Genomic DNA, 54,722 nt, shown 5'->3' with positions numbered 1-54,722 from the left:
GGTTCGCCGCTGTTCCAGGACACCTTCGCCACTCTGGGGGCCAACCCGACCCAAATGAGCTGGGCGGATGCCAAACCGGCGCTGACCACCGGCGCGGTCGATGGCCAGGAAAACCCGCTGTCGGTATTTGACGTGGCACGCATTGACCAGGTGGGTCAGGAACACCTGACTCTGTGGCATTACATGGCCGACCCGCTGATTTTTGCGGTAAGCAATCGGGTATGGAACCAGTTCAGCGCCGAGGATCAGGCCTTGCTGAAACAGGCCGCCATCGATGCGGGTGAGTGGGAAATCAAAAAATCCCGCGCCGAAGTGGCCGACACCCTGGCGGCCATTAAAGCCCGTGGCGTGCAGGTGACCGAACTGACGGACGAGCAGCGTCAGGCCTTCGTTGACGCCACCCAGCCGGTCTATGAAAAGTGGACCAAGCGTATTGGTGAACAACTGGTGCAGCAGGCGCAACAAGCCGTCGCCGACAGCCAGCGGTAACACCCATCTGTTGATGCACCCACCGCCGGCCGGTGGGTGCTGTATTTCAAACCGGAGTTGTTATGCCTGCCCGACCCCCGAAGTTCAGGCCGGAAGCCTGGTTGGCTTCCCTGTCGTTGATTGCCATTTGTGTGTTCAGTCTGGGCAATGTGATTGTGCGTTATGCGACCAATGCCTCGTTTGCCTTTACCGAAGAATTTTCCGTGTTCTTGCTGGTGATGCTGACGTTCGCTGGTGCAGCCGTTGCCGCCCGGCACAATCAGCACATCCGTATTGAGCTGGTCGAGCACTACCTGCCCAAACCGCTGCGTAACCTGCTGTATGTGTTGCAGTGGCTGGCGGGGGTTGTCGTATTCGGATTGACGGCCTGGTACGGAGGCAAGTTTGCCTGGGAGGAATACCAGTGGGAGTCCCTGTCCGCCGGGTTAGGCCTGCCGAGCTGGATATACGTGATCTGGCTGCCGATACTGGCCGGCGTCCTCATTATCCGGCTGACCCAGAATCTGATCGATCGCCTGCGCGGCAAAACAGACCCGGAGGTGATTCATGAGTCCTGATCTGCTGCTGGTGGGCAGTTTTTTGCTGGCGTTGTTACTGGGTGTGCCGGTGGCGGTGGCTCTGGGGCTAAGTGGCATTGTGGGCATTCTTGCGGGGCTGTCGCCGGACATGCTGGCCACCTTGGGGACCAACACCTACAACAGCGTGGCCAAGTACCCGCTGATTGCCATACCGCTGTTTATACTGACCGGTCTGATTTTTGAGCGGGCCGGGGTGGCGGCCAGTCTGGTGCGTTTTGCCCAGGCGATTATCGGCCCGCGCCACGGCAGCCTCACGGTGGTGGCCGTGCTGGTGTGTCTGATCATGGGGGGCATGAGCGGTTCCGGCCCGGCGGATGCGGCCGCAGTGGCCATGGTGATGCTGCCCAGTATGCGTAAGGCGGGTTACCCTCAGCCGTTTTCGGCGACCCTGATTGCGGCGTCCTCGTCGACCGCGATACTGATTCCGCCGTCGATTGCCCTGATCCTCTATTCCATCGTGGTACCCGGGGTCGACCTGCGGGCGTTGTTCGCCGCAGGCTTGTTCCCGGGCATTCTGGCAGGCCTGTCGCTGCTGGTACCGGCCTTGTATCTGGCCCGCAAACACCGCTGGGAAGACCCGCAACACGCCGAGCGGCCACCCTTCTGGCCCAGTTTCAAGGCGGCTTTGCCCGCGTTGTTCGCGCCGGTGATTATTCTGGGCGGGCTGCGCTCGGGCCTGTTCACACCCACCGAGGCGGCGGTGGTGGCGGTGACTTATGGCATCATCGTTGGTTGCCTGGTGTACCGCAACCTCAGCCTCCGCAGCCTGTTTGAATTGATCACCGATGCTGCGGTCACTTCCGGGGTGGTGATGGTCATTATTGCCATGGCGGGTATCTTTGCCTGGGCAGGCACCACCCTGGGCACCTTCCAGCATCTGGCGGACGCCTTGTTATCCTTGTCCAGCAATGGCTGGGTGTTGCTGGGACTGGTGATGGTGCTGGTATTGATCGCCGGCATGTTGCTGGATGCGGTGTCCATCTACCTGATCATCATCCCCATAGTGTTGCCATTAATGAATCATTTCGGCTGGAACCCGGTCTGGTTCGGCATTCTGCTGGCGATGAACATCGCCATCGGCCAGTTCACACCACCGGTTGCGGTCAACCTCATGGTTACCACCCGCATCGCCAACATTCGTCTGGAACACACCATAGGCTGGGCGCTGGTGTTTATCGCGGCCATGGCGGTGAGCCTGCTACTGGTTATGTTGGTGCCCGCGATTGCACTCTGGCTGCCCGAAAAAATGGGATTCGTGGTGGGGCCCTGGTAGTTGGAGTCTGTCCTGATTAAAATCACGCCATTGGGCGCCGGTCCCCGTCATGGCTGGCTTGCAGCCGGATGTCCCGGGGCGGCGCACAGAGTTATCCACAGGTTTTGTGGGTAACTCGTTGACGGGTGACGGCGTGCGGTCCCCGGCGGGGATAAGGTTCGGCGACGAATTGTGTTACCTTTCCTCTGGCGGGCAAGCGCCGCAATTCACCACCGTAGGAGGAGTACAGCCATGCTGACCAACCCCCTTGTCGCCAGCCGCCGCGAGCGGTTACGGATGAGCATCCTTGTGCTGCTGGCGTTGCTGCTGAGCGGCTGCGGTATCAACAATATACCCACCTACGATGAACAGGTGAAATCGGCTTGGGCGCAAGTGGAGAACCAGTACCAGCGGCGCGCCGACCTGGTGCCGAATCTGGTGGAAACCGTCAAGGGTTTTGCCCGTCAGGAACGGGAAACGCTGACCGCAGTGATCGAGGCGCGCGCCAAGGCCACCTCGATCCAGGTGGACGAGACTATCCTCGATAGCCCACAGCGGTTGCAGCAGTTTCAGCAGGCTCAGGGCGAGCTGAGCAGTGCGCTGAGTCGGTTGATGGCAGTGTCGGAACGCTACCCCGAGCTGAAATCCAATCAGAATTTTCTGGCCTTGCAATCCCAGCTGGAGGGCACGGAAAACCGCATTGCGGTCGCGCGGCGGGATTTTATTCAGGCCGTGCAGCGTTACAATACCGAAATTCGCACTTTCCCCGGCCGCTTGTGGCACAGCTTCCTGTACAGCGATATGGAGTTGCGCGCCAATTTTGAGGCCACCGCGCCCAATGCCGGGGAAGCCCCCGAGGTGGAGTTTTAATGGTTAGCCGCTCCATACGATGGCTGACCGTCATTCTGTTGACGATGTGGTTGCCAACCCCGGCGCAGGCTCAGGCAGGGCTCGAGTTTCCGGAGCTGACCGGTCGGGTGGTGGACCGGGCCGACCTGCTGCCTGCCAAGGTGGAGGCCAGACTGACTCAGCTGTTGGCTGCCCATGAACAGGCCACCACCGAGCAGGTGGTCGTGGTTACCTTGCCGGATCTGCAAGGGCAGGGGATCGAGAGTTTCGGTTATCAGCTGGGCCGGCACTGGGGCATTGGCCAGCAGGGCGAAGACAATGGCGTCTTGCTGATCGTCGCCGAAGCCGAGCGCCGCATTCGCATCGAAGTCGGCTACGGGCTTGAGGGGCGGCTGACCGACGCCGTGGCCGCTACCATCATCAATCAGGTGATCACGCCCGCCTTCCGGGCAGGGGACTTTGCCACCGGCATTGCCAACGGTACGGAAGCCATCGTGCAAGTATTGGGGGGCGAGCCCCTGGCGGTGTCCCAACCGGTCAGTCGCGCCGATAAACCCCATCCGGGTTTGGCGCTGTTGTTTTTCATCATAGTGCTCATGAGTTTTTTCGGCGCTATGGGGGGCGGTGGTCGCGGCCGCAAGGCACTGCTGGGCGGTTTTCTGGCCGGCAGTATGATGGGGGGTGGCCGCGGTGGCGGTTTTGGCGGCGGCGGCTTCGGCGGTGGCGGCGGAGGTTTTGGCGGTGGGGGTGCGTCCGGAGGGTGGTAACCCCGGGGGCGCCTCCTTCTGAATCAATAAGGTCTGTATACCTATGGCGTTATTAACCGAGAGTGAACAAAAAAAGGTGGCCAACGCCATCGCCGCGGTGGAGCGCGAAACCGACGCAGAGCTGGTGACGGTGCTCGCCGCCAGCTCCGATAATTACGCCTACATCCCCGTGTTATGGGCCGGCATAGCGGCGCTGCTGATACCTGGCGTATTCAATTACTTTACCGGATGGCTGGGGGTGAACGGCTTGCTGACCGCGCAGTGGGGTATTTTTGTGGTGTTGGGCCTGTTGTTCCGCTTCACCGGCCTGAATCATTGGCTGGTGCCGCGCGCAGTGCGTTTCTGGCGGGCGTCCAACATGGCACGGCGGCAGTTTCTGGAGCAGAATCTGCACCACACCGCAGGTGCTACAGGGGTGCTGATTTTCGTCTCCGAGGCGGAACGCTACGTGGAAATACTGGTGGATCAGGGGGTATCCGCCAAGCTGGACAATCGGGTGTGGGAAACTATCGTGACGGACTTCACCAATAAGGTACGCCAGGGCCGTACCCTGGAGGGCTTCATAGACTGTATCCAAACCTGTGGTGAGCACTTGAAAACCCAGTTGCCTGCCACCAGAGAGAAGAACGAATTGCCCAATCACCTTGTAATGTTGCCATAAGCAAGCAGCCCCCGTGCTGAGCGGCGCTCCTCAAGAAAACCCAGTATCCGAGCCAGGACCCAACCACCTATGACCTGCCCAACCTTAATCACTTCGGGGGTAACCCGATGAGAGCCATGTTACACGGTTATCTGAACTCTTCGCTGATCCTGCGCGTCAGCATCGCTTTGGTGCTGGGCATTGCCGTAGGGCTGCTGGGCGGCCAACCCGTGGCGGACTGGTTGGCGCCCTTTGGTGACCTCTTGTTACGTCTGCTGAAGTTCCTGATCGTCCCCATCGTGCTGTTCACCCTGATGGTGGGGATCAATCAGGCCAACATCGGCAGCATGGGGCGCATTGGCCGCAAACTGATGAGTTATTACGTGGCTTCGTCGGCGCTGGCAATAGTGGTCGGTCTGGGGGTCGCGAGCCTGCTGAAACCGGGCAGCGGCATGGTGCTTGACCAGGGTGCAACGGTGAACGTGCCGGACAACCCCGGCCTGATCAATGTCCTGCTGAATATTGTTCCGGACAATCTGTTTACCGCGTTCACCGAGCTCAACCTGCTGGGCATTATCTTTATCGCCATCGTCTTCGGTATCGCCCTGCTGAAATTACGCGAATCCGACACCCATGGCGCACTCGGAGAACACCTGTACCGGACCGTCGAAGGACTGAGCGAAATCACCCTCAAGGTGATGGCGGGAGTGTTGCAGTATGTGCCCATCGGCGTGTTTGCCATCGTCGCCAAAACGGCAGGGGAGCAAGGCGTAAACACTATCCTGGCGCTGGGCGATATGGTGATGGTGCTGTATATCGCGCTGGCGGTGCATCTGCTGGTTTACTGCGTACTGATGCGGGTGTGGGGGGCTGCCCATACGCAGCTTTTTCCGTGGTGCGCGCACCCCCATGGCCACCGCCTTTGCCACCCAGAGCAGTTCGGGTACCTTGCCGCTGACCCTGAATGCCGCCCGCACCATGGGGGTTCCCCAGAAAATTTATGGTTTCAGCCTGCCCTTTGGGGCCACCATCAATATGGATGGCGCCGCCATCCGCATCGCCATTTCTGCCGTATTTGCCGCCAACGTGGTGGGAATGCCCATGGACCTGGTCACCATGGCGGAGATCGTGCTGATCGGTACCTTGACGTCGATCGGCACCGCCGGCGTGCCCGGTGCGGGTATTGTGATGATCGCGACAGTGTTTGCGCAGGTGGGGCTGCCGATTGAGACCGTTGCCCTGCTGGTGTCGATCGATGCGTTGGTGGGTATGGGGGCCACCGCCCTCAACGTCACCGGTGATCTGGTCGGCACCACCGTGGTGGCCCGCTCCGAAGACAAGCACGAAGCGCCGGCGCCGGCCGGCTCAACGGGTGGAGTTGTGGTAGAGTCCTGATAAAGCTTCCTGCATTTGTGGAGGTCGTTCATGGACGTGAGTTCAGGAAAACTGATTGTGTTTTATGATGGCGCTTGCCCGGCCTGCATTCGTGACCGGCGCTGGTATGAGAAACTGGCAGGCAAAACCGGCGAGTCGGTTGAGTGGCTCGATATAACCGGGCGCGACGAAGAATTGCGCCGTGAAGGCGTGGTACCGGAACGGGCGTTGCGCGAGTTGCATGTCAAAGATGCCGAAGGCCGGATCCACCGGGAAATGGATGCCTATATTCTGCTGATGTCGCGGGTTACCGCCCTGAAGCCGCTGGCATGGCTGATTGCCTTGCCGGTGATTCGTCCCACTCTGGCCTGGCTGTATCACCGGTGGGTCACCCGTCGTCTTGGCCCCGAAACCTGATTGCCGTTTCAGTCTGTTAACTTTCTGCTATCAAAAGGAAAATTCTATGGCACTGGCTATAGCCCTGCACGTGTTATCCGCCGTTATCTGGGTGGGGGGGATGTTTTTCGCCTACATGGCGCTGCGCCCGGCGGTGGCCGAAGTGGTTGACGCCGCCCACCGCGGGACACTCTGGTGCCACACCCTTAACCGGTTCTTCCGCTGGGTATGGGGCGCGGTCATAGTGTTGCTGGTCACCGGTTATTGGATGATGTTCACAGCGTTTGGTGGCATGGCCGGGGCCGGTTGGCATATTCATGCCATGCAAGCCGGCGGTCTGCTCATGATGCTGTTGTTTGCCCACGTCTATTTTGCCCCGTTCCGGCGGTTGAAGCAGGCGGTCGCCGCGCACAACCCGGAAGAGGGCGGGCGCCGGGTCGGGCAAATTCGCAAACTTGTGGGCGTCAACCTGACCTTGGGCCTGATCGTCGTTGTTATCGGTTCGGCCGGACGTTATCTATAATCAGACCACAGGACGGCGGACAACAGCGGCATCGCAATGGACACCACAGGCCTCTTTCTGGCGTTGATCTTCAGTTCTATTGGTCTCGGTTATTTTGTCTACGGGCGCAAGCAAGCGAATCCGGTGACACGATACTGTGGCATCGCGTTGTTGCTGTATCCCTGGCTGGTGACGGATACCCCGGTGCTGTTGGCGGTCGGTGTGGGGCTGATGTTGATCCCCCGGTATATTGAACTTTGAGTGGGCGGTCCTTCCGTTGACCGTCTGGGGCTGGACGATTCTGTAACAAGGAGATGAGCATGACTGACAAGCCTGTGGTGGTGATAACCGGAGCCAACAGGGGCATTGGGCTGGAACTGGCGCGGCATTACGCCGGCGCAGGCAGCGACGTTATCGGTGTCTGCCGCGAAGCTTCCGCTGACCTGAAAGCGGTCGCGGCCCGGGTGGTGGAAGGTGTAGACGTGACCCGGGACGCGGGCATCGAGGCGATGACCGCTGCGCTGGCGACCCAGCGTATTGACCTGTTGATCAACAACGCCGGCTTGTTGCAGGATGAGCAGTTGGGCAGCATCGACTTTGATTCCATTCGGCAGCAGATGGAAATAAATGCGTATGCGCCCCTGAGAGTGGCGCAAGCCTTGCTGGCGAACATTCCCGCCGGGGGCAAGATCGCCAACATCACCAGTCGGATGGGGTCGATTGCGGATAACGACTCCGGGGGGCGGTACGGCTACCGGGCGTCCAAGGCGGCCCTCAATGCGTTCGCCAAATCCCTGGCCATTGACCTGAAGCCCAATGGCATTGCCGTCGCTGTGTTGCATCCGGGTTTTGTGAAAACCCGCATGGTGAATTTTGGCGGGCTGATCAGCCCCGAAGAGTCTGCACGAGGCCTGGCGGCGCGTATCGCGGAGCTGAATCTGGACAATACCGGGTCCTTCTGGCACCAGAATGGCGAATTGTTGCCATGGTAACGCGGCCGGCGGGCCTTCGTTGTGTACGGATACGATTGAGGGTAAGCGGTGATTAATCAGACGGACAGGCAGTTTCTTGAACGGGCGGTCGCGCTGGCGGAGCAGGCACTGGGCAAGGGGGATGAGCCCTTTGGGTCGGTGTTGGTGTCTGCCGGCGGCGAGGTGTTGTTTGAGGACCACAACCATGTGGCCAGTGGGGATCACACCCAGCATCCCGAGTTTGCGATTGCCCGCTGGGCTGCGCAGAATATGAGCCCGGAAGAGCGCGCCGAATCGGTGGTGTACACCTCCGGCGAACATTGCCCCATGTGCGCAGCGGCCCACGCCTGGGTCGGTCTGGGGCGCATTGTCTACGCCAGTTCCTCGGAGCAGTTGGCGGGCTGGTTGCGGGACATGGGGGTGCCGGCCGGGCCGGTCAGCACCTTGCCCATTAACGTTGTGGCCCCGGGAGTGCCGGTGGCGGGACCGGTACCGGAATTGGCCGAGCGCGTCCGCCAATTGCACCTCACCTTGCACGGCAAACCCGCCGGAAGCTGACGCTTGCGGCGTTATCGGCGCGCCCCGACAATGGCGAACCAGGCACCCTGGGGGTCTTCGGCAACGGCAATAAAAGCACCGCCCGGAACCTCTATGGGGCCGTGATGGACGGTGCCGCCTGCTGATTGGATCGCCCCGATCTGGTCCGTGACAGCACCATCCACGCCGAAATACGGCAGCCAGTTGGGCACCGCCGAGGCAGCAAGGCCCATCATGCCACCGATATCGGCATCCTGGTGACGGAAGAGCTGGTAGGTGCCCATTTCACCCATATCCATCGCTTCACCTTTGGTCCAGCCGAACATGGCGGCATAGAAGGCGAATGCCGCTGCGGGGTCGGTGGACATCAGTTCGTTCCAGTTGCCGTGGCCGGCCTTGTTTTGGTTGAATGCCCCGGCGCCTGGCTCGGCCCCGGGGTCGTCTGCCGCCATGGCACTCATGTCCGCCTGCAGGATGCCGAAAGCCGCACCTTGTGGGTCGGCCAGAATGGCAAACCGGCCGGTGCCGGGAATGTCCTCCGGGCCGCGGTGGACGCTGGCGCCAGCCGCTTTGGCCTCGGCGATGAAGTTGTCGGCATCGTCGACGGCGAAATAGATCATCCAGAACGGCGGCATGGCGGCCACCCCGTCGGGGAGCGCCATCAATCCGGCGACCATGTCGCCATCGGCTTTGGCCAGGTGATAATCGAAGTCTTCCATCCCGGAATCCTCCACGTCCCAGCCGAAGATCTGACCATAAAAAGAAGCCGCAGGCTGCAGATGGCCCGGACTGGTGGCCAGTTCATACCAGCAGGGGGTGCCGTGATTGCGAGTGCTCATAGTTTCTCTCCCAAGGACGTGCAGGTTGCGACGCGATTGCCGCCACGCCGCCTATACCTTCAGGATAGTAAAAATCCGCGACCAGCCGGGTCGATCGAGGTCAATAGCTCGGGAGCAGTGTGTCAGGCACCAGCCCACAGAGGGTGCGCTCGGCCAACAGTGCCATGGCGGCCTCGATATCGGGGGCAAAGTAGCGGTCCTTGTCGTAGTAAGCGACCCGTGCACGCAAGGCGGCGCGGGCCGTTTCCAGTCGTTCGGTGGTGGCAAGTCCCTTGCGATAGTCCAGCCCCTGACAGGCGGCCAGCCATTCGATGGCCACAATACCACGCACATTCCCGGTCATGTCCCACAGGCGTTTGCCCGCCGCAGGCGCCATGGACACGTGGTCTTCCTGGTTAGCAGAGGTGGGTATACTGTCAACGCTGTGCGGATGGGCCAGGGCTTTGTTCTCGCTGGCCAGCGCGGCGGCGGTCACCTGAGCGATCATGAAGCCCGAATTAACCCCGCCCTCATCGACCAGAAAGGGCGGTAACCGGGACATGGTCTTGTCCATCATCAGGGAGATACGCCGCTCCGCCAGCGAACCGATCTCGGCGATGGCCAGGGCCAGGTTGTCGGCGGCCATGGCAACCGGTTCGGCGTGAAAGTTACCGCCGGAGAGGATGTCGCCCTCGGCGGCGAACACCAGGGGGTTGTCCGACACCGCATTGGCTTCGGTTTCCAGAATCCCGGCGACCTGCCGAATCTGGTACAGACAGGTGCCCATCACCTGGGGCTGGCAGCGCAGCGAGTAGGGGTCCTGTACCCGGTCACAGTCCACATGGGAGGCACCGATTTCGCTGCCGCTGCCGAGCAGATGACGGTAGGCCGCCGCCGCATCGATCTGCCCCCGCTGGCCCCGCGCTGCGTGAATGCGTGCGTCAAAGGGCGCCCGGGATCCCAACGTCGCTTCCACCGTCAGCGCACCACAGACCGTGGCGGCAGCGTACAGATCTTCGGCTTCAAACAGCCCCTGCAGGGCGTAGGCGGTGGATACCTGAGTGCCGTTCAGCAACGCCAGGCCTTCTTTGGGGGCCAGCGCCATGGGCGTCAGACCGACGATGTCCAGCGCCCGCCGCGCCGGCAGCCAGGCGCCCCGATACCGGGCCTGGCCTTCGCCCAGTAAGACCGCGCTCATGTGCGCCAGCGGCGCCAGATCGCCGGAGGCCCCCACCGATCCTTTTACGGGGATGCGCGGGTAGACTTCGGCATTGATCAAGGCGATCAGGGCGTCCAGCACGTCACGGCGGATGCCCGAGAAACCGCGCGCCAGAGCATTGACCTTAAGTACCATGATCAGGCGCACCAGGGCGTCGTCCAGGGGCGCACCGACACCGGTGGAGTGGGAGAGCACCAGCGAACGCTGCAGGTCTTCCAGCTCCTGATCCGCTATGCGTGTTTGCGCCAGCAGACCGAAGCCGGTGTTGATGCCGTACACGGTCCGTCCTTCATCCACCACCCGGTTGACGCAATCGACACTGTCCTGAATGGCCCCGTTGGCACTGTCTGGCAGGCTGATCGGCACGGGTTGTGCGAACACCCGGCGCAATTGCGCGAGGGTCAGGTTACCGGGGGAGAGTTCCAGATGGCTCATTGTTGGCGCTCCGCAGTGTTGATCATGGGCAGGTCGAGGTCATTGTCTTTGGCCGCCTGGATCGCGATGTCGTATCCGGCATCCGCATGGCGCATTACGCCGGTCCCCGGGTCGTTACGCAGAACCCGGCCCAATCGGACGTGGGCATCCTCGGTGCCGTCGGCCACAATGACAACCCCGGCATGTTGGGAGAAGCCCATGCCGACCCCGCCACCATGGTGGAGCGACACCCAGGTTGCACCGCCGGCGGTGTTCAGCAGGGCGTTGAGCAGGGGCCAGTCGGACACTGCATCTGAGCCATCCTGCATCGCCTCGGTTTCCCGGTTGGGGCTGGCGACCGAGCCGGAGTCCAGGTGGTCACGACCGATCACGATCGGCGCCTTGAGCTCACCGTTGGCGACCATTTCGTTGAACGCCTGCCCGAGGCGGGCACGGTCTTTGAGCCCAACCCAACAGATGCGCGCGGGCAGCCCCTGAAAGGCGATCCGTGCGCGAGCCATGTCGAGCCAGTTGTGCAGGTGCGGGTCGTCCGGAATCAGTGCCTTGACCTTCTGGTCGGTCTTGTAGATGTCTTCGGGGTCTCCGGAGAGCGCGACCCAACGGAAGGGCCCGATGCCCTGACAGAACAACGGACGGATGTAGGCCGGCACAAAGCCGGGAAAATCGAACGCGTTGGCGACGCCTTCTTCCTGCGCCATCTGGCGAATGTTGTTGCCGTAATCGAAGGTCGGTATGCCCCTCGTCTGGAAATCGAGCATGGCGCGCACGTGCACGGCCATGGACTGCTTCGCCGCCTTGACCGTGGCTTCCGGTGCGGATTGGCTGCGCGCCACATACTCCTCCCAGGTCCAGCCTGAAGGCAGGTAGCCGTGCAGCGGGTCATGGGCGCTGGTCTGGTCGGTGACCATGTCCGGACGAACACCGCGTTTGACCAGCTCCGGCAAAATGTCGGCGGCGTTGCCGCACAGGCCGATCGACACCGCGGCACCTGCTGCGGTGTAGCGTTCAACCCGCGCCAGGGCATCGTCCAGATCCGTCGCCTGTTCGTCGAGGTAACCGGTGCGCAAGCGGAAATCGATGCGGGATTGTTGGCATTCAATGGTCAAAGAGCAGGCCCCGGCCAGGGTTGCCGCCAGTGGCTGGGCACCGCCCATGCCCCCAAGGCCGGCGGTGAGCACCCAGCGGCCGCTCAGGTTTCCCTCATAATGCTGACGCCCGGCCTCGACGAAGGTTTCATAGGTGCCTTGGACGATGCCCTGAGAACCGATGTATATCCACGAGCCGGCGGTCATTTGGCCGTACATCATCAGCCCTTTCTTATCCAGCTCATTGAAATGCTCCCAATTGGCCCAGGCAGGGACCAGATTGGAGTTGGCGAGCAGTACCCGGGGCGCATCTTTGTGGGTGTCGAACACCCCAACGGGCTTACCGGACTGGACCAGCAGGGTTTGCGTGTCTTCGAGGCGTTGCAGGGTTTCGATGATCTTGTCATAGCACTCCCAGTCGCGTGCGGCCCGGCCGACACCGCCGTACACCACCAAATCCTCGGGGCGTTCGGCCACGTCCGGGTGCAGGTTGTTCATCAGCATCCGCATTGGTGCTTCTGTCAGCCAGCTTTTGCAGCTGAGTTGGGGGCCGGTCGGTGCGGCAATGCTGCGGTTGGCGGCGTGGCGTTTGTCGGTATTGGGCATGTGCTGGGTTCCTTGTTGTTGGCGTTGGCTCGGCGTCAGTCGTCAGCCGTTCAGCGTGAGCGCGTGGATGAGTCGGGCAGCAACCTTCGCGGTGCGTCGATCAAGGTCGAAGGTGGGGTTGAGTTCGGCCAAATCGGCCAACCGGAGCTTGCCGCTGTCGCGGACGGTTTCGATCAACGGTTCGAGCAGTGTAATGGAGACACCGTGGGCTGATGGCGCACTGACCCCCGGCGCTTCCGCCGCAGGGAGTACGTCCAGGTCGATGGTCAGGTACACATGGTCGCAGGCGGCGATGAAGGCGTTGAGGTCCCGTTGCAATGCGGGGAGTGCAGCAAAATGCATATCGCGGTCTTCACGCACCATGACGTTCAGGGTTGCAGCGCGTTCATACAACGCCTGGGTGTTGGCGCTGCGGCTCACACCGAGACAGGCATAGTGGAACGGCCAGCCCCGGGACTGGCAGTCCTCGGCAATTTGCGAAAAAGGTGTGCCAGAGGAGCGTACGTGGGCGTGGTCACGCAAATCAAAGTGGGCATCGAGGTTAATGATGGCCACTCGCGGGCAAGGCTCGGCACGCGCCAGGTGCGAGGCTAAACCGCACCAGCTGGCGTAGGCCACTTCGTGCCCGCCCCCCAGTACAATGGGCAGATGGCCCGCATCGAGTATCGGCACGAGGCGCTCGGCCAGGGCCTGCTGCGCCGATTCGAGGCCATCGCCCTGACAGTGCACCGTGCCCGCATCGTAGGCCGGGTTGTGCCGATGCCAGGCTAACGGCGCCAGCGCCTGGCGTATCGCGGTCGGCCCTTCAGCCGCACCGACCCGGCCACGGTTGCGGGCGACGCCGGCGTCACTGGCAAAGCCAATCAGGGCACAGCCCGGGATGGCCTGGTCCGTGAGCGGCTCTATGCGCTGGTGCCAGCGATCGCTGTTGATTTCCGGGTCGGTGCGGCCTTGCCAGACGGACCGGTCAAATTCAGTGCCCATGGGTCAGCTCCCCGCGAAACAGCCGTTGGTGAAGGCGCCCGGGCTGTACCGCGTAGGCCAGCTGCGCCGGGCATTCAATAGTCCAGTGGCACAGGTCCGCCGACAGCCCCGAGGCCAGGCGGCCGGTGTGGGTCAGTCCCAATGCGCGGGCACCCTGGGCGGTCATGCCCGCCAGCGCTTCCGTTGGTGTCATGCGGAACAGGGTGCAGGCCAGATTGAGCATCAGGGTGGGCTGATACAGCGGCGACGATCCCGGGTTCGCGTCGGTGGCCACGGCCATGGGCACGCCGGCCTGACGCAACGCCCCGATCGGTGGCTGGCGGGTTTCCCGCAGGGTATGAAAGGCACCGGGTAAGAGCACCGCCACAGTACCGGCCTGACGCATGGCTTCGATACCGGCGCCGTCGAGATACTCAAGATGATCGGCGGACAGGGCACCGTGGCGGGCGGCGGAAGCGGTACCACCGAGGTTGGACAGCTGTTCGGCATGGCTCTTGATCGGCAGGTCGTGGGCTTGGGCGGCTGCAAACACGCGTTCACATTGGGCCACGGAGAAAGCAATGGTTTCGCAGAACACGTCCACCGCGTCGGCCAACCCGTTGCGAGCCGCCTCGGGAATCATTTCCCGGCAAACCAGCTCAACATAGCCGTCGCTGTCGTTGGCGAATTCCGGCGGCAGGGCATGGGCGCCGAGCAAGGTCGTTCGCACACGCACCGGTCGTAATTCGCCCAGCCGACGCGCCACCCGCAGCATTTTCATTTCATGCGCCACGCTCAGGCCGTAACCGGATTTGATTTCGACGGTGCAAACCCCGTCGGCGATCAGCGCATCCAGCCGGGGCAGGGCGCTTTCGATCAGCTCTTCCTCGCTTGCCTGCCGGGTTGCATGGACGGTGCTCAGAATGCCGCCGCCCCGTCGGGCAATCTCTTCGTAGCTGACGCCTTCCAGGCGCGCTTCAAATTCATCGGCCCGGTGGCCGCCAAAGACCAGATGGGTGTGGCAATCCACCAGTCCGGGGGTCATCACTCCGCCGGAACCCATCTGCTGGTAATGGGCGTAACGGGCACTGTCCAGCTGTGCCATCGGTACTATCCTCGCGATGGTTTCACCTTCGACGATGACAGCCTGGGGGGTCCCGAGGGTTTGCAGGCCATCGAAGACAACAACGTCCTGCCAGATGCGCCCCGTATGCACAGTGTGGCTCATGGTGACTTTTCCTTGCCCGCCTGTATGTATATACAAATAAGAGTAGTGAAGGATAGCCCGGTGTGCCACCATCAATGCCAGCAATAGGAATGCAGGGGCAGGTCAGCAGAACCGTTTATCGAGATTGGTTATTGCTTTATAAGCGATATCGTGTTGGCGAGAATGGGGTATAGCCACGCCCGGGACGACCGGCTTCTCTGATAGTTCGCGACTATATGTATATACAAGGGCGTCCGCTGCCGGTGGTCAGCCGGCAGTCTGCAGCGCGGAGCGCAGTTTATAGCGGGTGCCGGGATGGGTCAGTCGTGCGTAACTGACCAACTGATCGCCGGACCAGGTGCGGCGAATCAGTTGCAGGCAGGGGTCTTGGGTGGTGATCTCCAGCAGCGTGGCCAGGGCGCGGTCTACCAGCACCGCCTCTACGACGTGTTCCACATCGGTAATCGGGCAGGCCGATACCAGGACTTCATTGGGGGTCTGGGTGTGGAAGTCGGTGTGCAGATAATGCGGCACGTGCCGGGGGTTAACGTAGCGGTCCTCGAGCTGAATCGGCACGCCGTTTTCACGATGCAGAATCAAGGTCCGAAAGACCCGGGTGTCCAGCCGCACGCCCAGCCGCATGGAGACTTCATCATCGGCGTCACAGGGTGCGGCGATTACTACCACGCAATCGTGCTCGTGGCCACGACCGCGGATTTCATCAGCAATATTGTGTACTTCGACCAGTGAGGATTCCGCTTTACGGTCGGTGACAAAGGTGCCGATCCCCGCCTGTCGAACCAGGTAACCCTGTTGGACCAGGTCGCGAATTGCCTTGTTGGCTGTCATGCGGCTGACGCCGAAATCGCGGGCTAACCGTTCCTCGGGGGGTATCTGATGCTCGGGGAGCCACTCGCCACTCTGAATCTTGTCCAGCAGGTGTTGTTGTATCTGGAGGTAGAGGGGAGGTGTGCGGCCCATGGCGTGTCAGCTTCCATTCCGATAGGTGTCGCCCCGCAGTGTACGCGCAACGCGGTCAAAGGGCACCAATGTATATACCAATGGGGCAGTGGAGCGACACCGATGGGGAAAACTACTTAACCCCAAAACCTTGCTCTTCCAAAAACGCCTTCATGTGCGGGCGCAATTTGGAGGTGAACAGCGGTTTCAGCTGTTGTGACCAGTTGGAGTCTTTATTGCCACCGGTGCGCTGCAAGTAGTAGGTGGCCATGGTGTCGTCGAAAGCCGCAACCAGATCGGCGTCCTGGTCGTCGTGGTAATAATCTTCTTTGAGAATGGTCGCCAGCGGCAAACGCGGTTTCACTTCCGGGTTTTGATCCGGATAGCCCAGGCACATTCCGAAAACCGGGTACACGTGTTCGGGCAGGCGCAGAAGGCTGCTCACTTCGGCGGGGTGGTTGCGAATGCCGCCTATGTAACACAGGCCGAGGCCCTCGGATTCTGCTGCGATGGCAATGTTTTGCGCCAATAATGCCGCATCGATACTGGCCACCAGCAATTGTTCGGTCATGCCACGGACCACTTCAGCGCCGGCGCGTTCTGCGGCTTCCGTGGCCCGCTTCATGTCGGCACAAAACACCAGAAAGTCAGAGCTGCTGGCCACATAGCTTTGGCCGCCCGCCAGTTCGGCCAGCTTTTCCCGGTTTGCCTGATTCACTACGTGGATGATGGAATAGGCCTGAACATGGCTTGATGTGGCTGCGCTCTGGCCGGCGCGAACAATGGTTTCCAGCAGCTCTCTGGGGATCTTTTGGGTGGTGAACTGGCGGATTGAACGATGGGAGTTCAGTAGATTGATAACGGGATTCATGCTGTCTCCGATAGATTCAACTCAACAAAAAAGGCAGCCAAAGCTGCCTTTCTTTTCAAAACGTTTGGTCTGCTAGTTACAGAGCAACAACGTTCTCAGCCTGAGGACCTTTCTGGCCGTCAGTTACAGTGAATTCAACCTGCTGGCCTTCTGCCAGAGTCTTGAAGCCACCGCCCTGGATAGCGCTGTAGTGAACGAACACGTCCGGGCCGCTTTCACGAGTGATGAAACCAAAACCTTTTGCTTCGTTGAAAAACTTAACAGTACCGGTAGTAGTAGACATATATAAACTTCCTGAAATCAATATTTTAAATGTGCCGTCAGCCAGTCGGAATGACCCCTGATCAGCGTGGTGCGGAAACAAAAGACTCGCGGAATCAAAAACAGGACGGTTTACTACTATCTATCAACAACAGAAGCGTCTTATTCGTGAAATGCTTTGCTAACTCGTTCCTACGAAAGCCAATGTACCCTGATCGCCGCCCGGATAGCAACACTTAAATGCGAATCTTGATGAATTTACTTAGTTGGCGTTCGGGGCGATTACATTTTGTTCATTTTTGAGGCGGTGGTTTCTGGTCGTTTCCCGGGTGTAGGCTGCCAACATAAGCTAGGAATTACTGAAAGACTCAATGATAACCTGCTAATAATGAGTCGCTTTTGGTGACAATAAAGCTTTTGATGTTGGTCAGTCTCACGGCGGAAAAACTGTAAAAACAAGCGGCTAATGGAGATCCGGGGAAGAGCGTTTCCCGCGACGGGCCGGGTGCAGGGTGCGTAGAAGCAATTGCAACCATTTTCAACTTTTTGGGTGGGTGTTGTGTGCGCCAGTAGGGCGCAATTCATTACAAAACCTGCTAGGGGGGTACCAATTGTCACTGAGTGGCCTACGCTCAATTGTGTTCGTTAACATTCAGCAACATCTCGGTTGCCGCTGAGTGTGGCTGAATCACGGAGGAGAAACGCTATGCTGTTGAAAAAAACTCTGGCGGTTATTTGTCTGGCGGTGTCGCCGGCGCTTGCGCTTGCTGCAACGGGCCCCGAGGCCGGTGAGCGGTTCTTTACCTTGTCGGGCTCCGGTGCCAGCGACAAAGATTTTGATAGCAACACCGTGAGTGTAAGTTTCGATGTGGGCAGGTTCCATTCCGATAGCGGGGCTTACGGGGTTCGGCAGAGTCTTGGTTTTGCCGACATCAATGACGACTCCAACTGGACGGGCGCGACCCGGGCCTTCTACGACTATCATTTCGACACCGGAGAACGGTGGCGCCCCTTTATCGGCGGCAATCTCGGAGGGATTTACGGGGAAGGTATTGATGAGACCTTCTTTGCAGGCCCTGAGCTGGGTGTGAAGTATTACGTGCGCAGAAAAACCTACATCACGGTTCAGGCCGAGTATCAGGTGTTCTTTGATAACGCGGGGGACGCGGAAGATAATTTCGACGACGGAGCCTTTGCATACAGTGCCGGTATCGGTTACCACTTCTGATTCCCGGTAATCCGACACACAGCCGCCTCCGGACGGGCTGTGTGTTGGTGATTCTAGCCATACGTCGTCTCGCATTGGCCGCTCAGTTGGGTCAGAATGCCCGCTGACGCGCCCTGATGGACTATCAGGGGCCTGCCTGCCAGCTGAGGGCCTGCCGCACCGCCCCGATGTCTTCATACCCGGGTAGTGATGGCGCTCTTGTTTTATCGCGAGAACGTTATGAGTGCTGACAGTTCGGAAACAACCAAGGGCGTGGCCTTTGGTCTGGGTGCCTACATCATGTGGGGCTGCTTCCCGCTTTTTTTTGCCTTGTTCGATGGCGTTCCCGCCTATGAGATACTGGTTCACCGCATTATCTGGTCAAGCGCTTTCCTGGCGATTGTAGTGACCCTGTTGCGACGCTGGTCGCCGATTAAAGCTGCCCTTGCCAATCCCAGCGCTTTGGGGCGGGTATTTGCCTGCGCAATACTGATAGCCGCCAATTGGGGGTTATACATTTACGCCGTTGAAACCCGCCACGTATTGCAGGCCAGTCTGGGCTATTTCCTGACACCCTTGGTGAACGTAGCGCTGGGCATGCTGGTGTTGCGGGAACGGATGGCGCGTCTGCAAACGATCGCCGTGGCCCTGGCCGGGGTCGGTATTCTGATCCAGCTGGTGTTGTTGGGCGCAGTGCCCTGGATCAGCCTGGCGCTGGCGTTGACCTTCGGAACCTATGGGTTGCTGCGCAAACAGATCGTGCTCGACGGTCTGTCCGGATTGTTTGTCGAGACCCTGTTACTGCTGCCGGTTGGTCTGATGGTGCTTGCCGGGTTAGCGCATGTGGGACGCTCGCATCTGGGCAGCGATCAAGCCCTCACCGTGTTGCTGGTGGCCAGCGGGGTGATTACTGCTCTGCCCTTGCTGGCGTTCGCAGGGGCTGCGAGGCGGTTGCGCTTATCCACCCTGGGGTTTCTGATGTACATCAATCCCACGATGCAGTTCCTGATTGCACTGCTGGTGTTCAATGAGCCGATGAGCAGGGTTCAGTTGCTGAGCTTTATGACAATTTGGGGGGCTCTGGCGCTGTACACCCTGTCTGCCTGGCAGTCGCGCCCGGCGCAGCAGGCCCGCAGCGCCTGACCGTGCAATCTGTGGGCTGTCCCTGGTGGCCTCCGTGTTTTCCGGCATTTACATAATTGCTATAACCACACACACTACAGTACGACTATTCTTGTCGTTCCCTGGTTGCGAACCCGCACCGTCTTCCTGAACGGGGAATTGCCCGATGCGCTTACTGTTTATCTCATTATCGGCACTGTTCATCAGTCTGCTGCTGCTGATAACCGGCAATGCTTTTCTGCTCACCTTGCTGGGCGTCCGGTTTGGTCAACTGGGTATCGACGCGTTCACCATCGGTCTGGTGATGGTGTGCTATTCCGTCGGGTTCGTAATCGGCTCCTTGTACGCTGCCAAGATCATCCGGCGTGTTGGCCACATCCGCGCCTTCGCGGTGTTTGCCGCCCTCGCAGCCATGGCCGCCCTGGTTTACCCGATGACGGATACGGTCTGGCTGTGGGGGTTGATGCGGATATTTGGCGGTATCGCCGTGGCGTGTCTGTTTGTGACCATCGAGAGCTGGTTCAGTGCGGTGGCTACCAACGCCAACCGCTCAACCATCTTTTCCGTATATCAGATTGCCGCGTATCTGGCGACGGCCTGCGGGCAGTTGCTGATCGGGGTGAGCAGCCCCATGGGGTTTGCGGCCTTCAGTCTGGTGGCTCTGTTTCTTGTGGCCGCCATAATACCGCTGTCACTGTCCCACATGCATTCACCGGAACTGGCTGAGCCCAAGGAGAAAATGTCCTTCACCCGGATGATGAAGATCGCACCGCTGGGTGTGGTGGGTGCCTTCTGCAGCGGGTTCTTTCTGGGCGCGTTCTATGCACTGACGCCCTTGTTTGCCAGTCTGACCGGATTGGATGGTAACCAGATTTCAATCTACATGTTCGGTTCCATTCTTGCGGCTATGTTGTTTGCGTGGCCGATTGGCTGGGTGTGCGACCGGAGTCAGCGCAGTAACGTGTTGTTGGTGATCTGTGTGGCGGGCAGTGCCGCGGCGATCGGCAACGCCTGGTTTATTGAAGCCGATTTTTTGATGCGGCTGCTGTTGTCCTGTGCGTGCATGGGACTGGGTGCGTCGGTTTACCCCATCTCGGTCGCGATCACCAATGACCAGATGGACAGTTCGCAGATCATCGCCGCCAGCACCGGTCTGCTGCTCAGTTACAGTTTTGGCAGCGTGGTGGGGCCGCTGGTCAGTTCGGTGTTTATGGAACAATACGGGGCTGCCACCTTGTTTGAGACCCTGGCCGTGGCCTTGTTGTGCATGGCGCTGTACACCTTGTACCGTCAGCATATCAGAGCGCCACTGCCCGTCGAAGTGCAGGAAGAGTACGTTACGGTGACCTCCTTGCCGAATGCCCAGTTCATTCCGGAATTCGACCCCCGTAACGAAGAGTTTGTGGATACTCCGATAGAAGAGCTGTTTGACGAAGAGGCGGAAGAACCGGCAAAGGAGTATGAGTAGCCAGTTTCGCGAGTCAGTACTTCCTTTTAAATGAGAAAGTTAGTAATCTTGGCGACTAACATTATTTAACCGTTTGATAATAATAAGGATGCTTTGATGCTAGCGAACCTCGCAAAACCACTGGTCAAAGTGGTAGATCGGTACTTGCCCGATCCCTATATATTTGTCTTGCTGCTCACCATTGTGGTCTTTGTTGCGGCCATGCTGGTCGAGCAGAAAACGCCACTGGAAGTAGTCAATTACTGGGGTAATGGCTTCTGGGCCCTGCTCACCTTTGCCATGCAGATGCTGTTGGTTCTGGTTGCCGGGTTTATGCTGGCCAGTTCACCGCCGGTCAAGAAGGCGCTGGACAAACTGGCAGGGGTTGCCAAGTCGGCCCCACAGGCCATCATCATGGTTACCCTCGTGTCGCTGGCCGCAAGCTGGATAAACTGGGGCTTTGGACTGGTTGTGGGCGCCCTGTTTGCCAAGGCTCTGGCCCGGCAGGTCAAGGTGGATTACCGGTTGCTGGTCGCCAGTGCTTACTCCGGATTCGTGATCTGGCACGCCGGACTGGCCGGTTCGGTGCCGCTGACGATTGCCACCCCGGGACACTTCACCGAAGGCCAAATCGGGATTGTGAGCACCGACCTTACCATCTTCGCGACGTTCAACCTGCTGCTGGTACTGAGTCTTATTATTGCGGTGCCGCTGGTTAACCTCTTTATGCTGCCCAACGAGCGGGACAGCATTCATGTCGATCCGGCCAAACTCGAAGATGTACCACCGGTTGACACCACCAATACCCGTCCGGCGGATTATCTGGAAAACAGCCGCTTGATCGCCTGGACAGTGGGTGGCGCGGGGCTGGCGTTTCTGGCCTATTACTTCTTCGTCAACAGTGGCAGTCTTAACCTGAACGTGGTGAACTTCCTGTTCCTGTTCACGGCCATCGTGCTGCACCAGACCCCGCGAAGCCTGCTGGCCAGCCTGAACGAAGGCATCAAGGGCGGTGCGGGTATTGTCATCCAGTTTCCGTTTTATGCGGGCATCATGGCGATCATGGTGCAATCGGGTCTGGCACAAAGCATTTCTTCAGCGTTCGTAACCTTTGCGACCGTAGACACCCTGCCATTCTGGTCGTTCATCAGTGCCGGCTTTGTGAATATTTTTGTTCCTTCGGGTGGCGGTCAGTGGGCGGTGCAGGCACCGATCATGCTACCAGCCGCCGAAGCGCTGGGAGCGGACGTCGCACGGGTGGCGATGGCGGTTGCCTGGGGTGATGCCTGGACGAACCTGATCCAGCCCTTCTGGGCCCTGCCCGTACTGGCGATTGCTGGCCTGAAAGCGCGAGACATCATGGGTTTCTGCCTGGTTCAGTTGATCATCACCGGTGTGATCATCAGCCTGGGCCTGACGTTCTTTTAAGCAGGATTGCAGTTACCTTCCCAAACGACGGCTTGCCTTGGCAAGCCGTCGTTGTTTGGGCGGTCAATGACCGTTCACTTCCTCGCCAGTGCAGACCACCGAACCCGCCACCCGCTCGTGCGCCCGGGGACTCACTCCTCGATCTTGCTGCCACCGCAAGGCTACCGCTTTGGCAGATTGCAGGTCTTTGCAGTGGGTGAGGACGCCCGCCACCGTGCGAATGCCCGCCCGCCTGAGCTTGACGATGAGGCGTGGGGGTAATCCGCTCACAATCAGGGCGATGCCATCCCGCTGCAATTCGTGGATCAGCGACTGCAGCGCGTTAATGGCGGTGCCGTCCATGGTCGGAACATCAGACATGTCAATGACCAGGGTGCGGATCTTGGGGTCGATCAGGTGCAGAGAGGTCAGTGCCTTTTCGACCACCCCGAAAAACAGCGGACCACTGATGGCGTAGATCGCGACCTCCTTGGGCAGACCGCTGACAGCGGGGTGCTGGGCTGCATCGACCCGATCCGTTTGCGTCAGTTGGGCCATCCGGCGAATGAACAATGCCGCGGCAAGGCCGATGCCAACGCCCACGGCCAGCACCATGTCGAAAATGACCGTAAGGCCGAAACAGGTGACCAGAATGGCCACGTCGCCAGCCGGTGCCGAGCGCAGTGCGTGGACAAAATGACGGGCTTCACTCATGTTCCAGGCGATAATGAACAACAAGGCCGCGAGGGATGCCATCGGCACCATGCCCAGCAATCCGGCGAGAGCGACCACCGCCAACAGAACCACGCTCGAGTGGATAACCGCAGCGACGGGGGAGTGGGCGCCACTGCGAATGTTGGTGGCCGTGCGGGCAATAGCGGCCGTGGCGGTGATGCCACCAAACAGCGGCGTGATCAAGTTGCCAAGCCCCTGACCAATCAACTCCGCGTTAGGGTCGTGTCGGGTCTTGGTCAGGCCGTCGGCGATCACTGCGCACAGCAAGGATTCAATGGCACCCAGCATGGCAATTGCAAAGGCCGGGCCCAGCAGCTCTCTGATCAGTTGAAAACTCAGCTGCAGAGGTTCGCCATCGGGGCCGGGTAATAGCCAGGGTGCCATGAAGCTGGGGGCAATGGGCGGGATGCCGGTGCCGGTCACGCCGTCGGCTTCCCAGGTGAAGCGTGAGGCGATGGTTTCGACGGCAAGGTCGGCGCCGACAAGCCAGTGGTTGACGACATAGGCGCTGAGGGCGCCGAAGACCAGGCCGATCAGGGGAGCCGGCACCGGGATCTTGAGCCGAGGCCAGAACAGCATGACCGTCAGCGAAAGCACACCAATGCCAAGCTCGATCGGGCTGAGTGTGGGTAAGGACGCCACGATCTGACCCAAGTTGTCGATAAAGTGTTCGCCCAGCTGCCCGGTCTCCAGACCCAGAAAATCCGGGACCTGCAAGACCGCGATCACCACCGCGATGCCGGCAGTAAAGCCCAGCACCACCGAATAAGGCACGAACTCAATGAGTCGCCCCATGCGGGCAAACCCCAGGGCCATCAGGATGACACCGGCCATCATTGACGCAATGAGTAAGCCACCCAGGCCGTACTGCTGAACGATGGGGAAGAGTATGACGACAAACGCTGCGGTCGGGCCGGAGACGTTGAAACGGGCGCCCCCCGTCAGGGCAATGATGGCGCCGGCGATGATGGCGGTGTACAGGCCATGTTGCGGCGCCACACCGGTGGCAATCGCCAGTGCCATGGACAGCGGGACGGCCACCGTGCCAATGGTCAGGCCGGCCATCGCGTCTTTGCGTAAGTCGGATAAACTGTAGCCTTCCCGGAAGACCGAGCTCAGACCGGTGGCTATGCGGGGGAGTGTGGAGGGGAAACGGTTATTTGCCATATGTGGCTATTCTCACAGGGTTTTTTCCTCATGTTAAAGGGATGGGGAAACAACAATGCGGTCCTATTCTACACCAAACAGACAAGGATTTTCTGAGCGGCCCCGGGCAGGTGCGTGGCTGGATAAAGCTGGGGGAGGGGGGAACAAAAGCGTATGGTTGAGACGAAGGCAACAACGAAGGGGCAAAAAGAGTGCGGATGAGCTGGCGACTCCCCGGCGCAGGGATGCTGGTGGTTATCGGGGTATTGCTGTTGGCAGCGGTGCTCTGGGGGCGGCAGCTGTGGCTGGACACCCTGGAAGCCCACGGCATTGACCAACTGGACTGGCAGGGACTTGCGGTGTCCCTCCGCGGTGCCAGTGTCGACCAGCTCAAGGTGACCCGGATTACGGCCGCGAACACGCTGGTCGTCGTGGCGGACGAGCTGGTACTGAACTGGCACTGGCAAGGCCTCAGACCCCGGCTGACCGCCGTAACCCTGGGTATGGCAGAATTCCACTGGCGGGACACCGGCGTAGGGGCGCCAGCATCCCGCCGTCAGGGGCAAGCCACTTTGCCGGCGCTGCTCGAGCAATTGCCGGAGGCATTGCCCGTCTGGCTGCCCCCGCGACTGGACATTGCGCAGTTCCACGGCAGTGTGCCCTGTGCCGTCGGCCGGTGTCCGTTAAGCGGAGCATTGTCGGTCACCACGGGCGACGCCGGGTGGCCAGCCGAGATTTACCTGACCCTTGACCATAAACACCACCAACTGGGCTTGTGGGCAACGTTTGCCGGTCGCGGGGCGGACGCTCTGCAGGTGACCGCTGAGTTGGCGTTGGATGAGCGCCCCCACGTGACCCTGGCGTCGGAGTACACGCGGCAAACTGCGGGTGGCGGAATGCACTGGACAGGCTCGCTGGCCGTGGTGGACCTGCCCCCGGTGGACTGGTTACTGGATTGGTTGCAGAGTTGGAGTCCGCAGCCCCTTGACGGTTTGCCCGCGCAACCGCAAGCCGCGTCGATGAGCGCCCGTTGGCAGTTGCAGGCACCGCCAGGCGAAGGATTCTGGCAAGGGCTGTCTGGCACCCTTGCCGTGGATGCACAATTGCCAAAGCCCTGGTCTGTCCCCGGAGTGGGCTCTGTGGCTGGCGAAGTGGTGTTGTCCCTGCAGGCGGAACAAGGCCGCTGGCACCCGCAGATGGTGCAGGCCGATGTGCACATGAGCCAGCCGGCCGCGTGGGTGGAGGCCTTGCCGGAATCACTCAGGCCTGCGAACCTGACCCTGTCCCTGCGCCCGGGGGAACCCCTGGCGAACACCCGCAGTGAGCAGGCATTGCTGCCGCTGCGGCTGGAACTCACCAGTCAGGGGGGCGCCGAGCTTGAGGTCGGTGCGCACCTGGCGGTGGCAACGGCCGCGCCCTGGCGGGTGCAACTGGCGCAGGCCCGGGTCCGGGGCGCACTGAACCATCTGACGGTGGGGGACTGGTCACTCAGCGATACGAGGGCCGATCTCAGAGTGACCGGGTGGGCCGATACCAGCGCTGCCGAGCTGGCATTCGGGGAATCAACCGTGATCGACGTCGGGCAGGCCAGCGGTTCGGAGGAAACAGGGGCGCGGGCAGATCGGGTGCGGGTCGGCTTCAATGGTGCACAGTTGGTGGCCCGATACCCAGGCCGGGGCTTCACCCTGGATCATCTGTCTCTGAAGGGCCCGGTGCACCTGATCGCCAACAGGGTGCGCCACCCCCAGCTCCAACCGCGTCCCTGGCAGTTCCTGGGGCGCGTTGACGGGAATCTGGATCGCCTCAACCTCAACGGTGTGGCAACAGCCTCCGCCATCCCGATGGAGCTCCACCTGCGCTATTCCTATCAGGAGGATGTACAGCTCGCCGGCGACCTGCAGGTGAGCGGTGCACAGGAAACCGGCGCGCTCGCCGACTTGCTCGCCCACTGGCCGCCGTTGCTTGCGATCACCGGGGGCAAGGTGACCGCCAAGCTGAGGTACAGACAAGCTGCTGGCGGGGTGCCGGCTCTTTCCGCAGAGCTGGCGCTGGCGCAGGTGAACGGCACCTACGACCGCACTGAATGGGTTGGCATGAACGGTCGGGCCGGGCTTGCCCTCGGCGCGGAGCGGTTCACCCTCGAGGTGCCGGAGCTGACCATTGCCGGGGTGAACCCGGGGGTTCCGGTGGGGCCGCTGTCCGTTGTGGGACGTTATCAGGCCCCGCTGGCGCAGTTCGCTGCCGGCCAGTTGACCTTGCAGAAAGCCACTGCAGCGGCCTTGGGCGGCCAGCTGACGATCAGCGCGGATACCTGGGATCTGGCCGATCCTCCGGTAACTCTGCCGGTTGAGCTCACCCGGCTGAGTCTTGCCCAGCTGTTGACCGTGTACCCGACGGAGGGGCTGGCGGGTACCGGCACCCTCAGCGGCACCCTGCCGCTGTTGTTCGACCCGGCAACCGGCGTGCAGGTGCAGCAGGGACGCATTGACGCCCTGGCGCCGGGCGGGCGGTTGCAGTTGTCGGCGGAGCGTCTGCAGACACTGGCCCGGGGCAACGAGACCATGCGCCTGGTGGCCACAGCCATGGAAAACTTTCATTACTCGGTGATGGGCAGTGGCATCGACTACGATCGGGACGGTAATCTGACGCTGAGTATGCACCTGGAAGGCCACAACCCGGAGCTGCAGGACGGCCACCCTGTGGTGCTGAATATCAATCTGCAAGAAAACATCCCCGCGTTGTTGACCAGTCTGCAACTGAGCGGGCGGGTGAGTGAGGCGGTTGCCGAACGGGTGAGGCAATTGCTGAAAAAGCGCGAGCACAATCCGGCTGACCTGATAGAGTAACCGGATACCGGAGGAGTTCACCAAGATGACACAACTGTTTGCAAGGGTGCCCCGGCGCTTGCCCGCGCTCGGTGGTGCCGTAGTACTGGCATTGTTGATGGTTGCCTGCACGCCCACGGTGCAGATGGCCGCGCCAAAAGAGCCGATCACCGTCAACCTTAACGTAAAAATCCAGCATGAGATCTACGTCAAGGTGGATAAGGAAGTGGACGCGCTGTTTGACGAAGAAGGTCTGTTCTGACGCGTCCGTCCTGGGGGTAGCAGCACCGGAAAGGTGGCACAACTATTGAGTATCAAGGAGTTCACTATGACACCGCATGCGACGGGATGGAGTGCGCGAATCAGTGCCTGTGTATTGGCGCTGTGTCTGAGTCTGCCGGCTCTGGCCATGAGTCTGGAAGAAGCCAAAAATGCTTTGGAATCCGCCAAGAGACAGGGCTTGGTGGGGGAAACACCGTCAGGGTATCTGGCGGCGGTGGGGGCGGACGCACGCAGCCGTGCGATAGCCGAAGCCATCAACAGCGCCCGTCGTGATGCTTACGCCAAAATTGCGGAAAAAAACCGCATTGAGATCAACCAGGTAGAGACCCTGGCGGGGCAAAAAGCGGTCGATAAGACACCGGCCGGGCAGTACATTCAAGTGAATGGCCGCTGGATCAGGAAGTAAAGTTTACAATCTCAGGAGTTGATTATGACGGAACTAACGGCGTTTCCCATCACCAGCAAGTGGCCGGCGAGTCACCCGGAGCGCCTGCAACTCTATTCCCTGGCGACGCCTAATGGGGTCAAAGTTTCGATTATGCTGGAAGAAACGGGGCTGCCTTACGAGGCGCACAAAGTGAGTTTTGACACCCGGGACCAGCTGTCACCGGAGTTTGTCTCGCTGAACCCCAACAACAAGATTCCCGCAATGATTGATCCGAGCGGCCCGGGGGGCAGGCCCCTGCCATTGTTCGAATCGGGAGCCATCCTTATCTACCTGGCGGACAAGACCGGTCAGCTGCTGCCTGCCGACCCGGGCTTGCGCTATCAGGCCATTCAGTGGCTGATGTTCCAGATGGGCGGTGTCGGTCCGATGTTCGGTCAGGTCGGTTTCTTCAACAAGTTTGCCGGTAAAGAGATCGACGACAAGCGTCCGCGGGACAGGTACGTGGCGGAATCACGCCGCTTGTTAAGCGTGCTCGACCGCCAGCTGGCGGATAACACCTGGCTGGCGGGGGATGAGTACTCCATTGCGGATATTGCCGTCTTCCCCTGGGTGCGCAACCTGATTGGTTTTTATGAAGCCGGCGAGCTGGTCGGCTTCAGTGAGTTCAAACAGGTGCAACGTGCCCTGAATACGTTTCTGGACAGGCCTGCGGTGCAGCGGGGGTTGGTGGTGCCCGAGTAGTCCCGCCTGGGTGGCGCGCCGCCTACCCGGCCGATGACAGGGGCTGGGGCTCAAAGCGTGCCCGCAGCCACGCGTTGATATCACTGGACTCGTACAGCCACTGGGGCGCGCCGTTATCCTGCTCAATCAGCAGGCAAGGTACCTTGATTCGGCCACCGCCTTGCTCCAGAGCCTGGCGGTGTTCGCCGTCAAACTGGGCATCGCGGATCTCAATGGTCAGGCCAAGGCGGGCGATTTCTTTGCGCACTTTGATGCAAAACGGGCAGGTGCGGAACTGGTACAGAGCGAGTTGGCTGCAGGCAACGTCCACAGCCTGCTGCTCTTCGGGAGGGCGTTGCACCGGTTTTGGGGTCGTCAGTTTTTCACTCAACAGCATAAACGGTGTGAGGATCAACCGCAGTGTGCGGAAGAAATAACGGATAAACATTCTCATGGTCAGACCCTGAATATTGGTTCACTGAAATTACCGGGCTGCCATCATACCAAACCGTGCCTCAACGGGCGCGACGAAATAACCGGTCGAGTATGCCTGCCACCTGAGCGCCGGGGACGGGCAGGGCCGCACCTTCGGCCATGGCGCGCTGAATAAACTGCTCGGGGGTATCCAGGTGGGCGGTGGCGGCGCGCTCCTCCGGGTTGAACGCGTTGCGCGGACCGCCCATGCCCTGGTCAATCAGTTCCCGGACCCAGAGGTAAATGGCGCCGCGAACCGAGCGCAATAAGACATTGAATTGATCACGGTGGACGGTCATCGTCAGCTCAGCCCCCTGGTTCAGCCGGGCCCGCAGGGCCGCCACCTGTGCGGGCGGCATGGCGATTTGAATGCTACCGCCTCTTCTGTTGTTCGAGCAGGTCTTTTCGAGAGCCTGTATCCCTTCGGCGATATCCACGCCGTCGTAACCGCGTTTCTGCGCCGCGTTGAGGGGCGCTGGAATCCAGCCATACTGTGGAGACTCGACCATAATCTCGCCTTTAATGTGCAGACGGTGGGGCGGTAAGGCCGCATCGTCCCCGTAGCCCTGAAATTCGGCGCGCAGCCAGGTCGCCATGGAGCGTTGGCGAAGCATCATCGCCAGGGTAATGGCGGACGGCATGATCGAGGCAAGCGAATCGTTGGGGGCGGTCAGACGTTCTTTGAGATTGGTTACCGGCGCGCGCATGCAGATTCATCCTTGTCCAGCGGGCAGGGGTCTGAGGTCGTCACCCGCATACCCTGAGTTATTGTTATTGGGTCTGCCAGAAGAACTTTTTCGAGGCTACCGGACAAGATAGTCCGTATGGGGCCTCGGTTCCGTTGCAAAAAGGTAAACGCTTTGTTACCACGAGTAAGAGTATTCAGCCCCGACGGATCGGGCCGGAGCGCGACCAAACGGGCGCGGGCGGCAATTTGGGGAAGGGTTTCGCCCCCTCGCCCGAGCGCCCGTTAAGGCTCGCGAGGGGGCGGCGCGTCGCGGCGGATCTATACGTTGAAGCGGCGCGTACTGGTGGCAATGACATTGGCCTGTTCGGACAGGCGTTGGTTTTGTCTGCTCAGCTCATCGCCAATGGCCTGGGATTCGGCGCTCTGGCCACGAATTTCCTCCATTTTTTGCGCAATGTCTTCGGTGGTGACGGAGATCTCTTCAACCGCGACCACCACCTGATCCATTTCGGCGTTCAGGGACTGGATGGATTCGGTCACCGTCGTCATGGTGTCCGCAATTTCGGAGGCATGCTGCTCACCTTCCTGGGCAATTGCCAGCCCGTTGGTCGCCAGCGCGTCCATGCTCATGGTCTGGGCGTTCAACTCATCGATGATGGCGGCGATGTTGGTGGTGGCAGCGACCGTCTGCTGTGCCAGGGTGCGGACCTCGTCCGCCACGACCGAAAAGCCGCGTCCCGCATCGCCCGCCCGTGCGGCTTCAATGGCGGCATTCAGCGCCAGCAGGTTAGTCTGGTCGGCCAGGCCATTGATAACACTGATGATGCCGGTCACCTTGCTGCTGACGTCGTTGAGCAGTTTGACGTGGCCATGGGTGTCCTGAATCACCGTGGATAAACGGCGCATGGAGGTAACACTGTTTTCAACAATTTGCGCGCCGGTCTGGGCGGAGTCGTTGGCGGCATGCGTGGCCACCCCCACCTGTGAGGTGCGCTCGGCGACGTCGTTAAGGGTCACCGCTATTTGCTGACTGGCGGCCGCGGCCAGAATGGTCTGGGATTCCACCACTTCACCGTTCTGAGCCAGACGCACGATGGTGTTGTCCAGTTCGCCATGCACTTCGATCAGATCCCGGGTGCCGGCGATGGAGTCGCGCATCAACGTACCTATGTCGTCGATCATCTGGTTGGTGGCCCGGCCGAGCAGATTGAATTCATCATTCGGGTTGTGGCCGAGTTCCAGTTTTTGGGAAAGATCACCCCCGGAGACCCGCGACAGCAGCTCCACCACCCGGTTGAGCTGGCTGACCAAAGTGCGGGAGGTGAGGAACAGCACCAGCACCAGCAGGGGTGCAAACACCAGAATCGAGCCGATACTGACCCGTGTGGCCGTCGCTGCGGCACTCTCGGCACTTTCCAGGGTGCGCGCGATGAGACCCGACTGCAGGGATTCACTTTGCAGCACGACCTGCTGCTGCAGGTTGTCGCCAGCCTGTGCGACGCTGCTTTCAGTGGCCGCGAGTCGCTGCACAAGGTCATCGACCCGGGCGTAGATTTCGCTGTAACCCAGGGTGGTGCTGCCAATTATATTGTCATGCCAGTTGTTTTGTTCAACCATCTCTTCCAGTGACTGAAGTGCCTGGCGGGCGCCATCTGCCAGAGCGGGCGTGCGACTGTCGATGTAGGCATTGCTGGTGCTCACAATATCAGCAATGACCTGTTCAATCAGAGTTATGCGCATATTACGGAGCGGTGCCAGCGACTCCGCCAGTTCGTGCCGCAGCCCCTCGGTCTCGGACAGCCCGAGCTCGTTCATTTGCTGCAACCACACCTGTCGGAGGGAGGCGTAGCGCTCGGTGTGTTCACGGATGGCGGTGGCAAAGCTGAGGGTGTCGGGATCGGCCAGTCGGGTGGCCTGATTTTCCAGGGCTGCGGCGTCTGCGCTCAGCTCAGCCAGCCGCGCCAGGATCTCAGTCTGGTTATTCTGCGACAGATTGGAGAGCTGCTTTTCCACCGCGTTCCATTTGGTGGCGAGGTTGCTGGCACCGTTTTCGTAGCGCGAAACCTCGTAAATAGACTGGTAAGCGGACGATACGGTCTGCAGGCCGTAAATGATCGCCCAGGCAATCAGCGCCAAACCGATCGGTGTTAGGGTAATGAGGATAAGGAATTTTTGACGCCAGGACAGGTTGAGCTTCACGTTAACCACCCAAAGGTTATTGGTTTTCGAGTTGACAAGCACGACTTGAATCAGTCGGGCTGAATGTCGGTTATTACTTGCAGGGTTGCAGGCGGAGAGACTATCGGCGAGGGTTAGGATAACTTTAAGCAATTGAGGGAATCTTTTTGGTTAGAGTGCGACACGGGGCAATCGCTCCGGGAACGGCAACCCAACGAGGAGATGTTCATGAGTGTCCAACCGGTTATTTGTCATGCCCAGCCCGGGGGGGTGACCACCCTGACCCTGAACCAGCCCGAGCGCCGCAACAGTCTGTCGATGACGATGCTGGCGGCCTTGTCCGAGGCATTCACAGAGCTCGCCAGGGACGATGCTACCCGGGTGGTGATTGTGCGGGCGGAAGGGAAGGTGTTCTGTGCTGGCCATGACCTGAAGGAAATGCGCGAACACTACGGCCAGCAGGAAGCTCAGGAGCGCCTGTTTCACTTGTGCAGTCAGGTGATGCAGCAAATCGTCAATCTGTCCAAGCCGGTGATTGCCCAAGTGGCCGGCGTGGCGACTGCTGCCGGGTGTCAGCTGGTGGCCAGTTGCGATCTGGCGGTGGCCGGGGCCTCCGCACGGTTTGCCACCCCGGGGGTCAACATCGGGTTGTTTTGCTCCACGCCCATGGTGGCCTTGTCCCGCAACGTGTCCCGGAAACACGCCATGGAAATGCTGCTGACCGGGGAGCTGATCGATGCGACCCGTGCCGAACAAATCGGACTGGTGAACCGGGTGGTGGCCGATGAGGAGCTGGACGCGACCGTGGAACGGCTGGCCGGAACCATTGCCGGCAAGTCATCCCACACCCTGAAAATTGGCAAGGCGGCGTTTTACCAGCAACTGGAAATGGGGCTCGCGGACGCCTACGAATACACCGCCCGGGTAATGACCGACAACCTGCAGGCCCGGGATGCCCGGGAGGGCATAAGTGCGTTTCTGGATAAACGTCCACCGCACTGGGTGGATGAATAACGCCGGCGCGCGTGGCTGGTGGACCGGGCAATGGGGTTTGGTGACCGACGCCGACTTACAGTCAGTATTATATAGCTACAGGATTGCAACATGCTTCGCTGGCCTGAAAAGGCGCCTTGCCGCTATAATAATTTACTATTTTTCATAGACTTAATTAGCGAGTAGGGAAAGAAATGAAAGCAAGACTGTGTGCGTTAGCAGTGGCGGGTTTTATCGCGGTGCCAGCGGTAGCCGATCAGACAGATACAACCTACGCTGGCGTGCAAATTGCCCACCTGACGTGGGATGAGCCAGATGTAGAGGACCTGAATCCCACCGCGCTTGTGGGTCGTCTTGGGCATTACGTGCACAACAATTTCTCGGTGGAGGGGCGTCTGGCCACCGGGTTGAGCGATGATTCAACGTCGGTAGAGGGAGTGAAAGTCTCCCTGGAAATTGACTACCTGCTTGGTGTCTATGGGGTAGGTCACCTGCCCATTAATGACCAGGTTTCCGTATACGGCCTGGCTGGCTTTACCAAGGCGAAGGCATCGGCCGAAGCCAGCTTCGGGGGGGCAACCTTTTCGACCAGTGACGACGGTACCAGCTTCTCCTATGGTGTCGGAGGGCAGGTCAGCTTGAGCCAGAATGCGGCTCTAACAGTCGAGTACGCTTCCTATTACGACCGCAAGGACGTGCAGGTGTCAGGCGTCAGCGCGGGGTTGAATTTCAGGTTTTAAGCCGGAAGGCGATAGCCGGGCCGCCCGCATTTTTTGGAATCACCGCAACGATGCAAGGGCGGGTGCGCCCTTGCAAACCACGTGTTGCATCCGGTGCCCGGTTTTACTCACCGCTCTGGTTCAGTAACGCGGGCCTTCGCAACGCCTTGCCGAACAGATCCTTATCCTCGGCAATCACCAGCGCCACCTGCTCGGCCAGTTCTTCGCTCAGCCCGTCCACTTTGGTGTGCAGATACTGGGTAATTTCTTCCGCCAGTTCGAGCACTTTGTCGCGGGCGTCGGCTTCGGCTTTGGATGAAAACAGCAATGTGTCAGCATGCTTTAGTGCCATCTCCAGCCCATCCTTATCTGAGTAATACAGTGCTTGTACAGCCATCAACTTGTCTCCGTTGGGTATCTCGCCGCTACACTGAATCGACGAGAGCGTCGTTGGACTCGGGTGAGAGTCTACTCAATTTTGCTGTATATTAATACAGTGCTTTGAGCGCTCGGCGGCTCCGGTCCCTCGGGTACAGTTCCGCGCCCGCTGGGGAATGATTGCATCCGGCGCGGTGCGGTGCTATCTGAAGGAGAGAATCCACAGAAAAGATCCGGGTGACCGTGAATGCACTACTGGCTGATAGCAAATCCCGATGCCGGTGATGGCCAGCGCGACGGCGATTTTTGGCAGTCGCATCTGCAAGGGGTGGGGATCACCGGGGTAAAACGGTGCGACTTGCAGGATCAGCAGTGGGTTGCGCAGGTCGCTGCGGAAGATGTGATTTTGGCGGCAGGTGGGGATGGTTCGGTGAATGGCGCGGCAGGCTTGTGCCTGGCAACCGGGGCGACACTGGGGGTGTTGCCGTCCGGGACGGCCAACGATTTTGCCCGTAACCTCGGTTTACCCGACGACCCGGCCGTTCTGTGTCAGCTGATCGCCGCAGGTACGACCCGGCAATTGGACGTGGCACGGCTGCGGGACAAACTGCTTCTGAACGTTGCCCATGTGGGTGCCGGTACCTGGCCGGCGCGCGCAGCCTCGACGGCTGCCAAACAATGGCTCGGGCGTTTCAGTTACGGGGTCAGTTTGCTGCGCAAAATGCTCGCCTATCGGGGCTTCCGGGCAGAAATTCATAGCGAATCCGGCTACTTGTCGGGGCGCTGGTTTTCGGTGGCCATTGCCAACGGGGCCTTTTACGGTGGCGGCAATGAAATTCCGCAAGCGTCGGTGAGTGACGGGCATCTGGACATAATTGCCGTTCACCCCCGTTCGGTGGTCCGCTTGCTGGTGACCTTTGTGGCGGTGCGGATCATGAGGCGGTCGCCCCGAAACCAGACGACCCTGATCCATATCAAAAGCCCCTGGTGCCGGGTCCATACCCGCACCCCCAAGACGGTTACCGCCGATGGTGAGGTGATGGGGCAGACGCCGGTGGATATCCGTTGTCAGCCCCGGAGTTTGAACGTGATTTGCGAACAGATCGTGACCACCACATAACCACTAGCTATACAGCATCACCAGGGGCAGCAAGATGGCCGTAAACAGCCCGGTCAGCCCCATACCGAGCGAGGCAAACGCACCGGCCAAGGGGCTGATTTCAAAAGCGCGCACAGTGCCGATGGCGTGGCCGTTGATGCCCAGAGTCAGGCCGAGCAAACGGTGGTCGGTCACACCCACCCGGGCGGCCAGCAAATCCACAAACAGCGTGGTCACTATGCCGGTTGCCAGCAAGCCGCCCATGAGCAGGGGCACCGAGCCGCCGATTTCTTCCGCAATGCCAATGGCAATCGGGGCGGTCACCGATTTGGGCGCAATGGAGGCAATCACCTCGTCGTTCGCCCCCAGCCAGTGCGCCAGTACCACCGCGTAAATGGCAGCAAAGGTCGCTGCAAGCGGCACGGTCACCACTATGGGCCGCCACAGGGCCCGTATATGGCGCATCTGCGTATAGAGCGGGATGCCGAGGGCGACGGTGGCAGGGCCGAGTAAAAAACTGATCCAGCTGGCACTTGCGGCGTATTCGCGGTGGTCGATGGACAGGACCACCAGCGCCGCCGCCAGCAGCAGCGACGCCAGCAACACCGGCGGACACCAGACCGGTTGCCCCAGTCGGGGAAAGATGCGGATGCTGACCAGGTAAGCGGCGATCGTCAGTACAATGGCCAGCGCGGGGGTGCCCGACAGATGTGGCAGCAAGGCATTCAGGCGATTGGCAATGTCATTCATCGGAAGTCTCTCGGGATGCCGTCGGCGCGAGGTAACGCAACATCAGCAAGGTGGTCAATACGCTGAGAAAGGTGCCCAGCATCAGCGCAACCCCGATCGCCAGCCATTGTCCCGAAAACTGATTGCCAATGAAGAAAACCCCGACCACCCCCGGCATGATCAGCAAAATCAGCATGGAGATCAGCTGTTGACTGGCGTTGGCCAGGTCGGTACTGACGGTGCCTGAGACCATTAACCAGACTGTTATCAGCAGCATCCCGGTCACACCGCCACTGATGGGCCAGTTGAAAACGAACCGGACGGTTTCACCCAGCAGTAAAAAACCGAGCAGATATAAAAACCCACGAAGTATTGGCATAAGCGTGTATTCAGGTCGCATGGTTACCGGCAAGAGACGGTATCATAGCATTTTCATGCCCCCGGCTGATAAACCTGACCTGAGTGACCCCGTTCTATGAAATCCCCCATACCCACAACACTTGTCCTCGGCTTTCTCGGGGTCGGTAAAACCACCGCCATTGCTGAGCTGCTCAAACAAAAACCGTCCCACGAGGTGTGGGCCGTGCTGGTCAATGAGTTTGGTGAAGTCGGTATCGATGGCGCATTGCTGCAGGAACAGGGAGCGTTCGTGCACGAGGTCCCGGGCGGGTGCATGTGTTGTGTGGCGGGCCTGCCGATGCAAGTCGGGCTGAACCGGCTGATCAGACAGGCACGCCCCGACCGCCTGCTGATCGAACCGACCGGATTGGGCCATCCCGCCCAGGTCCTCGCCACGCTGACGGGGGAGCATTACCGCAACGTGCTGGAATTGGGTCCGGTGTTGTGTCTGGTGGATCCACGGCGGCTCGAAGAGCCCCGGGTGCTGGCCAGTGTGCAGTTTCAGGATCAGGTCGCCACGGCGGATATACTGGTGGCCAACAAAACCGATGTGTGTGACGCCGCCCAGCTGGCGCATTTCGACGCCTGGGCGGCCCGCGTGAGCCCTGCAAAACGGGCGGTCTTTCACACCCGCGAGGGACGCCTGGATCTTGCGTGGCTGGAGGGCGCCAGTGCGCTGAACCGGGTTGCCACCCCGGAATCTCATCTGCACCCGCAGCCAGCGACAGCGGCGCCGGTGACGCAGGCGTCATGGCAAGTGTTGACCAACGAGGGGCAGGGCTATTTCAGCGTTGGCTGGCGCTTGCCCGCCAGTATTGTCCTGGACGAGCGCGGCTTGCTGACCCTGGTCGGGGAGGCTGGTTTCGCACGGTTCAAAGCGGTGGTGCGCACCAGCGCTGGCTGGCGCACGATCAACAGCAGTGACGGTGCGGTCACCGTGCGGGCAACCACGGCCACCGCTCTGAGCCGGCTCGAAGCCATCAGCGCCCACCCCATGGATGCCGACGCGCTGACCAGGCGCCTGCAAAACCTCGTCAGAGACCGTGACTGAATGGCGTTTACTGCAGTCTCAGGTCGAGCAGGTACACCGTTCTGGGTGCCGGTTGGCGGGAGGTGAACAGCAGCAGCCGGCGAATGGCGTCCATGGCCATTGCGCGGCCAGCCGGCGCTTGCTGTACATCGGTCAGCGGGACGGCAAACCGGTTCAGGCCGGGCGCCACGACCAGGCGGGTATGGAAACGATCCTCATAGGCGTTATTCCCCCGATCGTGGGCGCGGTCATTGATGCGCAAGGTCATGGCCAGTGGGTCCTGATCCGGGTTGTACAGGATCAGCACCAGGTGCCGATAGTCCCGCCAGTCACTGGCCAGATTGTCGAGGGATGCCCCCGAGTATCGCTCGGTGTCAAGCTCAACTCTGAGGCTGAACTCGCGGTCGCTCAGGCCGCTGTATCTGGTGGATCGCTGCACCTGGCCGTCCCAGAACCGCTGCGGATCCGGCTGGGCGAAATCGTAGAGCAGTGGCAGCTGAATCGCCAGCTGCCACTGCCGCAGACCGATGACGGCAACCAGCCCCAGTTCCCACAACAGCAGTGCGGTCACCAGAAGCCGGGCCAGCCCCACACCGGTGGCGGACCTGCGGGGCCTGTGCGCCCATGCCAGCACCAGCCAGGCACCGATCAGGTTGCGCCCCATATCGTGCCAGTCGGCCGCCCGGTCGAGGCTGCCCTGCAACCACTCGATCAGCCCGCCAGCCACCAGCACCGCGCCCGTAGTGACGGTCACCAAACGCCAGCCACCCAGCCAGCGTTGCGGCTGGAGCACCAGGGTCAGCAAACCGAAGAACAGGATGTGGCCCAAATTCCACAGGGCCTTATAGAAGGGGCCGTCGGCCCAGTCCGGGCCGCCGATGAAAAATAACGGCAGGAGCACCAGAACCAGCAGGGCGCGCGCCAGCTTGCCTGGTATGACTGCGGATCGGATACCTATGGCTATGATTCCCGGGTGATGGTCAGGGGCAATGCAACCAAGCGGGCCGTTTAGCACGGCTGCAGATAAAAGCGTAATCGCTTGTCACAAGAAAGCCAGCCCCATCGTGGGGCTGGCGGGTTGTGGGCGGTGACCGGTGTTGTGATGGGTTGCTTAACTGGGGAGGTATTCCTTGCTCCAGTTGAGTCCGGCGATCTTGCGTTCAATCATCGAGTCGATTTCCGTTTCGCTGTAGCCGACGCTGGCTGGGTGGCGGGTGCACTGCAGACCGCCACCGTCGTTGCGGCGCTGCCGTTTTCAGTCATTTTGATCCTGGCAATCTACGGGCTGTTTAAATCCCTGCGCGATGAGGCTATAACAGGGAGGCAGCCCCAACCCGTCCGGGTGTCAGCCCCCGCTCAACCCCAGGTGGGCAAATCGGACGTGGCCGCTGCTCCAGGCGCTCTCTGAGACTCAACAACAATACCCAGAGCCTCGGCCCCGCTGGGAAGGCTCTGATTCAGACACAGGTGAAGCAATTATGGTTACCCAAGTCATTCTACCGCGCATCCTGCAAATCGGCGACGGTGCCTCCCGGCAATTGCCACAAGTGCTGGCAAGCCTGGGCTGCAGCCGCCCGCTCATCATCACCGACAAGATGATGGTACAACTGGGTTACACCCGGGCCATTCAGGAGTGCCTCGCTGCCAGTGAGTTGTCGGCGGACGTTTTCGATGACACGGTACCGGAACCCACCGTCAGTTCCATTCAGGCGGGAGTGGCCAAAGTGCGCGACGGTGCCTACGACAGCATCATTGCCTTGGGCGGCGGCAGTCCCATCGACAGCGCCAAGGCCATCAGCATCCTGGGTAAGTACGGCGGTACCATGCGGGATTACAAATTTCCGCGTATCGTTAACGAACAAGGGTTGCCGATTGTTGCCATACCCACTACCGCCGGGACCGGTTCGGAAGTGACCCGGATTACCATCATTACCGATGAGTCCAACGACGAAAAAATGATGTGTATGGGGGTGGGGTTCATGCCGGTGGCGGCGCTGGTGGATTATGGTCTGACCCTGAGCCTGCCCAAGCGCACCACCGCGGATACCGGCATTGATGCCTTGACGCACGCGATGGAAGCTTACGTCAGCCGCAAGGCCAGTCTGTATACCGACAGCCAGGCGCTTGCGGCGATGCGCCTGATTGCCCCCAACCTGCGCCGGGTGTTCCATGACGGTACCGACCAGCGTGCCCGTGAGCAGGTCATGCTGGGCTCCACCCTGGCCGGCATTGCTTTTTCCAACGCCTCGGTCGCGCTGGTGCATGGCATGAGCCGCCCGATTGGTGCCGCGTTCCACGTGCCCCATGGCATGTCCAACGCCATGTTGCTGCCTGCGGTTACCGAGTTTTCCATTCCCGCCGCCGCCGCCCGTTATGCGGACTGTGCCCGCGCTATGGGGGTGGCCTCGGAACAAGACAGCAACGATGTGGCCAACAACAAATTGATGGCCGAGCTGTATGCCCTGAATGACGAACTGGAGGTGCCTACACCCGAGGTGTTTGGCATCGACCGGGACGAATTTTTCCGCCTCATGCCGACCATGGCGGAGCAGGCCCTGCAGTCCGGTTCACCGGGTAATAACCCCCGGGTACCCAGTGCCGATGAGATTATCGAGCTGTACCAGCAACTCTGGTGACACCGGCAGCCGGCCAACCGGTTAGACAATCATCTTCAAGGAATTGCTGGAACAGAATGCGGAACAGATTGCCCGCCTGATCGGTGAGGAGCACGGCAAGATTCAACACGATGCCCTGCGAGAGCTGCAGCGGGGCATCGAGAATGTTGAGTACGCCTGCGGTGCACCTGAACTGTTGAAAGGCGAGCACAGTCCCAGGGTCGGCCCGGGCATTGATACCTGGAGTGAGTTGCAACCGCTGGGCGTGGTTGCAGGCATCACCCCGTTTAACTTCCCGGCCATGGTGCCCCTGTGGATGTACCCCATGGCCATCGTTTGCGGCAACTGTTTTGTGCTCAAGCCCTCGGAACGCAATCCCAGCTCCGCGCTGTTCATCGCCCAGCTGCTGCAGGAAGCCGGTTTGCCCGACGGCGTCATGAACGTGGTTAATGGCGACAAGGAAGCGGTGGATGTGCTGCTCACAGATGCCCGCATCCAGGCGGTCAGCTTTGTGGGTTCAACGCCGATTGCCGAACACATCTACCGCACCGCCAGCGCGCACGGCAAACGGTGCCAGGCTCTGGGCGGAGCCAAAAACCACGCCATTATCATGCCCGATGCGGACATGGATAACGCGGTGAACCAGCTGCTGGGGGCAGCTTTTGGCTCCTCGGGCGAACGCTGTATGGCGCTGTCGGTCGCGGTTGCAGTGGGGGATGCCGCGGGCGACGCCCTGGTGGCCAAGATGGCCGAGGCGATGAAGACCCTCAAAGTGGGGGCCTACGACGAGCCCGGCAATGATTTTGGACCGTTGATTACCCGCGATGGCGAAGCCGCCCGTTATTTCACTGATAACATTCTGGTGGGCATGGTCGGTGTCAACGTGCCTCTGCCGGTGCCGGTGGCTTATCACAGCTTTGGCGGCTGGAAACGCTCCCTGTTTGGCGACTTGCACGCCTACGGGCCGGACGGGGTGCGCTTTATACACCCGTCGCAAAGCGATTACTCAGCGCTGGCCCTCCGCCGGTGTACGCGAGGGCGTCGAGTTCTCGATGCCGACAATGAAGTAAACGAGTGCAGCCGCAGGCTGGCCTGTCTGATTCAGCGCACCCGGAGCTCAGCGAACAATTGCGCGAACAGACTCTGCTGCACGTTATCGGGTACGAGGAAGGCTGGGGGCACTGGCTCGATCAGGCGGGTTTGGCCGACCTCTGTTTTGCCCAGGAAATCCAGTTTGACACACTCATCTCGGCGCTCGAAGTCGCCAAGTGTGGCGATGGCTTTGCCCTCGGCCGTACTTGTCTGGTTGACGATATGATCCGCCGAGGGTTGCTGACGGCGCCGTTTGCCCACAAGGTACCGACCGCCGAAGCCTTTCATCTGGTGCGCCCCGCCCATAAGTATATCCATCCCCACGCCGAAATCTTTCGGAGCTGGCTGGTAGCGGAGGCGGAACTGGAACGCGAGGGCGGCGCGCCGGGGCCCTGAAGCCCGCTCAGCAGTGCCGGTCCGGCGCGGGGCAGCACCCCGCTGGATCGGTGCCGGGAGGATCGTTTGCGGTGGGCGGGAAACGGTCAGGCTCCAACCGGTGCGCGGTGCGCGAGGCCGCTGCAGCTGCGACCGGACAGCCCTGTTTCCGTAACGCCTCGGCCAGATTGTTCCAGCCGGCACCCAGGTCAGGGAACCGCTCGGTCAGGGCGCGGTAATAGTCCACCGCTGTGGCCCACCGGCCCTGGTCATAGGCGATGTTGCCCAGCCCCAGCAGCGCGGCGGGCTGGTCTGGCCAGGCCCGACGGGCGGCCCTATAGGCCGATTGGGCGGCGCCGGTTTGCCGGGTGGTTTCCAGGTCGTGGGCGGCCATCAGATAGGGAAGCGGTTGCGCGGTCGCCGGCAGCTGACCGGGGGGCAGGATTACCCGGGCCCAACGGTTCGCCCGGTTCCAGGTGGCCATAAAAGCCGCCGCAGGTTGGCGGTAACGCTCCTGGGTGCCGGTATGAAGAATCAGGGCTTCCGTGTCTCCGTCGAACCCGATGACCACGGCAAAATGCCACTGGGGCCACCAGTTGAAGCGCAAATTCTGCAGCACCAGCACCGGGTGCCCGGCCTCCACTTCCGCCAGCACACTGGCAAGGTCCGGTGCCAGCGGGTATACCAGCATGCCGTATTGGCGGGCGGCCGCCACCATTTCCACCTGCAAGGCGCCTTTGCGGCCGGGCAGGTAGACCCGCTCGATCAGCTCGTCCGGGCTGGCATCGACCTGCTGGGCATTAAGCATCATTGCCAGGGAAGCAGGCCCGCACTGATATTGCTCCTGGGGGTGAAAGGGGACGTGGGTGAGGATTGTTGCAGAGGCATCCGGCGGCCATGGGGGGCTGCTGGCGCACCCCGAGAGCAACACGCCCAGCAGTGCGGCCAGCAGGAAACGGACCGGTTGGGAACAGGCCGGATACATCGGGCGGTCGGTTACCGGATGCAGTTGACGAACGGGAAGATGTCGGTTGCGCACAGCATATCGGTGACGATGAACACCAGCAGAAACAATACAATCACACCGACAACGCCTTCACCGGCGGGTGCTTCCGCCAGTTGCTGTTTGAAATCCGCCAGTTCGGACGGGGTCAGGCTCTGGATCCGGTCCCGCACCTCCTGCTCGCCCACGCCCAGAGTGGCCAGGGTGTTTTGCACGTCGCCCCGTTCCAGCATGTCCATCAGGGCCTGGCGGTCGATGTTTGCACGCTGTTCGGTGAGCAGTTCGCCGGTGCCGACCAGACTGGCGGAGGCTGGCAGGGCCCACACCGACGTCAGCATCATGACCAGCGCCATGAGGGTGGAAATCGATTGCGTATACGCTCTGATTGCTTGCATGAATCTGCTCCTGGGATTCCTTTGTTCAGCTATGTTATTGAACCACTTATTGCGCTAGTGTAAACGCTTGTGGGCAGGTTTCCGATCATGCCGGATTAAGACCTGGTAATGCACTGTACCAACGAAGAATGTAGTTATGCCGTCGCCACTCAGAAATATAGTATTGATAGGTATGCCCGGCTCAGGCAAGAGCACGGTCGGCGTGGTATTGGCCAAGGCAGCCGCGCTGGATTTTGTGGACACCGATGTGTTGATCCAGACGCACACCGGTCGCGCCCTGCAGGAGATCGTCGACCAGGAAGGCTACGAGGCGCTGCGCCAGGTTGAAGAGCAGGTGTTGTGTGGGCTGAATGTGCGCGGCCACGTGATCGCCACCGGTGGCAGTGCGGTCTACAGCAGCAAAGCCATGGCACACCTGAAAACCAGAAGCGTGGTGGTCTATCTGGATATACCGCTGGCGACGGTGCGCGAACGCATTGGCGACTTCAGTCTGCGGGGCATTTCCAAGCGCCCCGAGCAGAGTCTCGAAGAGCTGTTCGCAGAGCGCCGGGTGCTGTATGCCCGGTATGCGGACCTGGTGATTCGCGGCGCGAACAAAACCCAGGACCAGGTGTGTAAGGAAGTGCTGGCAGAGCTGCACGCGAATCGGTAACCGAGTGTGCCCGGGCCGGTGCAGCGGGGTTCAGCCTGCGTCGGCGTGCTTGCGATGGGTGTGCAGAAACGCTGCGATTTTTTCGTAGGCATCTTCCGCTTCGGGCAATTCCGGAGTAAAAAAGTGCCACACATGGACCATGTGGGGCCAGGTCTGCAACTCCACGGGCGATCCGGCGGCCTGCGCCTTGGCCACATAACGGCGCGCACCATCCAGCAGCATCTCAGCCTCGCTGGCGTGCACCAGAATCGGCGGCAGGCCCGCGAGATCACCGTAGAGCGGTGAGGCGACGGGGTTGGTCGGGGCGGTGCGGGTGCCCAGCATTGTGGCCCACCACAACACCGGTTTGGGGATGTAGGCAAGGGCGCCCAGGGCGGGCCCGAGCATGGGATCGGTGCGCAGATTGGTGCGCAGGCTGGGGGCGGTGAGTGTCAGGTCGGTGGAGGGGCAGAGGGCGATGCCGGCGTCGGCCTGGCGCAAGCGTTGATCTCTGGCCCATGCCAGCAGTCCGAGGGCATTGCTGCCTCCCGCCGAGTCGCCCGCCACGGCCAGGAAAGTGACCGCTGTCGGACCATCGGGACCCTGCTCGAGAATCCAGCGGTAGGCGTTGCGACAATCCTCGATGCCCTGCATAAACCGGTGCTCGGGCATCAGCCGGTAATCCAGTACGAACACCGACGCACCGGATATGCGCGCCAGCTTGTCGGTGATAGCGCGGTGGCTTTTAGGGCTGCCGGCCACCCAGGCACCGCCGTGGATGTACAGAATCCGGTGATCCGGGCGACTCTCCGGCGCGACCACCCATTCTCCCCTGATCCCCTGTTCATTCACCGGACGCCGGCGGCTGGTGAAGGATTTACCGTCACTCAGGCTCTCCAACGCCGAGCGCATGGCCTGCAGCCGCGCCTTGCCCCTCAGCCCCCGGCTGGAATCTATCAGTCTGGCGACGGTGGCGAGTACGTCCTCATGGGCCGGGCTGGGTGTTGGGCCGGTTTGCGGGGGCGCGGACCGGGGGCGCGATGGCCCGGCATCCAGATACGAATGATCATGGCTCCGCAAGAACAAAAAGCTGGCGAGAAAAAAGCCGGTGGTGACAACCAACAAGACAGCGAGCGTCAGGGTTACCCAGATTGCGATCACTAATGGCTCTCCAGCAGAGACGGACAACAAGCCACCTGACGGTGGCTGTTTTCAGTGCGAGGGCGGGGCCCCCCGGAGCATGGCGTGCAACAGTTCTTGTGCGTCAAATTTGGTCAGCGCTTCGTTGGCCCCTACCTGGTTAGCGTAGCTCAAACTCATCTCGCTGTTCAGAGAGGTGTGCAGGATAACGTAGGGTTGGTGCAGGGAGGTGTTATCCCGCACATTGAAGGTGAGTTCGTACCCGTCAAGTCCGGGCATTTCAATATCACTGACCAGTATGTCCACCGGCTTGTCGCTGGACGCAACTTCGAGCAGGTAATTCAGGGCGTCGTCGCCATTGGTGGTCACCTGGTAGCCGATGTCTTTGCTGTCCAGAGCATCACAGAGTTGTTTGCGGGCCACCAGCGAGTCATCCACCAACAGAATATGCAGGGCCCGGAGCGAGTCGATCTGGGCATCGGTCAGGGAAACCTGTTGGTTGTGCAGGGATTCCGGATAGACCTTGGCCAGCAGCAGTTCCACGTCGAGGAGCTGGATGATGTCGCCCTCCAGATCCAGCAAGCCGCTGATGAAGGCTTTGCTGCCGAGGGATTTGGGCGGAGGGGTGACCGCCTGCCAGTCGGTGTCGACGATTTGCTGCACGCCGCGCACCATAAACCCGATTTCCCGGCGTTGCACGTCAGTGACGATGATGGACGCGCCGGCCCGTTCCTCCGGAGTCAGTGGTGGGTAGCCTACGGCCGCGGCCATATCAATCACCGGCACCACCGAGTCGCGAAAGGTCGCCGAACCGATAACCGCGGGGTGGCTGTGGGGGAGCTTGGTGAGCCGCATGGTGGGCAGTATTTCGCGGATTTTCAGTGTGCCCAGGCCGAACAGGCGCTGATCCGCCAGTCGAAACAACAAAAGCTTTTGTAACTGTCTGGTTTTACGGGACATAAATGGACCCTACTAAAGATGCAAAGGTGGGACAGAATATAAGAGAAGCCGCAGCTCCCGTAAACCTTCAAGGCTAATCCCCGCAAAATGGCCAGAACTGATAAAACCGCCAACATTGAAATTCCTGCTCACAGGTTCCCAGTTGTGCGTTGTATTGACGCGCGCGCGAGGCCACCCGCCGGGCGAGTCGGGCCACGGCGGGTTTGGCGTTGTAGGTGCCACGCCGATAGCCGGTGCGGCCTTCGTGGTAAGCCAGATACAGGTGCTGGGCATCGGTGAGGGGGATATCCAGATGCCGGTGGGTCAGATGGTTGTACCAACCAATGAAGTCCAGGGCGTGTTTGATGTGGGTGCGTACCACGAACAGCCCCTTGCCATTGGCATTCAGGTAATCCCCCCAGGTGGGGTCCAGTGCCTGGGCGTAACCGTAGGCTGAGGAAGAGCGTACCCAGGGAATCACGCCCCACAGTTTGGTTCTGGGTGGTTGGGCATGGCTGCGAAACGACGATTCGTAATAGACAAATGCCATCTGGGTCGCAATGGGGGTGCCCCAGCGTGTTTCAGATGCCGCTGCGTAGTCGTACCAACCGGGCTGCTCCCGAAAAATTTCGCACAGATCGTCTTGATTCCGGGGCGGAGCCGGAGCGAGCAGGCTGAGACTCAGGGTGGCCCACACCGCCACCAGCAAGCCGGCAACCGGCAATCCGTACCAGTAGAGCGCAGGGTGCAGGGTGTTGCGGCGTTTACGGGCAGACCTGTTCATGAAGCCCCTTGGCGTCGGTGGCCGTTAATCGAAGTGTGACGCCATCATAAAAGGACTTCCCGGCCATGGGGAAACTGAGCGATGATGGCATCGACGCGCACACTATAGCGCGTCCGGACCAACGGGAGGATAAGCCTATGTCTTACGTCGACGGATTTGTGGCCGCCGTGCCCACGGCGAATAAAGAGGTGTATCGGCAGTACGCTGCCGATGCCGGCGCGGTGTTCAAGGAGCACGGCGCGGTGAACTTTGTCGAGTGCTGGGGCGATGACGTGCCGGAAGGCACCCTGACGTCCTTGCCTCTGGCAGTGCAATGCAAGGCCGATGAAACCGTGGTGTTCTCGTGGATTACCTGGCCGTCCAAGGCGGTACGGGACGCGGGGATGGCCAGCGTCATGCAAGATCCACGGCTGCAGCCCGAGAACAATCCGATGCCCTTTGATGGCAAACGTTTGATCTATGGCGGCTTCGAACCCATTGTTGAATTGTAACATGTACTTGCTGTGGTAACCGGCTGATTCGGGGCGAACGCTTACCAAACTGTCATCTGATCCGCCGTTACTTTTGTGACGGTCCGTGTCATAAACAGCACTCCAATCGTGCAAAAGTGAGAGTGCCATGCAAGACGTGTTATCCCGAACAGTGAGCTGTGCCGCCCGAGTCCCGGTCGCGGTGGCGTGGCTGATGTCCCTGATGGTGGTCGCCACCACCCTGCGTGCCAGTCCCTTGAGTGAGGCAGTGGTCAAGGCCTCGCCGTTGGATCAGGTGGTGCAGCAGTATCCGGCCATGATGAGTAAAGGCATTCGGGATGGTCTGAAACAGCTGGGAAAAGTGGATCCGTTTATTGCGGACACCGTGGCCAATATAGTCGGCAGCACCATCAATGGCGCCCGTATTCGTGCGCAGATTGTGCGCGATCTGGATGCCGGCCTGAGCGACCAGCAGCTGGAAAACGTGCAGAAATGGTACACGACCCCGCTGGGCCAAAAAGTGGTGCAGGCAGAAGTGGACGCCTCCAGTCCGGTGGCCTGGCAGCGTATCGAGACGGCAGCAGGGGCCTTGAAAAAGCAGTATCAGGGGAGCCGGCGGGCGCAGCTGTTCGAGCGTTTCAATACGGCCTCCCGAGCCACTGAAAGTACGGTGGATACCGCCATTGCCGTGCAGCTGGGCATGGCGTCGGCGCTGGCCGCTCTGAACGGCGGCACCGGGGCCGGGTTCGAGCAGCTTCGGCAGCAGGTGGAACACCAGCGCTCCGCCATTCGCACGCTGGTGCAGGAGCAGGTTTATGGCGCATACCTGTACACCTATGAGGCGTTAAGCACGGCTGAACTGGAACAGTACATCGAGTTTCTGGAGTCCGCCTACGGCGCCGATTTCAGCCGTGTTGTGACCGGCAGCATCCAGAGTGCCGTGCTCCAGCCCATCGAGACTCTGAGCGGCCAGTTAATGAAACTGTTCAGTCCGGGCTAGTACTCCGATCGGTAACGATCCGGCAGAGTATCGGGGTTTTTCCTGCCTGACAGACGGGGTTGCAAACCTGTACAATCGCCGTCTTTCTGTGCCGGCCGCCCGGCTGCGCCTCACTGTGAATGGGTTCCTCTCTTGATTTCCACTGCTAATCTCGCCATGCAATTCGGGGCCAAGCCTCTGTTTGAAAACGTTTCTGTCAAATTCGGCAACGGTAATCGCTACGGATTGATCGGTGCCAATGGCTGCGGCAAGTCCACCTTCATGAAAATCCTGGGGGGCGATCTGGAGCCGTCCGTCGGGCAGGTAATGCTCGAACCCAACGTGCGTCTGGGTAAGCTGCGTCAGGATCAATTCGCCTATGAAGACTGCACCGTCATCGATACGGTCATCATGGGGCACGAGGAACTGTGGCGGGTCAAAGAGGAGCGCGACCGGATTTATTCCTTGCCGGAAATGAGCGAAGAAGACGGCATGGCGGTGGCGGACCTGGAAGTGCAGTTTGCCGAAATGGACGGGTATACTGCCGAATCCCGTGCCGGCGAATTGTTGCTGGGGCTGGACATACCGCTGGACCAGCACACCGGCCCGATGAGCGCCCTGGCACCGGGGTGGAAGCTGCGGGTGTTGCTCGCCCAGGCGCTGTTTTCCGATCCCGACGTGCTGTTGCTGGACGAGCCGACCAACCATCTGGACATCAACACCATTCGTTGGCTGGAGGGGATCCTGGTGGAACGGCACAGCACCATGATCATCATCTCCCACGACCGCCACTTTCTGAACAGTGTGTGCACCCACATGGCCGATATGGACTACGGTGAGTTGCGTCTGTTCCCGGGCAACTACGATGAATACATGACCGCGGCCACCCAGGCCCGTGAGCGCATGATGGCGGATAACGCCAAGAAGAAAGCCCAGATTGCCGAGTTGCAGTCGTTTGTCAGCCGCTTCTCGGCGAACGCGTCGAAAGCCAAACAGGCCACTTCCCGGGCCCGGCAGATCGACAAAATTCAGCTGGAAGACATCAAACCGTCCAGCCGGGTGAGTCCGTTCATCCGTTTCGAACAGGAAAAAAAGCTGCACCGCCAGGCGGTGACCCTCAAAAACCTGACCAAAGGCTTTGATGGGGTGCCATTGTTCAGCAACCTGAATTTGCAGATTGAAGCCGGGGAGCGGGTCGCCATCATCGGCCCCAACGGGATTGGTAAAACCACCCTGCTGCAGTGTCTGGCGGGCAACCTGGCGCCGGACGACGGCGAGATCAAATGGACCGACAGTGCCGAGGTGGGTTATTTCGCGCAGGATCACACCGCCGATTTCGCCGACGACCTGCTGTTGACTGAGTGGATGGCCCAGTGGACCACCGGCGGCGAACAACTGGTACGCGGCACCCTGGGGCGCATGTTGTTTTCCAGTGACGATATCGGCAAATCAGTGCGGGTTATATCCGGCGGGGAGCAGGGACGGATGCTGTTCGGCAAACTGATTCTGCAAAAACCCAACGTGATGATGATGGACGAGCCCACCAACCACCTGGATATGGAATCCATCGAAGCCCTGAACCTGGCGCTGGAAAATTACCCCGGTACGCTGATTTTCGTCAGCCATGACCGCGAATTTGTGTCCTCACTGGCGACGCGGATCGTTGAACTGAGCGCCGATGGTATCACCGACTTCAGTGGCAGTTACGACGACTACCTGCGCAGCCAGGCTGACGTCGCCTAGCATCAATGCGGTCCGTCCGGTGGCAAAAACCGTGTCGCCGGACAATACTTTCCCTAGTACACGACCTTCGTATCAATGACCGCGGTCTTGCAGACCCGCACCCTGAACCTGTCCGACCGGTGGCGCCAAAGCGCCGCTGCTGCCAGTGGAGAGCCGATGCAGATTGCTTACCGGGCACAGGATTTGACCGAGGCCCACATCGTGGCCGGGATGCTGCGCACCAAAGGCATTGCAGCCCATGTCAGCGGGCATTACCTGCAGGGGGCGCTGGGGGAAATCGGCGCCGGGGAATTCACCAACGTGATGGTGGACGACGTCGATTTGAAGCAGGCGCGGGCACTGATCGATGAGTACGAAGGCGAACCCCGCACCGCTCCGGGGCGGGCCTCCGGTGACCCCCGGATTGATGATTACGCGCTGGGTTTTTTGCTGGTGGTGCTGGTAACTCTGGCGTTGCTTGTGCTGCTGGTATGATGCGGGTTCCCGTCACACTAAAACGGACGTATTGATCTGGGTGATTTCGCCGGGTGCCTCCGGGTGGTATGTTGCAGCTTCAGCGTGTAATGCAAGGAGCGGTAACATGGCGGGCTTTGACAGCATCATCAAGGTTTCACACCCCATTATTCAGGCGCCAATGGCCGGCACGTCCACCCCGGAACTGGCCGCTGCGGTGTCCAATGCCGGCGCCCTGGGTTCGATTGGTCTGGGCGGGAGCAGTGTGGCCCAGGCACAGGCGTGGATCGAACACACCCGTCGGCTCACGTCGCAGCCCTTTAATGTCAATCTGTTTTGCCACCGCCCCGCCGTTGCGAATGCGCAAGTCGAGGCCGGCTGGCTGGCTCATCTGGCACCATATTTTGCCGAGTTCGGCGCCACAGCTCCGTCGCGTCTGGAAGCGGCCTATCCGAGTTTTGTCGACAACGAGCCGATGCTGGCCATGCTGCTGGCAGAAAAACCCGCAGTGGTCAGTTTTCACTTTGGGTTGCCCGACCCGGGCTGGATTCGCGCCCTGAAAACGGCGGGAATTCGTCTGCTGGCAACCGCCACCAGCCTGGCCGAAGCCGAAGCCATCACCGCGGCGGGGCTGCACGGCATAGTGGCGCAGGGCATTGAAGCCGGCGGCCACAGCGGTGTGTTCTCGCCGGAAGCCGGCAAACCGGATTACGGAGTGTTGGCCTTGGTGCGCGTGTTGGCCAGTCGCTGTGACCTCCCGGTAATTGCCGCCGGTGGCATTATGGACGGCCGGGGTATCCGGGCTGCGCTGGCGTCGGGGGCTTGCGGCGTGCAAATGGGGACCGCGTTTGTGTTGTGCCCCGAGTCGGCGGCGGACGCAAGCTATCGAGAGGCTCTCAAGGGGGCCACCGCCGACCGGACGCGTATTACGTCGGTGATCTCTGGCCGGCCGGCACGGGGTCTTGTGGATCGCTGGTGGCTGGACATCGATGGCGCCGACGCCCCGGAGCTGCCCGGTTACCCGATGGTGTATCACGCAGGCAAGGCCCTCCGGGCTGCGGCCCGAAAACAGGGTAATCAGCAGTTTAACGCGCACTGGGCGGGGCAAGGTGTGCCGCTGGCACGGGAAATGCCCGCTGGAGACTTGGTGCGGGTGCTGGTGGGTGAAATGCAGGAGCCGTAAACAAGCCGGGGCATGACACCATGCCCCCGGCTGGTCGTGTCAATCGCAATGATCAGCTGCGGCTGGTGATTTCCAGCAGGTGGTAACCGAACTGGGTTTTGACCGGACCGAGCACCTTGTTCAATTCGCCGCTGAACACGACCTTGTCGAACTCAGGCACCATCTGGCCGGGGCCAAAAGAACCCAGATCACCGCCATTGCGGCCGGAAGGGCAGCTGGAGTGCAGCTTGGCGACTTCACCAAAATCTTTACCGCCCTCAATTTCTTTTTTCAGTTCTTCACACTTTGCTTCGCTGTCGACCAGAATGTGACGTGCAGTTGCCTGTGCCATGATGATTTCCTTTGGTTGATATGTGGGAAGCGAATGCTGCCCGCCAGCGTTGCATCTGGCAAGTAGTTTGTGGGCGAATATTTCGCACCGCTGAGTTGTCTGGTAACCAGAGCCTTGCATTTTATCGGGTGATTACTACACCCGGGGAGGCTTGGCGATTGGACGAAAAGGTTACTTTCCGGTAAGATCCCCGTGCTTCTACTAAGTGTGCCAGCATACTGTCCGCTGCTTTGTTCGCGTCAGCAGGGATAATACTTACACCGCTAAGTGTATGTTGTGCTCGGTTATCGATGAATTATCACCAGCGTGATCGCTTAGTTGCAGTTGGAACGCTTTCACCGGAGAAAAAAGTCGTGATCCAGTCTTTACACCAGCAGGCACTGCTGCTTCAAAACTGCTTTCCATAGCTAAACTCTCCCTCTGGCGCGAGGCCAGGGAGTCTGTGCGGGTTCCGACCAGCATCTTCCAGAGAATGCCCCGGCTTGCTTAGCCGCTGAAGTACTCTGATTTCGCCTGCTATTTTTTTGCTTGTCGTCCGGCCCGCCTGCCCACGCCATTGCTTTGGTCTGTGTTTGCGACCCGTGCACGTCTGTGCCCGAGCAATGGACCCGATTGGTTGTTGTTATACGAGGTATGAACTTGAACGAGGCTGATATTTTTCAATTCTCAACGACGACGGTATTGATACTGTTGGTCGCTTTTTACGGCGGCACTTACCTGCTGTCCTTGTTGATTCGTAAAGAGAAAGAAGACACTTCCGGCTACATGGTGGCAGGGCATGGCGTCGGTTTCGGGATGGGTGCCGCCAGTATGACGGCGACCTGGATCTGGGCAGCTTCCTTCTACGCCGCGGCCACATCCGGGTACACCTACGGGGTTTCGGGGCCATTGCATTACGGCCTCTGGGGCGCCCTGATGATTTTGTTTATCTATCCGTTCGGCCGCCGCTTCCGGCAGCTGGCTCCCAATGGCCATACGCTCGGGGAAATGGTGCACGCCCGCCACGGCGCGTCCAGTCAGATGATCCTGGCGTTTTCCAATGTGCTGGGCAGTCTGATCAGTCTGATGGTGAACTTTACTGCGGCCGGAGCACTGGTGTCGGTGCTGTCGCCACTGTCGTTTGAAGCCGGGGTCATCATTGCTGGTGTGGGCGTGTTGAGTTACACCATCACCTCCGGGTTCCGTGCGTCGGTGTTCACCGATTTCGCCCAGCTGGTGGCGCTGATGGCCATTGCGGTGGTGATCATCCCCGCCGTGCTGTTTGCCATGGGCGGGCCGCAGGTCATGGTTGACGGGCTGAGCAATCTGACCAGCGAGCAGGCCAGCTTTTTCTCCACGGATGCGATTTTGAATCAGGGCGCGCCTTTCTTTGTGGCGGTGCTGGCGTACGCGATCGGTAACCAGACCATTTCGCAGCGCCTGTTTGCCATTCAGGAGTCCCACATCAAACCCACCTTTCTGACCGCGACCGTGGGCTACGGAGCCATTGTTATCGGGTTGGGTATGATCGGTCTGATGGCGCTGACCCTGGGCATTGAGCCGCTGGACGGCAACATGAACAATCTGATTCCGCAGATGGTCACGCTCTACCTGTCACCGGTGTTTGTGGTGCTGTTCTTCATTCTGGTGATCGGTTCCCTGTCGTCTACCGCGGACTCCGACCTGTCGGCCCTGTCCGCCATCATGATGGCGGACGTGTATGGCAAAAACCTGTCCAAAGGACGGGTAAACCCGAAAATGATGATGCTCATCGGACGCGGTACCATGATCGTGGCCACAGTGACGGGCATTGTATTTGCGAGCTTCTCGCTGGATATTCTGGTGATGCTGGTCTTCGTAGGTGCTCTGTGGGGCGCGATTGTGTTCCCGGTGATCGCCAGCTGTTACTGGGACCGGATTACCAACGCCGCGTTTACCTGGTCGGTGATTGCCGCCCTGGTGATGTTCTGCATTGCCCGGTTCGAATTGGTCGAAATGACCGGCGCTACCGCGCTGCTGTTTGAGTGGCTGGCGTCCGTTGGCGGGGCCGTTGTGATCGGGTTGATGGTGTTCGGATTCCTGGGACGCCGGGCTGGCATGGTGGCCGCAGCGATCGCGTTTGTGGCCATGATCTGGTTCGGATCCGGCTTCCTCAGGGATTATATGGTACTGGTGGCGTCCCTGACCGCTTACGGGGTAAGTACGCTGGTGTGCACGGGGATGAGCCTGCTGAGCAACACGCGTTTCGATTTCGACCTGATCGCCGAACGTGTCGGCAGTTACGATGAAATAGGGTCAGGCGTGGACGGTGGCGCAATCCCGGCCCACGCGAGCATGGCTACCGGTAAATAAGGAGAAGGATATGAACGCATTTGTTTACGGAACTTATATTCTGGTATGGCCCGCGATCACCCTGGCAGTGCTGGTGCTGATCTGCGGTGCGGTGGTGAAAGACGTCCGTGACGCCCGCAAGAGCAAGCGCGACGTGATTTGATCCGGGTGCAGAACCCGCGCGGGGCCCTCGGGCCCCGCTTTTGTTTGCCTCAGTTTTCCAGAATCTGTGGCCATTGCTGGTCGGCTTGCTGAATGAACCTCTCCGTATCCGCCAACCAGGCCTCTTGCACCGACTTGCTGTAATTCAGGTACAGGCGACCGTCCTTGATGGTCCAGTGCTGAGGGTCGCCCTTGACCAGGTTGCCCTGACTCACCGCCCAGGCGCAGTAACCGCCATAAGCGGGTGCGTATTTTTCGGGGTTGTTTCTGAACGCTTCAAGGTTTTCCACTGACGTGAACAGCCAGTCGGCCCCCTGATAGCTATAACGGATGGCATCACTGCCTTCCACGGGCTGAGCTCTGTTAAAATAAGCAACCACGTCGTAGCCGCCGGCAGCAGTATTGGAAAACAGACCCGTGTATACTGGCGCCTCCGCAGCCAGGGCAGCGGAGGCCGACAGGGTCAGCGTAGCGAGAGTGAGCGACAGGCGAGTCATGGGGAGCTCCTCTTGAGGGTATATGGTATAAGACACCCCAGTCCGGAGATTGTTGCACCCAGGTCGGTTCTGGTTATTCCGTTTGGGTACAAGCACATGCGTAATCGGTCTAGTCTGGTTATTGTTCTTCCTGCCGTAAAACCTTAGTCTTCCGTTCTAAGCTGGACGCCCCCTTATAGCGTTTTGATATATACAGAATGGAGATTGAATATGAGTAACCCAAACAAGCGCCGTTTCCCAAGGTTGACGTCGACCGTTGGCGCCATGGTATTCGGGCTGGCGGTTGCCATGTCTCCAGTGCAGGCCGCGGAAAAAGAACTGTTGAACTCTTCCTATGACATTGCCCGGGAGCTGTTTTCCGCCTACAACGAATTGTTTCAGGCTCACTGGAGTGAGCAAACCGCTGAACAGGTCTCGATTCGCCAGTCACACGGGGGGTCGTCCAGACAGGCTCAGGCGATCATGCAGGGATTGCGCGCGGATGTGGTGACCTACAACCAGGTCACGGATGTCGACATTCTGCACCAGCGTGGCAATCTGATTCCCGCCGACTGGGCCAGTCGTCTGCCGAACAACAGCTCCCCCTACTACTCCACCATGGCGTATCTGGTGCGCGAGGGTAATCCCAAAAACATTCAGAACTGGGACGACCTGATCCGCGAGGACGTTGAGTTGATCATGCCGAATCCGAAAACTTCCGGTAACGGCCGTTATACCTATCTGGCCGCACTCGGGTACGCCCAGCAAACCTACGGCGACGATCAGCAACAGATCGACGCCTTCATGAAGAAATTCCTGGGGCGGGTGAAAGTGTTCGATACCGGCGGCCGCGGGGCGACCACCACATTCGTTGAGCGCGGCCTGGGTGATGTGC

58 protein-coding genes and 2 pseudogenes (2 of these 60 only partly in view) are annotated in these 54,722 nt (G+C 60.3%); 37 read left to right on the top strand and 23 right to left on the bottom strand.

Annotated features, from left to right (window positions below; translation table 11 throughout):
* The 13 genes and pseudogenes from BG841_RS02185 to BG841_RS02130 all read left to right on the top strand — a co-directional run.
* On the top strand, positions 1 to 489 hold the final stretch of the coding sequence (locus tag BG841_RS02185; protein WP_070056158.1) for a DctP family TRAP transporter solute-binding subunit. Its footprint begins 522 nt before the window's first position; 489 of the gene's 1,011 nt are visible here — the last part of the coding sequence; its start codon lies beyond the left edge, outside the window; the stop codon is at positions 487 to 489.
* A 62-nt stretch (positions 490 to 551) separates the two neighbouring features.
* Positions 552 to 1,046: a TRAP transporter small permease gene (locus tag BG841_RS02180; RefSeq protein ID WP_070056157.1), complete on the top strand. Its 495-nt coding sequence runs from the start codon at positions 552 to 554 to the stop codon at positions 1,044 to 1,046.
* Positions 1,036 to 2,340 carry a TRAP transporter large permease gene (locus BG841_RS02175; RefSeq protein ID WP_070056156.1) on the top strand — a complete coding sequence of 435 codons (1,305 nt, stop codon included), beginning with the start codon at positions 1,036 to 1,038 and terminating at the stop codon, positions 2,338 to 2,340. Before BG841_RS02180 ends, BG841_RS02175 begins: the two co-directional genes overlap by 11 nt.
* 276 nt (positions 2,341 to 2,616) lie before the next feature.
* The gene (locus BG841_RS02170; RefSeq protein WP_416202624.1) at positions 2,617 to 3,189 is read left to right on the top strand and encodes a LemA family protein; all 573 of its coding nucleotides are present in this window, start codon (positions 2,617 to 2,619) and stop codon (positions 3,187 to 3,189) included.
* A complete protein-coding gene (locus BG841_RS02165) occupies positions 3,189 to 3,935 on the top strand; it encodes a TPM domain-containing protein (protein WP_070056154.1) in 747 nt (248 codons plus the stop codon). The genes BG841_RS02170 and BG841_RS02165 overlap by 1 nt, the downstream gene beginning before the upstream one ends.
* Positions 3,936 to 3,978: 43 nt before the next feature.
* Positions 3,979 to 4,596 carry a TPM domain-containing protein gene (locus BG841_RS02160; RefSeq protein ID WP_070056153.1) on the top strand — a complete coding sequence of 206 codons (618 nt, stop codon included), beginning with the start codon at positions 3,979 to 3,981 and terminating at the stop codon, positions 4,594 to 4,596.
* A 107-nt stretch (positions 4,597 to 4,703) separates the two neighbouring features.
* Positions 4,704 to 5,375, top strand: a pseudogene (locus BG841_RS17515) (dicarboxylate/amino acid:cation symporter); the annotation flags it as partial.
* 109 nt (positions 5,376 to 5,484) lie between these two features.
* Positions 5,485 to 5,970, top strand: a complete 486-nt coding sequence (locus tag BG841_RS17510; protein ID WP_265733878.1) for a dicarboxylate/amino acid:cation symporter — start codon at positions 5,485 to 5,487, stop codon at positions 5,968 to 5,970.
* Positions 5,971 to 6,000: 30 nt separating this feature from the next.
* Positions 6,001 to 6,366 (top strand): thiol-disulfide oxidoreductase DCC family protein, encoded by a 366-nt coding sequence (locus BG841_RS02150; RefSeq protein ID WP_070056152.1) that lies wholly within the window; start codon positions 6,001 to 6,003, stop codon positions 6,364 to 6,366.
* A gap of 46 nt (positions 6,367 to 6,412) precedes the next feature.
* The gene (locus BG841_RS02145) at positions 6,413 to 6,868 is read left to right on the top strand and encodes a CopD family protein (RefSeq protein ID WP_070056151.1); all 456 of its coding nucleotides are present in this window, start codon (positions 6,413 to 6,415) and stop codon (positions 6,866 to 6,868) included.
* A 36-nt stretch (positions 6,869 to 6,904) separates the two neighbouring features.
* Positions 6,905 to 7,108 (top strand): hypothetical protein, encoded by a 204-nt coding sequence (locus BG841_RS02140; RefSeq protein ID WP_070056150.1) that lies wholly within the window; start codon positions 6,905 to 6,907, stop codon positions 7,106 to 7,108.
* Positions 7,109 to 7,167: 59 nt separating this feature from the next.
* The gene (locus BG841_RS02135; RefSeq protein WP_070056149.1) at positions 7,168 to 7,839 is read left to right on the top strand and encodes an SDR family oxidoreductase; all 672 of its coding nucleotides are present in this window, start codon (positions 7,168 to 7,170) and stop codon (positions 7,837 to 7,839) included.
* Positions 7,840 to 7,887: 48 nt separating this feature from the next.
* The gene (locus BG841_RS02130; protein ID WP_070056148.1) at positions 7,888 to 8,376 is read left to right on the top strand and encodes a nucleoside deaminase; all 489 of its coding nucleotides are present in this window, start codon (positions 7,888 to 7,890) and stop codon (positions 8,374 to 8,376) included.
* Positions 8,377 to 8,387: 11 nt separating this feature from the next.
* On the opposite strand, the gene BG841_RS02125 is transcribed toward BG841_RS02130, so the two are convergent.
* The 8 genes from BG841_RS02125 to BG841_RS02090 all read right to left on the bottom strand — a co-directional run bounded on the left by BG841_RS02125 (position 8,388) and on the right by BG841_RS02090 (position 16,802).
* On the bottom strand, positions 8,388 to 9,194 hold the full coding sequence (locus tag BG841_RS02125; protein WP_070056147.1) for a VOC family protein: 807 nt from the start codon (positions 9,192 to 9,194) through the stop codon (positions 8,388 to 8,390).
* A gap of 100 nt (positions 9,195 to 9,294) precedes the next feature.
* A complete protein-coding gene (hutH, locus tag BG841_RS02120; protein ID WP_070056146.1) occupies positions 9,295 to 10,827 on the bottom strand; it encodes a histidine ammonia-lyase in 1,533 nt (510 codons plus the stop codon).
* Positions 10,824 to 12,518, bottom strand: coding sequence for a urocanate hydratase (gene hutU, locus BG841_RS02115; protein ID WP_070056145.1), 1,695 nt, complete (start codon positions 12,516 to 12,518; stop codon positions 10,824 to 10,826). Before hutU ends, hutH begins: the two co-directional genes overlap by 4 nt.
* 42 nt (positions 12,519 to 12,560) lie before the next feature.
* Entirely contained in the window at positions 12,561 to 13,502 is a 942-nt protein-coding gene (hutG, locus tag BG841_RS02110; RefSeq protein WP_070056144.1) for a formimidoylglutamase, read from the bottom strand.
* A complete protein-coding gene (gene hutI / locus BG841_RS02105) occupies positions 13,492 to 14,709 on the bottom strand; it encodes an imidazolonepropionase (RefSeq protein WP_070056143.1) in 1,218 nt (405 codons plus the stop codon). Before hutI ends, hutG begins: the two co-directional genes overlap by 11 nt.
* A 246-nt stretch (positions 14,710 to 14,955) precedes the next feature.
* Positions 14,956 to 15,669 (bottom strand): histidine utilization repressor, encoded by a 714-nt coding sequence (hutC, locus tag BG841_RS02100; RefSeq protein ID WP_070056142.1) that lies wholly within the window; start codon positions 15,667 to 15,669, stop codon positions 14,956 to 14,958.
* A gap of 112 nt (positions 15,670 to 15,781) precedes the next feature.
* Positions 15,782 to 16,519: an oxygen-insensitive NADPH nitroreductase gene (nfsA, locus tag BG841_RS02095; protein WP_070056141.1), complete on the bottom strand. Its 738-nt coding sequence runs from the start codon at positions 16,517 to 16,519 to the stop codon at positions 15,782 to 15,784.
* Between the two features lie 76 nt (positions 16,520 to 16,595).
* Positions 16,596 to 16,802 (bottom strand): cold-shock protein, encoded by a 207-nt coding sequence (locus BG841_RS02090; RefSeq protein ID WP_070056140.1) that lies wholly within the window; start codon positions 16,800 to 16,802, stop codon positions 16,596 to 16,598.
* Positions 16,803 to 17,486: 684 nt separating this feature from the next.
* Here BG841_RS02090 and BG841_RS02085 point away from each other — a divergent pair.
* From BG841_RS02085 to BG841_RS02070, 4 genes are all read left to right on the top strand, one after another.
* On the top strand, positions 17,487 to 18,008 hold the full coding sequence (locus tag BG841_RS02085) for a hypothetical protein (RefSeq protein ID WP_070056139.1): 522 nt from the start codon (positions 17,487 to 17,489) through the stop codon (positions 18,006 to 18,008).
* A 219-nt stretch (positions 18,009 to 18,227) separates the two neighbouring features.
* The gene (gene rarD, locus BG841_RS02080; protein WP_070058647.1) at positions 18,228 to 19,130 is read left to right on the top strand and encodes an EamA family transporter RarD; all 903 of its coding nucleotides are present in this window, start codon (positions 18,228 to 18,230) and stop codon (positions 19,128 to 19,130) included.
* 145 nt (positions 19,131 to 19,275) lie between these two features.
* Complete coding sequence (locus BG841_RS02075) at positions 19,276 to 20,577, top strand: MFS transporter (RefSeq protein WP_070056138.1); 1,302 nt, start codon at positions 19,276 to 19,278, stop codon at positions 20,575 to 20,577.
* Positions 20,578 to 20,673: 96 nt separating this feature from the next.
* Entirely contained in the window at positions 20,674 to 21,984 is a 1,311-nt protein-coding gene (locus tag BG841_RS02070) for a short-chain fatty acid transporter (RefSeq protein ID WP_070056137.1), read from the top strand.
* 63 nt (positions 21,985 to 22,047) lie between these two features.
* Here BG841_RS02070 and dauA read toward each other — a convergent pair whose 3' ends face one another.
* The gene (dauA, locus tag BG841_RS02065) at positions 22,048 to 23,865 is read right to left on the bottom strand and encodes a C4-dicarboxylic acid transporter DauA (RefSeq protein WP_083260155.1); all 1,818 of its coding nucleotides are present in this window, start codon (positions 23,863 to 23,865) and stop codon (positions 22,048 to 22,050) included.
* Positions 23,866 to 24,062: 197 nt separating this feature from the next.
* Here dauA and BG841_RS02060 point away from each other — a divergent pair, with 197 nt between their 5' ends.
* The 4 genes from BG841_RS02060 to BG841_RS02045 all read left to right on the top strand — a co-directional run bounded on the left by BG841_RS02060 (position 24,063) and on the right by BG841_RS02045 (position 28,080).
* A complete protein-coding gene (locus BG841_RS02060) occupies positions 24,063 to 26,690 on the top strand; it encodes an intermembrane phospholipid transport protein YdbH family protein (protein WP_070056136.1) in 2,628 nt (875 codons plus the stop codon).
* A 25-nt stretch (positions 26,691 to 26,715) separates the two neighbouring features.
* A complete protein-coding gene (locus tag BG841_RS02055) occupies positions 26,716 to 26,931 on the top strand; it encodes a YnbE family lipoprotein (protein ID WP_070056135.1) in 216 nt (71 codons plus the stop codon).
* Positions 26,932 to 26,997: 66 nt separating this feature from the next.
* Positions 26,998 to 27,357, top strand: coding sequence for a YdbL family protein (locus tag BG841_RS02050; RefSeq protein ID WP_070056134.1), 360 nt, complete (start codon positions 26,998 to 27,000; stop codon positions 27,355 to 27,357).
* A gap of 24 nt (positions 27,358 to 27,381) precedes the next feature.
* The gene (locus tag BG841_RS02045) at positions 27,382 to 28,080 is read left to right on the top strand and encodes a glutathione S-transferase N-terminal domain-containing protein (protein WP_070056133.1); all 699 of its coding nucleotides are present in this window, start codon (positions 27,382 to 27,384) and stop codon (positions 28,078 to 28,080) included.
* 22 nt (positions 28,081 to 28,102) lie between these two features.
* Here the strand turns inward: BG841_RS02045 and BG841_RS02040 are convergent, their stop codons facing one another.
* The 3 genes from BG841_RS02040 to BG841_RS02030 form a co-directional block, all read right to left on the bottom strand.
* A complete protein-coding gene (locus BG841_RS02040) occupies positions 28,103 to 28,513 on the bottom strand; it encodes a glutaredoxin family protein (protein ID WP_070056132.1) in 411 nt (136 codons plus the stop codon).
* Between the two features lie 61 nt (positions 28,514 to 28,574).
* Positions 28,575 to 29,240: a hypothetical protein gene (locus BG841_RS02035; RefSeq protein ID WP_070056131.1), complete on the bottom strand. Its 666-nt coding sequence runs from the start codon at positions 29,238 to 29,240 to the stop codon at positions 28,575 to 28,577.
* Positions 29,241 to 29,539: 299 nt separating this feature from the next.
* The gene (locus tag BG841_RS02030; RefSeq protein WP_070058646.1) at positions 29,540 to 31,420 is read right to left on the bottom strand and encodes a methyl-accepting chemotaxis protein; all 1,881 of its coding nucleotides are present in this window, start codon (positions 31,418 to 31,420) and stop codon (positions 29,540 to 29,542) included.
* A 207-nt stretch (positions 31,421 to 31,627) separates the two neighbouring features.
* Between BG841_RS02030 and BG841_RS02025 the strand changes: the two genes are divergently transcribed.
* Together BG841_RS02025 and BG841_RS02020 are read left to right on the top strand one after the other, a co-directional pair.
* On the top strand, positions 31,628 to 32,413 hold the full coding sequence (locus BG841_RS02025; RefSeq protein ID WP_416202609.1) for an enoyl-CoA hydratase: 786 nt from the start codon (positions 31,628 to 31,630) through the stop codon (positions 32,411 to 32,413).
* A 173-nt stretch (positions 32,414 to 32,586) separates the two neighbouring features.
* The gene (locus tag BG841_RS02020) at positions 32,587 to 33,132 is read left to right on the top strand and encodes a porin family protein (RefSeq protein WP_083260154.1); all 546 of its coding nucleotides are present in this window, start codon (positions 32,587 to 32,589) and stop codon (positions 33,130 to 33,132) included.
* 103 nt (positions 33,133 to 33,235) lie between these two features.
* On the opposite strand, the gene BG841_RS02015 is transcribed toward BG841_RS02020, so the two are convergent.
* Positions 33,236 to 33,508: a YebG family protein gene (locus BG841_RS02015; RefSeq protein ID WP_070056128.1), complete on the bottom strand. Its 273-nt coding sequence runs from the start codon at positions 33,506 to 33,508 to the stop codon at positions 33,236 to 33,238.
* A gap of 228 nt (positions 33,509 to 33,736) precedes the next feature.
* Between BG841_RS02015 and BG841_RS02010 the strand changes: the two genes are divergently transcribed.
* On the top strand, positions 33,737 to 34,609 hold the full coding sequence (locus BG841_RS02010) for a diacylglycerol/lipid kinase family protein (protein WP_070056127.1): 873 nt from the start codon (positions 33,737 to 33,739) through the stop codon (positions 34,607 to 34,609).
* A gap of 3 nt (positions 34,610 to 34,612) precedes the next feature.
* On the opposite strand, the gene BG841_RS02005 is transcribed toward BG841_RS02010, so the two are convergent.
* Both BG841_RS02005 and BG841_RS02000 read right to left on the bottom strand, forming a co-directional pair.
* The gene (locus tag BG841_RS02005) at positions 34,613 to 35,338 is read right to left on the bottom strand and encodes an LrgB family protein (RefSeq protein ID WP_070056126.1); all 726 of its coding nucleotides are present in this window, start codon (positions 35,336 to 35,338) and stop codon (positions 34,613 to 34,615) included.
* Positions 35,331 to 35,696, bottom strand: a complete 366-nt coding sequence (locus BG841_RS02000) for a CidA/LrgA family protein (protein WP_070056125.1) — start codon at positions 35,694 to 35,696, stop codon at positions 35,331 to 35,333. Before BG841_RS02000 ends, BG841_RS02005 begins: the two co-directional genes overlap by 8 nt.
* Before the next feature lie 96 nt (positions 35,697 to 35,792).
* Between BG841_RS02000 and BG841_RS01995 the strand changes: the two genes are divergently transcribed.
* Positions 35,793 to 36,767 (top strand): CobW family GTP-binding protein, encoded by a 975-nt coding sequence (locus tag BG841_RS01995; protein WP_070056124.1) that lies wholly within the window; start codon positions 35,793 to 35,795, stop codon positions 36,765 to 36,767.
* A 7-nt stretch (positions 36,768 to 36,774) separates the two neighbouring features.
* Here the strand turns inward: BG841_RS01995 and BG841_RS01990 are convergent, their stop codons facing one another.
* The gene (locus BG841_RS01990; RefSeq protein ID WP_228141572.1) at positions 36,775 to 37,647 is read right to left on the bottom strand and encodes a succinyl-CoA synthetase subunit beta; all 873 of its coding nucleotides are present in this window, start codon (positions 37,645 to 37,647) and stop codon (positions 36,775 to 36,777) included.
* 577 nt (positions 37,648 to 38,224) lie between these two features.
* Between BG841_RS01990 and BG841_RS01980 the strand changes: the two genes are divergently transcribed.
* The 3 genes and pseudogenes from BG841_RS01980 to BG841_RS01970 all read left to right on the top strand — a co-directional run bounded on the left by BG841_RS01980 (position 38,225) and on the right by BG841_RS01970 (position 40,849).
* Positions 38,225 to 39,382, top strand: a complete 1,158-nt coding sequence (locus BG841_RS01980) for an iron-containing alcohol dehydrogenase (protein WP_070056122.1) — start codon at positions 38,225 to 38,227, stop codon at positions 39,380 to 39,382.
* A 34-nt stretch (positions 39,383 to 39,416) separates the two neighbouring features.
* Positions 39,417 to 40,431, top strand: a pseudogene (locus BG841_RS01975) (aldehyde dehydrogenase family protein); the annotation flags it as partial.
* 4 nt (positions 40,432 to 40,435) lie between these two features.
* Complete coding sequence (locus BG841_RS01970) at positions 40,436 to 40,849, top strand: LysR substrate-binding domain-containing protein (protein ID WP_083260153.1); 414 nt, start codon at positions 40,436 to 40,438, stop codon at positions 40,847 to 40,849.
* Positions 40,850 to 40,856: 7 nt separating this feature from the next.
* On the opposite strand, the gene BG841_RS01965 is transcribed toward BG841_RS01970, so the two are convergent.
* Both BG841_RS01965 and BG841_RS01960 read right to left on the bottom strand, forming a co-directional pair.
* Positions 40,857 to 41,813, bottom strand: a complete 957-nt coding sequence (locus BG841_RS01965) for a PA2778 family cysteine peptidase (protein ID WP_070056121.1) — start codon at positions 41,811 to 41,813, stop codon at positions 40,857 to 40,859.
* An 11-nt stretch (positions 41,814 to 41,824) separates the two neighbouring features.
* A complete protein-coding gene (locus BG841_RS01960) occupies positions 41,825 to 42,226 on the bottom strand; it encodes a PA2779 family protein (RefSeq protein WP_070056120.1) in 402 nt (133 codons plus the stop codon).
* A 136-nt stretch (positions 42,227 to 42,362) separates the two neighbouring features.
* Here BG841_RS01960 and BG841_RS01955 point away from each other — a divergent pair, with 136 nt between their 5' ends.
* On the top strand, positions 42,363 to 42,878 hold the full coding sequence (locus BG841_RS01955) for a shikimate kinase (RefSeq protein WP_070056119.1): 516 nt from the start codon (positions 42,363 to 42,365) through the stop codon (positions 42,876 to 42,878).
* Between the two features lie 30 nt (positions 42,879 to 42,908).
* Here the strand turns inward: BG841_RS01955 and BG841_RS01950 are convergent, their stop codons facing one another.
* The 3 genes from BG841_RS01950 to BG841_RS01940 form a co-directional block, all read right to left on the bottom strand.
* The gene (locus tag BG841_RS01950; RefSeq protein ID WP_228141571.1) at positions 42,909 to 44,018 is read right to left on the bottom strand and encodes an alpha/beta hydrolase; all 1,110 of its coding nucleotides are present in this window, start codon (positions 44,016 to 44,018) and stop codon (positions 42,909 to 42,911) included.
* Between the two features lie 51 nt (positions 44,019 to 44,069).
* Entirely contained in the window at positions 44,070 to 44,957 is an 888-nt protein-coding gene (locus BG841_RS01945; RefSeq protein ID WP_070056118.1) for a chemotaxis protein, read from the bottom strand.
* 73 nt (positions 44,958 to 45,030) lie between these two features.
* Entirely contained in the window at positions 45,031 to 45,720 is a 690-nt protein-coding gene (locus BG841_RS01940) for a lysozyme-like domain containing protein (protein ID WP_070056117.1), read from the bottom strand.
* Between the two features lie 137 nt (positions 45,721 to 45,857).
* Here BG841_RS01940 and BG841_RS01935 point away from each other — a divergent pair, with 137 nt between their 5' ends.
* The 5 genes from BG841_RS01935 to BG841_RS01915 all read left to right on the top strand — a co-directional run bounded on the left by BG841_RS01935 (position 45,858) and on the right by BG841_RS01915 (position 50,548).
* Positions 45,858 to 46,211 (top strand): DUF1428 domain-containing protein, encoded by a 354-nt coding sequence (locus BG841_RS01935; RefSeq protein ID WP_070058643.1) that lies wholly within the window; start codon positions 45,858 to 45,860, stop codon positions 46,209 to 46,211.
* A gap of 127 nt (positions 46,212 to 46,338) precedes the next feature.
* Entirely contained in the window at positions 46,339 to 47,190 is an 852-nt protein-coding gene (locus tag BG841_RS01930) for a DUF2059 domain-containing protein (RefSeq protein WP_083260152.1), read from the top strand.
* Between the two features lie 132 nt (positions 47,191 to 47,322).
* Positions 47,323 to 48,912 carry an ABC-F family ATPase gene (locus BG841_RS01925; protein WP_070056116.1) on the top strand — a complete coding sequence of 530 codons (1,590 nt, stop codon included), beginning with the start codon at positions 47,323 to 47,325 and terminating at the stop codon, positions 48,910 to 48,912.
* A 75-nt stretch (positions 48,913 to 48,987) separates the two neighbouring features.
* Positions 48,988 to 49,386: a DUF2007 domain-containing protein gene (locus BG841_RS01920; protein ID WP_228141570.1), complete on the top strand. Its 399-nt coding sequence runs from the start codon at positions 48,988 to 48,990 to the stop codon at positions 49,384 to 49,386.
* Between the two features lie 106 nt (positions 49,387 to 49,492).
* Positions 49,493 to 50,548, top strand: coding sequence for an NAD(P)H-dependent flavin oxidoreductase (locus tag BG841_RS01915; RefSeq protein WP_070056115.1), 1,056 nt, complete (start codon positions 49,493 to 49,495; stop codon positions 50,546 to 50,548).
* 52 nt (positions 50,549 to 50,600) lie between these two features.
* On the opposite strand, the gene BG841_RS01910 is transcribed toward BG841_RS01915, so the two are convergent.
* Positions 50,601 to 50,879, bottom strand: coding sequence for a peptidylprolyl isomerase (locus BG841_RS01910; protein ID WP_070056114.1), 279 nt, complete (start codon positions 50,877 to 50,879; stop codon positions 50,601 to 50,603).
* Between the two features lie 681 nt (positions 50,880 to 51,560).
* Between BG841_RS01910 and BG841_RS01905 the strand changes: the two genes are divergently transcribed.
* Positions 51,561 to 53,210, top strand: coding sequence for a sodium:solute symporter family protein (locus BG841_RS01905; protein ID WP_228141569.1), 1,650 nt, complete (start codon positions 51,561 to 51,563; stop codon positions 53,208 to 53,210).
* A gap of 10 nt (positions 53,211 to 53,220) precedes the next feature.
* Positions 53,221 to 53,352 (top strand): putative transporter small subunit, encoded by a 132-nt coding sequence (locus BG841_RS17260; protein WP_228141568.1) that lies wholly within the window; start codon positions 53,221 to 53,223, stop codon positions 53,350 to 53,352.
* A gap of 49 nt (positions 53,353 to 53,401) precedes the next feature.
* Here BG841_RS17260 and BG841_RS01900 read toward each other — a convergent pair whose 3' ends face one another.
* On the bottom strand, positions 53,402 to 53,848 hold the full coding sequence (locus tag BG841_RS01900) for a YHS domain-containing (seleno)protein (RefSeq protein ID WP_070056113.1): 447 nt from the start codon (positions 53,846 to 53,848) through the stop codon (positions 53,402 to 53,404).
* A gap of 264 nt (positions 53,849 to 54,112) precedes the next feature.
* Between BG841_RS01900 and cysP the strand changes: the two genes are divergently transcribed.
* Positions 54,113 to 54,722: the 5' portion of a thiosulfate ABC transporter substrate-binding protein CysP gene (gene cysP, locus BG841_RS01895; RefSeq protein WP_070056112.1), read on the top strand. Its footprint extends 368 nt past the window's final position; the window shows 610 of its 978 coding nt (coding positions 1-610); it begins with the start codon at positions 54,113 to 54,115; the stop codon falls past the right edge of the window.

Origin of the sequence: Marinobacter sp. X15-166B (genome assembly GCF_001752365.1) — a bacterium.
Lineage (GTDB): Bacteria > Pseudomonadota > Gammaproteobacteria > Pseudomonadales > Oleiphilaceae > Marinobacter.
Note: the sequence above shows the minus strand (reverse complement) of the source record. Positions and strands in the feature narration are given on the sequence as shown.

What these genes read in the sequence shown, in the direction of transcription:
- BG841_RS02180 (WP_070056157.1), top strand. Translation starts at nt 552, where the DNA reads ATGCCTGCCCGACCCCCGAAGTTCAGGCCGGAAGCCTGGTTGGCTTCC.
- BG841_RS02175 (WP_070056156.1), top strand. Translation starts at nt 1,036, where the DNA reads ATGAGTCCTGATCTGCTGCTGGTGGGCAGTTTTTTGCTGGCGTTGTTA.
- BG841_RS02170 (WP_416202624.1), top strand. Translation starts at nt 2,617, where the DNA reads ATGAGCATCCTTGTGCTGCTGGCGTTGCTGCTGAGCGGCTGCGGTATC.
- BG841_RS02165 (WP_070056154.1), top strand. Translation starts at nt 3,189, where the DNA reads ATGGTTAGCCGCTCCATACGATGGCTGACCGTCATTCTGTTGACGATG.
- BG841_RS02160 (WP_070056153.1), top strand. Translation starts at nt 3,979, where the DNA reads ATGGCGTTATTAACCGAGAGTGAACAAAAAAAGGTGGCCAACGCCATC.
- BG841_RS17510 (WP_265733878.1), top strand. Translation starts at nt 5,485, where the DNA reads ATGGCCACCGCCTTTGCCACCCAGAGCAGTTCGGGTACCTTGCCGCTG.
- BG841_RS02150 (WP_070056152.1), top strand. Translation starts at nt 6,001, where the DNA reads ATGGACGTGAGTTCAGGAAAACTGATTGTGTTTTATGATGGCGCTTGC.
- BG841_RS02145 (WP_070056151.1), top strand. Translation starts at nt 6,413, where the DNA reads ATGGCACTGGCTATAGCCCTGCACGTGTTATCCGCCGTTATCTGGGTG.
- BG841_RS02140 (WP_070056150.1), top strand. Translation starts at nt 6,905, where the DNA reads ATGGACACCACAGGCCTCTTTCTGGCGTTGATCTTCAGTTCTATTGGT.
- BG841_RS02135 (WP_070056149.1), top strand. Translation starts at nt 7,168, where the DNA reads ATGACTGACAAGCCTGTGGTGGTGATAACCGGAGCCAACAGGGGCATT.
- BG841_RS02125 (WP_070056147.1), bottom strand. Translation starts at nt 9,194, where the DNA reads ATGAGCACTCGCAATCACGGCACCCCCTGCTGGTATGAACTGGCCACC.
- hutH (WP_070056146.1), bottom strand. Translation starts at nt 10,827, where the DNA reads ATGAGCCATCTGGAACTCTCCCCCGGTAACCTGACCCTCGCGCAATTG.
- hutU (WP_070056145.1), bottom strand. Translation starts at nt 12,518, where the DNA reads ATGCCCAATACCGACAAACGCCACGCCGCCAACCGCAGCATTGCCGCA.
- hutG (WP_070056144.1), bottom strand. Translation starts at nt 13,502, where the DNA reads ATGGGCACTGAATTTGACCGGTCCGTCTGGCAAGGCCGCACCGACCCG.
- hutI (WP_070056143.1), bottom strand. Translation starts at nt 14,709, where the DNA reads ATGAGCCACACTGTGCATACGGGGCGCATCTGGCAGGACGTTGTTGTC.
- hutC (WP_070056142.1), bottom strand. Translation starts at nt 15,669, where the DNA reads ATGGGCCGCACACCTCCCCTCTACCTCCAGATACAACAACACCTGCTG.
- nfsA (WP_070056141.1), bottom strand. Translation starts at nt 16,519, where the DNA reads ATGAATCCCGTTATCAATCTACTGAACTCCCATCGTTCAATCCGCCAG.
- BG841_RS02090 (WP_070056140.1), bottom strand. Translation starts at nt 16,802, where the DNA reads ATGTCTACTACTACCGGTACTGTTAAGTTTTTCAACGAAGCAAAAGGT.
- BG841_RS02085 (WP_070056139.1), top strand. Translation starts at nt 17,487, where the DNA reads ATGCTGTTGAAAAAAACTCTGGCGGTTATTTGTCTGGCGGTGTCGCCG.
- rarD (WP_070058647.1), top strand. Translation starts at nt 18,228, where the DNA reads ATGAGTGCTGACAGTTCGGAAACAACCAAGGGCGTGGCCTTTGGTCTG.
- BG841_RS02075 (WP_070056138.1), top strand. Translation starts at nt 19,276, where the DNA reads ATGCGCTTACTGTTTATCTCATTATCGGCACTGTTCATCAGTCTGCTG.
- BG841_RS02070 (WP_070056137.1), top strand. Translation starts at nt 20,674, where the DNA reads ATGCTAGCGAACCTCGCAAAACCACTGGTCAAAGTGGTAGATCGGTAC.
- dauA (WP_083260155.1), bottom strand. Translation starts at nt 23,865, where the DNA reads ATGGCAAATAACCGTTTCCCCTCCACACTCCCCCGCATAGCCACCGGT.
- BG841_RS02060 (WP_070056136.1), top strand. Translation starts at nt 24,063, where the DNA reads ATGAGCTGGCGACTCCCCGGCGCAGGGATGCTGGTGGTTATCGGGGTA.
- BG841_RS02055 (WP_070056135.1), top strand. Translation starts at nt 26,716, where the DNA reads ATGACACAACTGTTTGCAAGGGTGCCCCGGCGCTTGCCCGCGCTCGGT.
- BG841_RS02050 (WP_070056134.1), top strand. Translation starts at nt 26,998, where the DNA reads ATGACACCGCATGCGACGGGATGGAGTGCGCGAATCAGTGCCTGTGTA.
- BG841_RS02045 (WP_070056133.1), top strand. Translation starts at nt 27,382, where the DNA reads ATGACGGAACTAACGGCGTTTCCCATCACCAGCAAGTGGCCGGCGAGT.
- BG841_RS02040 (WP_070056132.1), bottom strand. Translation starts at nt 28,513, where the DNA reads ATGAGAATGTTTATCCGTTATTTCTTCCGCACACTGCGGTTGATCCTC.
- BG841_RS02035 (WP_070056131.1), bottom strand. Translation starts at nt 29,240, where the DNA reads ATGCGCGCGCCGGTAACCAATCTCAAAGAACGTCTGACCGCCCCCAAC.
- BG841_RS02025 (WP_416202609.1), top strand. Translation starts at nt 31,628, where the DNA reads ATGAGTGTCCAACCGGTTATTTGTCATGCCCAGCCCGGGGGGGTGACC.
- BG841_RS02020 (WP_083260154.1), top strand. Translation starts at nt 32,587, where the DNA reads ATGAAAGCAAGACTGTGTGCGTTAGCAGTGGCGGGTTTTATCGCGGTG.
- BG841_RS02015 (WP_070056128.1), bottom strand. Translation starts at nt 33,508, where the DNA reads ATGGCTGTACAAGCACTGTATTACTCAGATAAGGATGGGCTGGAGATG.
- BG841_RS02010 (WP_070056127.1), top strand. Translation starts at nt 33,737, where the DNA reads ATGCACTACTGGCTGATAGCAAATCCCGATGCCGGTGATGGCCAGCGC.
- BG841_RS02005 (WP_070056126.1), bottom strand. Translation starts at nt 35,338, where the DNA reads ATGAATGACATTGCCAATCGCCTGAATGCCTTGCTGCCACATCTGTCG.
- BG841_RS02000 (WP_070056125.1), bottom strand. Translation starts at nt 35,696, where the DNA reads ATGCCAATACTTCGTGGGTTTTTATATCTGCTCGGTTTTTTACTGCTG.
- BG841_RS01995 (WP_070056124.1), top strand. Translation starts at nt 35,793, where the DNA reads ATGAAATCCCCCATACCCACAACACTTGTCCTCGGCTTTCTCGGGGTC.
- BG841_RS01980 (WP_070056122.1), top strand. Translation starts at nt 38,225, where the DNA reads ATGGTTACCCAAGTCATTCTACCGCGCATCCTGCAAATCGGCGACGGT.
- BG841_RS01965 (WP_070056121.1), bottom strand. Translation starts at nt 41,813, where the DNA reads ATGTATCCGGCCTGTTCCCAACCGGTCCGTTTCCTGCTGGCCGCACTG.
- BG841_RS01960 (WP_070056120.1), bottom strand. Translation starts at nt 42,226, where the DNA reads ATGCAAGCAATCAGAGCGTATACGCAATCGATTTCCACCCTCATGGCG.
- BG841_RS01955 (WP_070056119.1), top strand. Translation starts at nt 42,363, where the DNA reads ATGCCGTCGCCACTCAGAAATATAGTATTGATAGGTATGCCCGGCTCA.
- BG841_RS01945 (WP_070056118.1), bottom strand. Translation starts at nt 44,957, where the DNA reads ATGTCCCGTAAAACCAGACAGTTACAAAAGCTTTTGTTGTTTCGACTG.
- BG841_RS01940 (WP_070056117.1), bottom strand. Translation starts at nt 45,720, where the DNA reads ATGAACAGGTCTGCCCGTAAACGCCGCAACACCCTGCACCCTGCGCTC.
- BG841_RS01935 (WP_070058643.1), top strand. Translation starts at nt 45,858, where the DNA reads ATGTCTTACGTCGACGGATTTGTGGCCGCCGTGCCCACGGCGAATAAA.
- BG841_RS01930 (WP_083260152.1), top strand. Translation starts at nt 46,339, where the DNA reads ATGCAAGACGTGTTATCCCGAACAGTGAGCTGTGCCGCCCGAGTCCCG.
- BG841_RS01920 (WP_228141570.1), top strand. Translation starts at nt 48,988, where the DNA reads ATGACCGCGGTCTTGCAGACCCGCACCCTGAACCTGTCCGACCGGTGG.
- BG841_RS01915 (WP_070056115.1), top strand. Translation starts at nt 49,493, where the DNA reads ATGGCGGGCTTTGACAGCATCATCAAGGTTTCACACCCCATTATTCAG.
- BG841_RS01910 (WP_070056114.1), bottom strand. Translation starts at nt 50,879, where the DNA reads ATGGCACAGGCAACTGCACGTCACATTCTGGTCGACAGCGAAGCAAAG.
- BG841_RS17260 (WP_228141568.1), top strand. Translation starts at nt 53,221, where the DNA reads ATGAACGCATTTGTTTACGGAACTTATATTCTGGTATGGCCCGCGATC.
- BG841_RS01900 (WP_070056113.1), bottom strand. Translation starts at nt 53,848, where the DNA reads ATGACTCGCCTGTCGCTCACTCTCGCTACGCTGACCCTGTCGGCCTCC.